51 protein-coding genes and 1 other annotated feature (2 of these 52 only partly in view) are annotated in these 57,671 nt (G+C 29.5%); of the genes, 23 read left to right on the top strand and 28 right to left on the bottom strand.

Annotated elements, in window-relative coordinates:
• From dltA to wecB, 6 genes are all read left to right on the top strand, one after another.
• Nucleotides 1-1,079, top strand: the 3' portion of a protein-coding gene (gene dltA, locus JFY71_RS06745; RefSeq protein ID WP_243660061.1) for a D-alanine--poly(phosphoribitol) ligase subunit DltA. It extends 427 nt beyond the left edge of the window; only the last 1,079 of its 1,506 coding nucleotides appear in the window; the start codon falls outside the window, past its left edge; its stop codon occupies nucleotides 1,077-1,079.
• Nucleotides 1,079-2,263, top strand: coding sequence for a D-alanyl-lipoteichoic acid biosynthesis protein DltB (gene dltB, locus JFY71_RS06740; RefSeq protein ID WP_243660060.1), 1,185 nt, complete (start codon nucleotides 1,079-1,081; stop codon nucleotides 2,261-2,263). The genes dltA and dltB overlap by 1 nt, the downstream gene beginning before the upstream one ends.
• A 14-nt stretch (nucleotides 2,264-2,277) precedes the next feature.
• Nucleotides 2,278-2,520 carry a D-alanine--poly(phosphoribitol) ligase subunit DltC gene (gene dltC, locus JFY71_RS06735; RefSeq protein WP_243660059.1) on the top strand — a complete coding sequence of 81 codons (243 nt, stop codon included), beginning with the start codon at nucleotides 2,278-2,280 and terminating at the stop codon, nucleotides 2,518-2,520.
• Nucleotides 2,510-3,688, top strand: coding sequence for a D-alanyl-lipoteichoic acid biosynthesis protein DltD (gene dltD, locus JFY71_RS06730; RefSeq protein ID WP_243660058.1), 1,179 nt, complete (start codon nucleotides 2,510-2,512; stop codon nucleotides 3,686-3,688). The genes dltC and dltD overlap by 11 nt, the downstream gene beginning before the upstream one ends.
• Before the next feature lie 208 nt (nucleotides 3,689-3,896).
• Complete coding sequence (locus JFY71_RS06725; RefSeq protein ID WP_243660057.1) at nucleotides 3,897-4,994, top strand: glycosyltransferase; 1,098 nt, start codon at nucleotides 3,897-3,899, stop codon at nucleotides 4,992-4,994.
• A gap of 8 nt (nucleotides 4,995-5,002) precedes the next feature.
• On the top strand, nucleotides 5,003-6,061 hold the full coding sequence (gene wecB, locus JFY71_RS06720) for a non-hydrolyzing UDP-N-acetylglucosamine 2-epimerase (protein ID WP_243660056.1): 1,059 nt from the start codon (nucleotides 5,003-5,005) through the stop codon (nucleotides 6,059-6,061).
• A 411-nt stretch (nucleotides 6,062-6,472) separates the two neighbouring features.
• Here wecB and pdxR read toward each other — a convergent pair whose 3' ends face one another.
• Nucleotides 6,473-7,852: a MocR-like pyridoxine biosynthesis transcription factor PdxR gene (pdxR, locus tag JFY71_RS06715; RefSeq protein ID WP_243660055.1), complete on the bottom strand. Its 1,380-nt coding sequence runs from the start codon at nucleotides 7,850-7,852 to the stop codon at nucleotides 6,473-6,475.
• A gap of 111 nt (nucleotides 7,853-7,963) precedes the next feature.
• Here pdxR and pdxS point away from each other — a divergent pair, with 111 nt between their 5' ends.
• A complete protein-coding gene (pdxS, locus tag JFY71_RS06710) occupies nucleotides 7,964-8,830 on the top strand; it encodes a pyridoxal 5'-phosphate synthase lyase subunit PdxS (RefSeq protein ID WP_243660054.1) in 867 nt (288 codons plus the stop codon).
• A 232-nt stretch (nucleotides 8,831-9,062) separates the two neighbouring features.
• On the opposite strand, the gene JFY71_RS06705 is transcribed toward pdxS, so the two are convergent.
• From JFY71_RS06705 to JFY71_RS06675, 7 genes are all read right to left on the bottom strand, one after another.
• Nucleotides 9,063-9,926: an LPXTG cell wall anchor domain-containing protein gene (locus JFY71_RS06705; protein ID WP_243660053.1), complete on the bottom strand. Its 864-nt coding sequence runs from the start codon at nucleotides 9,924-9,926 to the stop codon at nucleotides 9,063-9,065.
• 226 nt (nucleotides 9,927-10,152) lie between these two features.
• Nucleotides 10,153-12,504 (bottom strand): ABC transporter permease, encoded by a 2,352-nt coding sequence (locus tag JFY71_RS06700; RefSeq protein ID WP_243660052.1) that lies wholly within the window; start codon nucleotides 12,502-12,504, stop codon nucleotides 10,153-10,155.
• 1 nt (nucleotide 12,505) lies between these two features.
• A complete protein-coding gene (locus JFY71_RS06695; protein WP_243660051.1) occupies nucleotides 12,506-13,201 on the bottom strand; it encodes an ABC transporter ATP-binding protein in 696 nt (231 codons plus the stop codon).
• A 65-nt stretch (nucleotides 13,202-13,266) separates the two neighbouring features.
• Nucleotides 13,267-15,291: an ABC transporter permease gene (locus JFY71_RS06690; protein WP_243660050.1), complete on the bottom strand. Its 2,025-nt coding sequence runs from the start codon at nucleotides 15,289-15,291 to the stop codon at nucleotides 13,267-13,269.
• Nucleotides 15,284-16,051 carry an ABC transporter ATP-binding protein gene (locus tag JFY71_RS06685; RefSeq protein WP_243660049.1) on the bottom strand — a complete coding sequence of 256 codons (768 nt, stop codon included), beginning with the start codon at nucleotides 16,049-16,051 and terminating at the stop codon, nucleotides 15,284-15,286. Before JFY71_RS06685 ends, JFY71_RS06690 begins: the two co-directional genes overlap by 8 nt.
• 156 nt (nucleotides 16,052-16,207) lie before the next feature.
• Nucleotides 16,208-17,188 (bottom strand): sensor histidine kinase, encoded by a 981-nt coding sequence (locus tag JFY71_RS06680; protein ID WP_243660048.1) that lies wholly within the window; start codon nucleotides 17,186-17,188, stop codon nucleotides 16,208-16,210.
• Nucleotides 17,185-17,856, bottom strand: coding sequence for a response regulator transcription factor (locus JFY71_RS06675; protein WP_243660047.1), 672 nt, complete (start codon nucleotides 17,854-17,856; stop codon nucleotides 17,185-17,187). The genes JFY71_RS06680 and JFY71_RS06675 overlap by 4 nt, the downstream gene beginning before the upstream one ends.
• A gap of 103 nt (nucleotides 17,857-17,959) precedes the next feature.
• Here JFY71_RS06675 and yajC point away from each other — a divergent pair, with 103 nt between their 5' ends.
• The 6 genes from yajC (at nucleotide 17,960) to JFY71_RS06645 (ending at nucleotide 22,510) form a co-directional block, all read left to right on the top strand.
• Entirely contained in the window at nucleotides 17,960-18,238 is a 279-nt protein-coding gene (yajC, locus tag JFY71_RS06670) for a preprotein translocase subunit YajC (protein WP_243660046.1), read from the top strand.
• A gap of 200 nt (nucleotides 18,239-18,438) precedes the next feature.
• A complete protein-coding gene (gene agaV, locus JFY71_RS06665; protein WP_243660045.1) occupies nucleotides 18,439-18,918 on the top strand; it encodes a PTS N-acetylgalactosamine transporter subunit IIB in 480 nt (159 codons plus the stop codon).
• A 30-nt stretch (nucleotides 18,919-18,948) separates the two neighbouring features.
• Entirely contained in the window at nucleotides 18,949-19,749 is an 801-nt protein-coding gene (locus JFY71_RS06660; RefSeq protein WP_243660044.1) for a PTS mannose/fructose/sorbose/N-acetylgalactosamine transporter subunit IIC, read from the top strand.
• Complete coding sequence (locus JFY71_RS06655; protein ID WP_243660043.1) at nucleotides 19,739-20,773, top strand: PTS system mannose/fructose/sorbose family transporter subunit IID; 1,035 nt, start codon at nucleotides 19,739-19,741, stop codon at nucleotides 20,771-20,773. Before JFY71_RS06660 ends, JFY71_RS06655 begins: the two co-directional genes overlap by 11 nt.
• 59 nt (nucleotides 20,774-20,832) lie before the next feature.
• Nucleotides 20,833-21,261 (top strand): PTS sugar transporter subunit IIA domain-containing protein, encoded by a 429-nt coding sequence (locus JFY71_RS06650; protein WP_243660042.1) that lies wholly within the window; start codon nucleotides 20,833-20,835, stop codon nucleotides 21,259-21,261.
• 250 nt (nucleotides 21,262-21,511) lie between these two features.
• Nucleotides 21,512-22,510, top strand: coding sequence for a formamidase (locus JFY71_RS06645; RefSeq protein WP_243660041.1), 999 nt, complete (start codon nucleotides 21,512-21,514; stop codon nucleotides 22,508-22,510).
• A gap of 84 nt (nucleotides 22,511-22,594) precedes the next feature.
• Here JFY71_RS06645 and JFY71_RS06640 read toward each other — a convergent pair whose 3' ends face one another.
• The 6 genes from JFY71_RS06640 to JFY71_RS06615 form a co-directional block, all read right to left on the bottom strand.
• A complete protein-coding gene (locus tag JFY71_RS06640) occupies nucleotides 22,595-23,320 on the bottom strand; it encodes a GntR family transcriptional regulator (RefSeq protein WP_243660040.1) in 726 nt (241 codons plus the stop codon).
• 3 nt (nucleotides 23,321-23,323) lie between these two features.
• On the bottom strand, nucleotides 23,324-24,304 hold the full coding sequence (gene lacD, locus JFY71_RS06635) for a tagatose-bisphosphate aldolase (RefSeq protein WP_243660039.1): 981 nt from the start codon (nucleotides 24,302-24,304) through the stop codon (nucleotides 23,324-23,326).
• Between the two features lie 8 nt (nucleotides 24,305-24,312).
• Nucleotides 24,313-25,245 (bottom strand): 1-phosphofructokinase, encoded by a 933-nt coding sequence (gene pfkB, locus JFY71_RS06630; protein ID WP_243660038.1) that lies wholly within the window; start codon nucleotides 25,243-25,245, stop codon nucleotides 24,313-24,315.
• Nucleotides 25,242-26,393 (bottom strand): N-acetylglucosamine-6-phosphate deacetylase, encoded by a 1,152-nt coding sequence (gene nagA / locus JFY71_RS06625; protein WP_243660037.1) that lies wholly within the window; start codon nucleotides 26,391-26,393, stop codon nucleotides 25,242-25,244. Before nagA ends, pfkB begins: the two co-directional genes overlap by 4 nt.
• 9 nt (nucleotides 26,394-26,402) lie before the next feature.
• Nucleotides 26,403-27,563 (bottom strand): SIS domain-containing protein, encoded by a 1,161-nt coding sequence (locus JFY71_RS06620; RefSeq protein ID WP_243660036.1) that lies wholly within the window; start codon nucleotides 27,561-27,563, stop codon nucleotides 26,403-26,405.
• A 230-nt stretch (nucleotides 27,564-27,793) separates the two neighbouring features.
• Nucleotides 27,794-28,441 carry an epoxyqueuosine reductase QueH gene (locus JFY71_RS06615; RefSeq protein WP_243660035.1) on the bottom strand — a complete coding sequence of 216 codons (648 nt, stop codon included), beginning with the start codon at nucleotides 28,439-28,441 and terminating at the stop codon, nucleotides 27,794-27,796.
• A gap of 77 nt (nucleotides 28,442-28,518) precedes the next feature.
• Between JFY71_RS06615 and JFY71_RS06610 the strand changes: the two genes are divergently transcribed.
• Nucleotides 28,519-28,860, top strand: coding sequence for a DUF6572 domain-containing protein (locus tag JFY71_RS06610; protein ID WP_243660034.1), 342 nt, complete (start codon nucleotides 28,519-28,521; stop codon nucleotides 28,858-28,860).
• A 93-nt stretch (nucleotides 28,861-28,953) separates the two neighbouring features.
• A complete protein-coding gene (locus JFY71_RS06605; protein ID WP_243660033.1) occupies nucleotides 28,954-29,316 on the top strand; it encodes a DUF6572 domain-containing protein in 363 nt (120 codons plus the stop codon).
• A gap of 65 nt (nucleotides 29,317-29,381) precedes the next feature.
• On the opposite strand, the gene JFY71_RS06600 is transcribed toward JFY71_RS06605, so the two are convergent.
• The 6 genes from JFY71_RS06600 to JFY71_RS06575 all read right to left on the bottom strand — a co-directional run bounded on the left by JFY71_RS06600 (nucleotide 29,382) and on the right by JFY71_RS06575 (nucleotide 34,765).
• The gene (locus JFY71_RS06600; RefSeq protein WP_243660032.1) at nucleotides 29,382-30,476 is read right to left on the bottom strand and encodes an RNA-binding protein; all 1,095 of its coding nucleotides are present in this window, start codon (nucleotides 30,474-30,476) and stop codon (nucleotides 29,382-29,384) included.
• 154 nt (nucleotides 30,477-30,630) lie between these two features.
• Nucleotides 30,631-31,476 carry a lipoyl synthase gene (lipA, locus tag JFY71_RS06595; RefSeq protein WP_243660031.1) on the bottom strand — a complete coding sequence of 282 codons (846 nt, stop codon included), beginning with the start codon at nucleotides 31,474-31,476 and terminating at the stop codon, nucleotides 30,631-30,633.
• Between the two features lie 11 nt (nucleotides 31,477-31,487).
• The gene (locus JFY71_RS06590) at nucleotides 31,488-32,465 is read right to left on the bottom strand and encodes a lipoate--protein ligase (RefSeq protein ID WP_243660030.1); all 978 of its coding nucleotides are present in this window, start codon (nucleotides 32,463-32,465) and stop codon (nucleotides 31,488-31,490) included.
• Nucleotides 32,462-33,496: a lipoate--protein ligase gene (locus JFY71_RS06585; RefSeq protein ID WP_243660029.1), complete on the bottom strand. Its 1,035-nt coding sequence runs from the start codon at nucleotides 33,494-33,496 to the stop codon at nucleotides 32,462-32,464. The genes JFY71_RS06590 and JFY71_RS06585 overlap by 4 nt, the downstream gene beginning before the upstream one ends.
• 161 nt (nucleotides 33,497-33,657) lie before the next feature.
• Nucleotides 33,658-34,098: a GNAT family N-acetyltransferase gene (locus JFY71_RS06580; RefSeq protein WP_243660028.1), complete on the bottom strand. Its 441-nt coding sequence runs from the start codon at nucleotides 34,096-34,098 to the stop codon at nucleotides 33,658-33,660.
• 13 nt (nucleotides 34,099-34,111) lie between these two features.
• Nucleotides 34,112-34,765, bottom strand: coding sequence for a DUF998 domain-containing protein (locus JFY71_RS06575; RefSeq protein ID WP_243660027.1), 654 nt, complete (start codon nucleotides 34,763-34,765; stop codon nucleotides 34,112-34,114).
• 135 nt (nucleotides 34,766-34,900) lie between these two features.
• Between JFY71_RS06575 and nudC the strand changes: the two genes are divergently transcribed.
• From nudC to JFY71_RS06560, 3 genes are all read left to right on the top strand, one after another.
• Entirely contained in the window at nucleotides 34,901-35,734 is an 834-nt protein-coding gene (gene nudC / locus JFY71_RS06570) for an NAD(+) diphosphatase (RefSeq protein ID WP_243660026.1), read from the top strand.
• Nucleotide 35,735: 1 nt separating this feature from the next.
• Nucleotides 35,736-36,041, top strand: coding sequence for a helix-turn-helix domain-containing protein (locus tag JFY71_RS06565; protein WP_243660025.1), 306 nt, complete (start codon nucleotides 35,736-35,738; stop codon nucleotides 36,039-36,041).
• 280 nt (nucleotides 36,042-36,321) lie between these two features.
• Nucleotides 36,322-36,648 carry a helix-turn-helix domain-containing protein gene (locus tag JFY71_RS06560; RefSeq protein ID WP_243660024.1) on the top strand — a complete coding sequence of 109 codons (327 nt, stop codon included), beginning with the start codon at nucleotides 36,322-36,324 and terminating at the stop codon, nucleotides 36,646-36,648.
• A gap of 60 nt (nucleotides 36,649-36,708) precedes the next feature.
• Here JFY71_RS06560 and JFY71_RS06555 read toward each other — a convergent pair whose 3' ends face one another.
• The 6 genes from JFY71_RS06555 to JFY71_RS06530 form a co-directional block, all read right to left on the bottom strand.
• Nucleotides 36,709-37,224: a nitroreductase family protein gene (locus JFY71_RS06555; RefSeq protein ID WP_243660023.1), complete on the bottom strand. Its 516-nt coding sequence runs from the start codon at nucleotides 37,222-37,224 to the stop codon at nucleotides 36,709-36,711.
• Nucleotides 37,225-37,269: 45 nt separating this feature from the next.
• The gene (locus tag JFY71_RS06550; RefSeq protein ID WP_243660022.1) at nucleotides 37,270-37,977 is read right to left on the bottom strand and encodes a DUF554 domain-containing protein; all 708 of its coding nucleotides are present in this window, start codon (nucleotides 37,975-37,977) and stop codon (nucleotides 37,270-37,272) included.
• 119 nt (nucleotides 37,978-38,096) lie between these two features.
• The gene (locus JFY71_RS06545; protein ID WP_243660021.1) at nucleotides 38,097-38,927 is read right to left on the bottom strand and encodes a histidinol-phosphatase HisJ family protein; all 831 of its coding nucleotides are present in this window, start codon (nucleotides 38,925-38,927) and stop codon (nucleotides 38,097-38,099) included.
• 91 nt (nucleotides 38,928-39,018) lie between these two features.
• Entirely contained in the window at nucleotides 39,019-40,611 is a 1,593-nt protein-coding gene (locus JFY71_RS06540) for a hypothetical protein (RefSeq protein ID WP_243660020.1), read from the bottom strand.
• Nucleotides 40,612-41,527: 916 nt separating this feature from the next.
• Nucleotides 41,528-49,324 carry a cell wall-binding repeat-containing protein gene (locus JFY71_RS06535; RefSeq protein WP_243660019.1) on the bottom strand — a complete coding sequence of 2,599 codons (7,797 nt, stop codon included), beginning with the start codon at nucleotides 49,322-49,324 and terminating at the stop codon, nucleotides 41,528-41,530.
• A 513-nt stretch (nucleotides 49,325-49,837) separates the two neighbouring features.
• Nucleotides 49,838-51,427 carry an ABC-F family ATP-binding cassette domain-containing protein gene (locus JFY71_RS06530; RefSeq protein ID WP_243660018.1) on the bottom strand — a complete coding sequence of 530 codons (1,590 nt, stop codon included), beginning with the start codon at nucleotides 51,425-51,427 and terminating at the stop codon, nucleotides 49,838-49,840.
• A 378-nt stretch (nucleotides 51,428-51,805) separates the two neighbouring features.
• Nucleotides 51,806-52,059: a binding site (T-box leader), on the top strand.
• Nucleotides 52,060-52,160: 101 nt separating this feature from the next.
• On the opposite strand from JFY71_RS06530, the gene JFY71_RS06525 reads away from it, so the two are divergent.
• From JFY71_RS06525 to JFY71_RS06515, 4 genes are all read left to right on the top strand, one after another.
• The gene (locus tag JFY71_RS06525) at nucleotides 52,161-53,609 is read left to right on the top strand and encodes a tryptophanase (RefSeq protein WP_243660017.1); all 1,449 of its coding nucleotides are present in this window, start codon (nucleotides 52,161-52,163) and stop codon (nucleotides 53,607-53,609) included.
• A gap of 241 nt (nucleotides 53,610-53,850) precedes the next feature.
• Nucleotides 53,851-54,063: a GNAT family N-acetyltransferase gene (locus tag JFY71_RS12115; protein WP_338041885.1), complete on the top strand. Its 213-nt coding sequence runs from the start codon at nucleotides 53,851-53,853 to the stop codon at nucleotides 54,061-54,063.
• Nucleotides 54,064-54,249: 186 nt separating this feature from the next.
• Nucleotides 54,250-55,161: a LysR family transcriptional regulator gene (locus JFY71_RS06520; protein WP_243660016.1), complete on the top strand. Its 912-nt coding sequence runs from the start codon at nucleotides 54,250-54,252 to the stop codon at nucleotides 55,159-55,161.
• Nucleotides 55,162-55,262: 101 nt separating this feature from the next.
• Nucleotides 55,263-56,525 carry an O-acetylhomoserine aminocarboxypropyltransferase/cysteine synthase family protein gene (locus JFY71_RS06515; protein WP_243660015.1) on the top strand — a complete coding sequence of 421 codons (1,263 nt, stop codon included), beginning with the start codon at nucleotides 55,263-55,265 and terminating at the stop codon, nucleotides 56,523-56,525.
• A 29-nt stretch (nucleotides 56,526-56,554) separates the two neighbouring features.
• Here the strand turns inward: JFY71_RS06515 and JFY71_RS06510 are convergent, their stop codons facing one another.
• Both JFY71_RS06510 and JFY71_RS06505 read right to left on the bottom strand, forming a co-directional pair.
• On the bottom strand, nucleotides 56,555-56,890 hold the full coding sequence (locus JFY71_RS06510) for a carboxymuconolactone decarboxylase family protein (protein ID WP_243660014.1): 336 nt from the start codon (nucleotides 56,888-56,890) through the stop codon (nucleotides 56,555-56,557).
• Nucleotides 56,891-57,220: 330 nt separating this feature from the next.
• Nucleotides 57,221-57,508 (bottom strand): hypothetical protein, encoded by a 288-nt coding sequence (locus tag JFY71_RS06505; RefSeq protein ID WP_243660013.1) that lies wholly within the window; start codon nucleotides 57,506-57,508, stop codon nucleotides 57,221-57,223.
• Nucleotides 57,509-57,660: 152 nt separating this feature from the next.
• Here JFY71_RS06505 and JFY71_RS06500 point away from each other — a divergent pair, with 152 nt between their 5' ends.
• A protein-coding gene (locus tag JFY71_RS06500; protein ID WP_243660012.1) for a nucleoside deaminase crosses the window boundary here: on the top strand, nucleotides 57,661-57,671 show its start. 472 nt of this gene lie beyond the right edge of the window; 11 of the gene's 483 nt are visible here — the first part of the coding sequence; its start codon is at nucleotides 57,661-57,663; the stop codon falls past the right edge of the window.

The raw sequence follows: 57,671 nt of genomic DNA, 5'->3' as shown, positions 1-57,671 counted from the left end.
CCTATATATTATTTACATCAGGCAGTACCGGTGAGCCTAAAGGGGTGCCAATTTCAAAAAGAAATATTGAAACCTTTAATCATTGGTTTAGAGAATATTGTGAGTTTGGAAATGGTGACTACTATGTCCTTGACCAAGCGCCTTATTCCTTTGACCTATCCGTTATAGCAGTACACCTATATTTTTCTCTTGGAGCTACTTTAGTTGCAATTGATAAAAAAATGCTGGAAGATTTCAATTATTTATTTGATACATTGAAGAGCTCTAACTTAAATGTTTGGATATCAACTCCTTCAATGATGGAGTTGTGTTTATTTGATAAAAAATTTTCTTCAAAGTTACTTCCAAATTTAAAGAAAATTATATTCATTGGAGAGGTTTTAACTAAAAATCTAGTCAAAGAATTAAATGTAAGATTTAAAGATGTTGAAATAATTAACGGATACGGTCCTACTGAAGCAACTTGCGGCGTTTCTGCTTGCTATATTAATGACGAGCACTTAATTGCAGAGGATTCCTTACCCATTGGATATTCCGGTGAAAATATTGGGTTTTATATTGAAAAGGACGGTAAAATAATCGATGACGATAACACCGATGGAGAATTGATTTGTACCGGTGACAGCGTTAGTAATGGCTATTATAAAAACCCTGAACTTACTAAAGAAAAATTCTTTACAACAAAAGATAATAAAATGGCCTATAGGACAGGTGATATTGTTTATAAAAAAGGAAATCTTTATTATTTTAAAGAAAGAAAAGATTTCCAGGTAAAACTACATGGCTATAGAATTGAATTAGACGATATTACAAATAATATTCAAAATATTGAATATATTGACAACTGTATCACTATACCCGTTTATAAGGACGGTAAGGTAAGCCATTTAACCTCTTTTGTTATTTTAAATAATAAAACGGATTTAAAAGGATTAAAATTGAATATAGATATAAAGAATAAATTAAAGAAATCCATACCTAGTTATATGATTCCTAAAAAAATAATAGCAGTAGACAAATTCCCATTAAATATTAATGGAAAAATAGACAGAAAGAAATTATTGGAGGATTTTAGGTAATGATAACACAATTTGGTGATTTATTTTCTCTATATGTCTATTTTATATTACTACTACCGGCTATTATCTTAGGAATTTTAGGTAAGAAAATTAAGTATTATGGATTTATAGTATCTATCCCTTGTCTATTTTTAATATTTGTAGACAATATGAATTTGTCATGGAATATAAAGATCTATATAAACTTAATACAGTTTATTCTTTACTTGGTTTACCAATTTGCATTAATAATATTCTTTACAAATTATTGGAAAAATAATAAAAATAAATATGTTTACTATATTGTTCTTGTTTTAAGTATATTGCCCTTATTTTTAGTAAAACTATCACCTCATGTGAAAATGCCTCCTATTGGCTTTATTGGTATTTCATATTTGAGTTTTAGAATTTGGCAAATTATAATCGACACTAAGGACGGTAACTTTAAGCATAAAAATATACTGGATATTTTTTATTTCATAACTTTTTTCCCAACAATTTCTGCTGGACCAATAGACAGACAAAGAAGATTTTTTAAAGAAATTAATAGTGATATAAATAATATAGACTATATTAATAATTATTTAATAGATGGGTTTAAAAAAATTGTCCTGGGAATACTTTATAAATTTGCCATAGCTTCTTTTATAAATGAACGTATATTGGAAAATTTACACTATCTACCTAAGAATTATGCTTTTTTAGCTACGATTATATATATGTACGCCTATACACTCTACCTGTTCTTCGATTTTGCCGGTTATACAAATTTTGCAATTGGAACAAGTTATTTCTTAGGAGTAAAACCTCCTGAAAACTTTAAAAAGCCATTTTTAGCTAAAAATATGAAAGAATTTTGGAACAGGTGGCATATATCCCTATCAAAATGGTTTAGTGACTATATATTTAGTAGATTTTTATTAAATAATTTAAGAAACGGTAATTTTAAAAGTAGAAAACTTGCTACAAGAGTAGCCTTTTTAATTACTATGGGAACAATGGGTATATGGCACGGTTTTGAACTACATTATATACTTTATGGTCTCTACCAAGGTATATTACTAGTAATAACCGACATTTATTTAAGTTCAAAAATATACAAGAATTTTAAAACAAAAAAATTATATGCTCCAATAAGTATAATAGTATGTTTCCAATTTATAGCCTTTGGTATGCTATTATTCTCAGGGTATTTATTTAAATAATTTAGGAGGAAATTATGGATTACGAAAAAATCGCTTTAGAAATAATGGAAGAAATTACAGATACTGATGAAATAAACGAAAATATGGACCTAGATCTGTTTGAAGCCGGTTTAATAGACTCTCTTTCAACTATAAGTATAATATTATTAATAGAAGAAAAAATGGGCTTGGTATTACAGCCTACTGATTTCGAAAGAGATGATATTGCAACAGTTAATAATTTTATACAATATTTAAAAAATAAAAATGAAGAATAGTGAAAAAAATAAAACATTAAAAAATATTATGACAATTATAATACCTATTATTTTTTTTATAATAATTTTAATAGGTATTAATAAATATTTTTCTAACTATATTGAAGATAATTACAAACCAGGTATTGGCTCAATATATTCAAATGAAGTTAAAGACAAGGGGATTTCCTTATTAAATGAAACTTTAAAATCCAATGATATATTATTAATGGGTTCTTCTGAATTGCCTGTTCCCGTTGATCAAAATCCTAGGAATTTATTTCCTAATAATATATCACCAAAAAATTTAACCATTACCGGAGCTCCTCATGTTCAAAGTCTACTAAACGCAATAAAATTAGGTGCACTGGAAACCAACCCTAATAATAATATTACTATAATTATTTCATTACAATGGTTTATGACTGAAGAAATTGATATTGACGGATTTAATTCTAATTTTTCAGAATTACAGTATTGCAAATTAATGAATAATAAAAAAATCAGTACAGAACTAAAACAAAGGATATCCGGTAGAGTATATGAACTAACGAAGGATTCTCAGCTTAGTTCAAACGTTAAAGTATATTCTAAACTTATGAAAAATGATAGACTTGCAGGAAAAGTAATTAATCCTTTTATTTTCTTAAAAGAAAAAGGATTATATTTAAAAAATTCTTATGAATCATTACCCTTAATTAATGACCATAAAGACAGTAACAAAAAAGAAATACTTAATTTAGATTTTAATCAGTTGGAAATAGTAGCCGAAGAACAGGCAAAAAAATTAGTTACTAGTAATAATTTTTTTACTGAAGACGAATATTATGAAAAAAATATAGCACCAAACTTAGAAACTATTAAAAACATGTACCAAAATGTAGATTTGCAAAACTCTAAAGAATTTCAAGACTATCTGATTTTATTAGATCTATGCTCTGAGCTAGGAATAAAACCATATATTGTAATTGTATCTACAAATGGTTACTACTATGACTATACAGGCTTATCTAAAGATAAAAGATACTCCTATTATGACAAGGCTATCAATATGGCAAAAGAACATGATTTCCAAGTATTGGATTTAAAGGATTATGAATACGAAAAATACTTTTATTATGATGTCATGCATTTAGGTTGGAAAGGTTGGTTGAAAATTAGTGAAGAAATGGCAAGATATTTTAAATAAATTAAATGAAAACACATTTTTCATTATAATAAAAAATACTTTAATTCTATTATTGATTTTTATATTATTAATAAATTTGAAAAATGCAAAAATAGATTTTATATATGAAAACTTTTAAAACACTAAAAATTAACCATCAATTGTAAAATATGCTAAAATATATAATTGATGGTTAATTTATATAAAAATAATTAAAGGGCTTAATAATATGAAAAGAATGATTTATCATATTCCATACTATGTAGATAAAGATAGACATAGCGGTTCTCATATTAGACCAATTAAAATGCTAAATGCCTTTAAAAACATTGGTTATGATGTTGACATTATTATGGGATATGCTGCACAAAGAGAAGAAGCAATTGATAAAATAAAAAATAATATTCTAAATGGTGTAATATATGATTTTTGTTATAGTGAAAGCTCTACAATGCCAACTTTACTAACAGAAAAAAACCATATACCTACACATCCATTTTTAGATTTTGGTTTTTTTAGATTTTTAAAAAATCACGGTGTAAAAATCGGATTATTTTATAGGGATTGTTATTGGCTATTTGAAGAAGGAACAAAGGGAGTTTCAAACTTCAAGAAAAAGGTGAGTAATTATTTTTACAGATATGATTTAAAAAAATATAGTAAATTGCTTGATGTTTTTTACTTACCTACAACTCTTATGAAGGATTATATTCCTATGAAGTTTAATGGTAAATACGAACAATTGCCACCGGGAATTGACAAAAGTCAACAAGTAAACAAGAATACTGTAGACTATAATACTAATTATATAAAAATATTTTATGTTGGTGGAATAGGTCCAATGTATAATATGGACTTACTTTTTCAAGCAGTATCAGAACTTGAAAACATCAAATTAACAGTATGCTGTAGGGAAAATGAATGGATTTCCGAAAAACCTAGACTGGAAAAATATTTAAATAAAAACATTGAGATAATTCATAAATCAGGTTTAGAATTTAAGGATGACATTGAAAGTTCACATATAGCATCTGCTTATTTTGAACAATCTGAATATAGACGATTTGCAATGTCTGTTAAACTATTTGAATACTTGACTTATAACAAACCTGTTTTAAGTGTAACAAATACAGCTGTTGGTGAATTTGTTAATGAGTATAATATAGGATGGAATATTCCTTATAATAAAATATCACTAAAAAATTTCTTAATTGAATTAAGAGATAACAAAAATTTAATAAAAGAAAAAGCAAATAATATAAAATATGCTTTAGAAGAAAACACTTGGGAAGCTAGAGCAAGAAAAGTTGCTAAGGATTTAAGTTAGGAGAGAACATGAAAATACTATCTATAATTGGTGCTAGACCACAATTTGTAAAGGAAGCTATAATACAAAAAGAAATAAACAAATATAAGGATATTGAAGAAATAGTTGTTCATACTGGACAACATTATGATGAAAATATGTCCGATATTTTCTTTCAAGTTTTAAATATGAAAAAACCGGATTACAATTTAGGAATTAATGGTTCCTCCCATGGTCAAATGACTGGTAATATGTTAATTGAAATCGAAAAGATCATGGTAAAGGAAAAACCGGATGTAGTTATACTTTATGGTGATACAAATTCTACATTAGCCGGTGCAATAGCTGCATCAAAATTAAAAATAAAGGTTGCCCATATTGAAGCAGGACTTCGTCAAGAACCTAAGGATATGCCTGAGGAAATAAACAGAGTTATAACCGACAGGATTTCAAATTATCTCTTTGTTCCTAGTGATTATGGACTAAAGAACTTAGAAGGAGAAGGTATTAAAAACAATGTATTTTTTACCGGTGATGTAATGTATGATATCTACCTAGAAATGATACCTTATTTTGACAATTCCTTAATAGAAAAGCTAAATTTGGAGGCAAACAACTATATTGTTATGACCTTACATAGGGACTTTAATGTAGATGACCCTAAAAAATTACAAACAATATTGGAACAAGTTGCTATGGTTAATAGCGAAACACCGGTAGTTTGGCCTATTCACCCAAGAACTGCCGCTAGAATAAAAGCCAATAATCTAGAAAAATATATAAAGGATTTGAAAATCTTAGAACCAATAGATTATTTAAACTTAATGGGACTTGTACAAAACTGTAAAAAAGCCTTAACTGATAGTGGCGGATTCCAAAAGGAAAGTTATTTTGCAAATAAAGAAGGTGTTGTTGTAATGCCGGACACATCTTGGAGGGAATTAACCGATAAAGGAATTAACCTACTAGCAGAACCTAATGAAATATATGAAAAAATCATGGAAAATAACAATACAAAATTTGAAAAAGGAATTTACGGCAACGGTGATTCTGCAAAACAAATAATTAAAATATTACATGATAACTAAAAATTAATAAAACACTAAAAATCCAATTTACTGGTTTTTTAGTGTTTTTAGTTTTTTAGTCAATAATTTATAGTATTGGGCACTAATTCTTAAATACTAATTTAAATTTAGCAATAACACCTATAAATACTCCAACTATTAAGATGAAAATAACTAAAGATTTTACTAGTAAAATTATTGTCATTATTTTCAAAACTTTAAATTGAATGTTATTATAGTTTTTTATAAAGTCTTTTGTGGTTAAAACATCAACAATGCTGGAAAAATTTCCATAACCCAGCTCTATTAAATCTTATTTTCAAGTACTTGAATTTAGTTCATATTACCTATATCTTTTTAGTAAGCTCAAATTATATCCACCTATAAATAAACTTCCTTATTAAAATATTTTATTCTATAATTACCTATCTTTTAAGTCCAAGCTTTTTTCAGTCTTTCTATGCAGTTTTCTATATCCTTATATTTAATATGGGCAAGTCCAATTAAAATCAATTTACTCTCCTTATTTTCTTGGTGCCAATTTCCCTTGGAAGTGTAGACTTTAACACCTTGTTTTTCAGCAGAGGTTAAAATTTCTTCATAGCTTTTCTCCTTAGGAAATTCCAGTAAAATCCATATTCCAGCCCCCGATTTAAGTATTTTAATTTCACTATTAAATTTACTTAATTTCTTTACAAATAAATCATGATTTTTTTTAAAACTAACACATAATTTTCGAATATGTCTTTTATAATCACCGGATTCAATAAACCTTGCAACAATATACTGATCAATTAAAGAAACTGAACAATTGTACTTATTTGTTTTTTCCTTATATTTTTCAACAAGATATTTAGGTAAAATTACATAGCCCATTCTAATAGCTGGAGAAATGGACTTTGAAAAAGTTCCTAAATATATTACCCTGTTATTTTCATCAATGGATTGTAATGATGGTATTGGCTTAGTATAATAGGTAAATTCACTATCATAATCATCTTCAATAATATATGAATTATTCTTTTCTGCCCATTTTAAAAGCTCATAGCGCCTTTTTATGGACATAACTATTCCTGTAGGAAACTGATGTGATGGTGTAGTATAAATTGCTTTTATTTTTTCAGAAATAACTTCCTCAGGTATTTTTATACCTTCTTTATCTATTAAAATTTTTTCTATATTAGAGCTTTCTTCAAAAATTGAATATGCATCATGATAACAGGGTTCTTCTACAGCTACAGTACCATTGTTTAATTCAAGTAAATTAATAATTAATTGTAAAGAATCCTGTAAGCCATTTGTAATAATAATTTGATTTTCACTACAGTTTACTCCTCTTGATTCGTACAAGTATTTTCTTAATTCATTTCTTAAAAAAACACTTCCCTTTTCATTTTTTAAATTACATACTTCTTCATAATTATTTAAAGCTTCCAAAGAATATTTTCTCCACTTTGCTTTTGGAAATAAATTATTTGAAAAATGTAAGTCAAAAACCATACTATTGTTTTTAATCTTAGTTTTATTTTTTATTTCTTCTTCCTTAAAATCTTCCCTATTAGCTTTGTTTATCTTTGGTATATTTAAAACTTCAAAATTAGAACCCTTCTTAGACTCTATGTATCCTTCTGCTTCTAGTTGAGCATAGGCAGAATTAACAGTATTTCTACTTACTTCCAACTTTTCTGAAAGGGTCCTGCTTCCCATTAATTTTGTTCCCGCAACTATTTTTCCCGATATAATATCATCTAATATATTGTTATAAATTTGTAAATAATAAGGCTCTTTCGAATTTTTATCTATATAAATCATAATTACCTCCACTGGTACTATCTAATTTACTTTTCTGGCTCTTGTTATGGTGTCAGTATAACGTTATCATAAATATATTGTTATAACAATAGAATTAATTGGAGGTTAATAATGAATCAAAATTTGAAAATAGAATTTACTAATAGTTTAATTGGCGGAGTAATTATGGATGTTACAACTCCTGAACAGGCTAAAATCGCTGAAGAAGCTGGAGCTTGTGCTGTAATGGCTTTAGAAAAAATCCCGGCTGATATTAGAATTGAAGGTGGAGTTGCTAGAATGAGTGACCCTAAAATGATAAAAGAAATTATGGCTTCAGTAAATATACCTGTAATGGCAAAGGTAAGAATTGGTCATTTTGTCGAAGGAGAAATTCTTGAGGCTTTAAATATTGACTGTATTGACGAAAGTGAGGTACTATCCCCTGCAGACAATGAAAATCATATAAATAAAAATAAATTTAAAACCCCCTTTGTCTGTGGAGCTAAAAATTTAGGAGAGGCTTTAAGAAGAATAACAGAAGGTGCTTCAATGATAAGAACAAAAGGGGAACCTGGAACTGGCGATATTGTCCAAGCAGTAACCCATATGCGTGAAATCAACAGACAGATAAAAATAGTTTCTTTTATGGATGAAGACGAATTATTTACAGAAGCTAAAAAGTTACAAGTTTCTTATGAATTACTAAAATATGTACATGATAATAAAAAATTACCGGTAGCAAATTTTTCAGCTGGCGGAATAGCAACACCTGCTGATGCAGTTTTAATGATGAAATTAGGAGCCCAAGGAGTATTTGTAGGTTCCGGTATCTTTAAATCAGGCGATGCTGTAAAACGAGCTAAAGCCATTGTTAAAGCTGTGAAAAATTATAATAAGCCTAAAATAATTGCAGAACTTTCCGAAGACTTAGGAGAGGCTATGGTTGGAATTAATACAAGTGAAATTGAGATAAAAATGTCTGAAAGGGGAATTTAAAATAATAAATGAAATCAATTAATAGTGGTTCTATAATTTATAGTGTTGATGAAAATAAATCTATTATTACTATTTGACAAAGAACCTTTTAAACTTTTACCACATTCTCTTTATACATTAAAAAATCCTTTTAGCTAAGAGCCAATATGTCTTAATTAAAAGGATTTTTAACAATTTATATAAGATTATATTTCTTCTACAATAAAGAATACTTCAAATCTTATTCATATAACTATCTTTTTTTGTTTTTGAACAAATACACTCCTGATCCACCTAAAGCAATACCAACTATAGATAACATTGACATATCCATAATCCCAGTTTTTGGTAATTTATTCTCATCTTTTTTTGAATCAACTACCTTTGTTTCTTTTTCTGGTTTTGTTGCATCTGTTAATTTTGTTACATCTGTTGGTTTTGTTGCATCTGTTGGTTTTGTTGCATCTGTTGGTTTTGTTGCATCTGTTGGCCTTGTTGCATCTGTTGGTTTTGTTGCATCTGTTGGTTTTGTTGCATCTGTTGGTTTTGTTTCTTCTTCTGGAGCTGGTAATCCACCACCATAGCCTGTTTCACCTGGAGCTGGTAATCCACCACCGTAGCCTGTTTCACCTGGAGCTGGTAATCCACCACCGTAGCCTGTTTCACCTGGAGCTGGTAATCCACCGCCATAGCCTGTTTCACCTGGAGCTGGTAATCCACCACCATAGCCTATTTCGCCTGGAGCTGGTAATCCACCACCGTAGCCTATTTCACCTGGAGCTGGTAATCCACCACCGTAGCCTATTTCGCCTGGAGCTGGTAATCCACCACCATAACCTGGTACACCTGGAGCTGGTAATCCACCGCCATAGCCTAATATTTCATCTGGAGCTGGTAATCCACCACCGTAGCCTATTTTGCCTGGAGCTGGTATTCCACCACCATAGCCTGTTTCACCTGGAGTTTGTAATCCACCGCCATAACCTGTTACGCCTTGAGTTGGTATTCCACCACCATAACCTTGCTCTGATGCTAAAGTTTTTGTACTAAACAATAACATTACAGCTACAACAAAAAACACAAATGTTTTCTTTAAACTTTTACTTTTTCTTATCATTTCTTCCTCCTTATACATTATATATATTATAGGGTAAAATTTATATTTTTTCAATTATATTTAAGTATATATGTTTTTGTATAAGGAAAAATAATTAATATATGCCTTCCCTAAACTTTAAATCTATCAATATAAAAATAGATTATAGTATTACACACTCTTCTTGCAAAACAACTCTTACCAAGAACATAAACCAACTTAAACAATTTTATATTCTAATAAAAATTTAAATATTAGATTCTTTAGCTATTGTCATATTATATATTCTTTTCTTTGGTCCATATATTGATAGTAATATTGATACAATTATTATGAAAACAATTATAAAAATTGAATATATTGGAATAGTCCAAGCTGTTCCCCACTGTGTAGTAATCAGCTTATTAAAAAGAAATTTGTTTATTGGTACTCCAATTAAACATCCTATTACTATTCCTAACACACCATAAATAACGGCCTCTGTTCCTATTATTTTTATAATCTGACTATTTTTCGTTCCTATAGCCTTCATAATCCTATACTGATTCATTCGAGAAGACACACCCATGGAAATATTATTTATAATATTAAATATGGCTATTAGAGCAATAATAATAAGAAATCCATACATAAATAGGGCAAATGAATAATACGCTCCTATGGTTTCTTCATTTTCTAGTCTCAAATCAGAAAAAATAAACTCATTTCCAACTCTATTTCTAATCTCATTAATATCTTCTTCTGCAATTTTATTCTTTAATTGTAAATCAACTATTGTATAATTTTTTTGCTTAGTTATTTTTGTAAATAATTCTTCGGAACAAATTATCGTTTCTATATTTTTATTATTTTTAAATGGAGATTTTGATAAGACACCTGAAACTTTAAGATTTATTTCTTCCTCATTAATATTTATAGAAATATTATCATCTATTTTATTTTTGTTTTTTTCGGAATAAACTATTAAAGCTCCATTATTATTCTTTATCTTATCCAGGCTTCCTTTTATTAAATCATCTTTTGCCCAGTCAAGCTGCAAATCATCATAAGAAACTAAGTTTATTTTTTTACTTACCCCATCTATTTTTCCATTAAGGTCATATACAAGTTTTCTTCCGTATACCTTATCTACAGATTTGTTTAATTTTATATCCTCTATTAGATTACTTTTTATAGAATTAGAATTATTCCTACTTATTATTGAAATATCTGGAGTATTTTTATTTAAAGGGGAAATGGCATGATTCATAAAATGTATAGCAGTATTAAATGCTAAGAATAAAATAATGCTAAAGGCAAATGATAGAACTATTAATATGCTTTTTCTTTTATTCTCCTTTGCATGATAAATCCCCAAAGCTGTATCAACATGAAATATTTTTAGATTAGCAGCCTTCTTCGCTCTATATTCACCTTCCCTATTTCCTGATAATGCTACTAAAAGAGAGGTTTGTGAAGCTTTTTTTGCAGGAATTCTAGCCGACAATAATACAGTTATAAGTCCAACTAATATTCCTAGAACTATACCTATCCAACTTATGCCCAATGCCGGTAAATCCTTAAAGTATACAGGACTCATAAATTTAAGGGTAGCACAAAGTAACCATACAACTATAAGAGCTAATATGATACCTAAAGGCATAGAGCTTACACACCAATTTAAAGCTTCTCTCCTAACTATTTTTTTCACTTGTTTAGGTGTTGCTCCCAAGCAACGTAATGAACCAAAAAATTCTATACGTCTTGTTATTTCGTTACTTAAACTGCTGCTAATCATTAATATTCCCGAAATAGTCACTAATATGGCCAATATAATTGCAGCTATATAAAGTTGCATCATATAGTTATCATCACTTTGTAACATTAGCCCCAATAGTTTTGTATTTTCTCCTACTTGGTTTTTATCTATTCCATAGTCTTGGCAAATATTTGATATTGCTTTTTGTATATTGGTGTAAGATGTAAATTCTACATAGAACATATTTTTATTTTTGGAAAATTCACCATCCTCCACTGCTAATAATTTATTAAATACTTCTATTTTCATCATTCCACCTATTGAATCATTTTTTGTTATCATAGATGTATCATTAACAAATCCACAAATATTTAATTTCTTAGTCTTGCCTGATGGGAATTTTAAGTTTACAGTATCTTCTAATTGAACATTCAACCTATCTTTAGAATTATTAGTTAGTATAATGTCGTTGTCTTTTTTAGGAAATCCCCCTTCTACTTTTTTTATAGAAGGGAAAAATTCAAAAAAATCATTCTCTATTCCCATAAAGACCCCATTCGATTCTCCTATTAATAAATTTTTATCTAAATTATAATTATATACATCATACCAACTTGAATGCTTAACATCTTTTCTTTTAGATATTTTTTCAGCCTGTTTAGAGCTTATGTTCTTTAAACTTATATGCCATGCACCATCACTATTAACTGTTTGTATTTTTTGACTTCTAATTTCCATATCTGCCATACTAAAAATTACAGTAACTAAAAATACAGCTAGTAAGATACAAATTCTTGTCATTCTACTTTTCTTTTTATGATATCTAGAAGAAATCCAAACTAAATCAAGATAGTGTTTCATTTCAATTTCCTCTATTGTTATTGTTTTTAACATCTACTTTAACTTTACCATCAACTATTTTTATAATTCTCTTTGAATAATTTGTTAGTTTTAAATTATGTGTAATCATTAAAATTGTTTGATTATAAAGTTCCGATGCCTTTAATAGTAGTTCTATAACTTCCTCTCCGGTTTTCGTGTCCAAGTTTCCTGTTGGTTCATCTGCTAAAATCAACATTGGTTTTGTAATTAATGCCCTACCAATAGCCACTCTTTGTTGTTGCCCTCCTGATAATTGACTAGGCAAGTGATGTCTACGATCCAATAGGCCTAAAATATTTAATATTTCATCTACTTCCTTCTCTTCTGGTTTTTTATAATCCAATAAAATTGGAAATATTATATTCTGCTCTACATTTAGCTCAGCTATTAGATTAAATGACTGAAAAATAAAACCTATATTCTGTCTTCTAAAAATAGTACGCTCCTCTTCATCTAAGGAATAAATATTTTTCCCTTTTATATAAACTTCTCCTGATGTAGGATTTAATAATCCTCCTATACAATTTAATAATGTAGATTTTCCTGAGCCTGATTCACCAATGACAGTTACAAATTCTCCTTTTTTAACATTTACAGATATATTATCAACAGCATTTATTTTTATCTCATTATTACCATAAACTTTACATAAGTTTTTAACTTCTAAAATATCCATATTTAAGCAGCTCCATTTTCTACATCAACTTCAATAATTATTTATGTTTTATCTATATAGTTTCTTTATTTATTATTCTTATTGAGTACACTATAATATGCTATTGACGAAAATTTATATACTATTATATAAAATACCATATACACTATTATCGTTATTATTTCTGCTTTTATGAAAACTTCCTTATTGGCTACTAAAATAACATTCATTAAATTATAAATTAGACTACTTGCTCCAATTAAATGAATTATAGAGATTATTAATGGTGTAAAGAAGATTGTTCTTGTTTGTTTTCCAATATTTCTTTTTATTTCCTTCTTGCTCATTCCAATTTTATTTAAAATTCCTATATTTTTAGCATCTTCTATTCCTTCTGAGATTTGCTTATAGTAAATTATCATAATCATAGCTACTATAAAGACTAGTGAAAGAAGTATGGTAACTAAATATATACCTGTATGCATTCCCTTAAAGTTCTCTTCACCCTTAATTTTATTGTCTAAATTAAATACTCTAAAGCCATCTTCATATACGCCATATTTTTCATATAAGTCCCTATCTATATCTGCCAAGGTTGAATTTATTTCTTCCTTGTCGCCGGAAATATCAAAGTATATTGTTGTAGTTCCCATAACCATTAATTTTTCATTTTCATTGTCTAAGTTTAAATCCCTTATTGTTTCTTCATAGATTTTTTCCTTATCCTTCACTATTAAAGTTGCTATTGAAAAAGTTGACATTTCTCTTTTCTTGAAATGATTATCAATTTCCTTAATATTTTCCTTTACCTTAAAATTAACATTATCAATTTTAAAGCTGTCTAAGTCATTTTCCTTGTTTTGATATAGTAGTATTTCATTATCCTTTAAATCTATTTTTTCTCCCGTTACCTTCTTATAATCCTCTAAGTCAAATACACTAAATAATTGTAAATTCCTTATATCACTAAAATCTCCATCACTTATTTTTTTGAAATTTCCGCTTTCTGTTTTTATTGTGGTAATATCGTATTGGGAAATATTATAATAATCTCTTATTTCTAAATTTTTATTTTCTGTATTTTTCTTAACTATTTCCCCAACGTTTTTCTCTTTTTCTTCGTCTATTTCATCGTATCTAATATCAACATCTGAAGGATAAAATGAGTTTATTACATCTTCTCCACCAATAAAAAGTGAAGTTGTTGTTACTAGCATTACTAAAACCATGGTGCTAATTATACAAATGTTAGCAAGACTTACTGCATTTTGTTTCATTCTAAACAACATTGATGAAATAAAGGTCATATTTTTAGATTTGTAGTAGACTTTTTTATTTCTCTTTAAGATTTTAAGTATTGCTATACTTACAGTTGTAAAAAGAAGATAGGTTCCAATTATTACTAAAATTACAGCTATGAAAAAAATAACCATAGCATCCATAATGTTTTTTGTACTTTGAGCCAATACATAGCCTGTTACCATACATATTATTCCAATAATTGTTAAAACTATATTAGCCTTAGGCTCCTTCTCACCTTTTTCCGATTCTTTTAACAGCTCTAAAGGTTTAAGTTTTCTTACTCTTATAATATTTCCAATAAGAACTACTAGAAAAATTACTAAATATACAAGTATGGTCTTTACTATACTTTCAAAATCAATATAAATATAGTCCCTTAATTCTAAAGACATAAATCTTGATACTAACAAAAATATAGCTGTACTAAAAATTAGACTTGCAAGTATTCCTATGAACAGGTTTATTATTGTTAAAGTTACATTTTCGTATATCATTATTTTAGATATACCTTTTTTATCTACCCCTAGCATATTTATAAGACCTAGCTCTCTGTCCCTATTTCTTACTAGGAATTTATTGGTATATATGAGAAATATTACAGAAAATATTCCAATTATATAGGTTCCAAACTCCAGTACCATTTCTATATATGCTCCACCACGTGATTGTAAAATATCTTGGTTGTTTTGGATTGCAAGAAAGATGTAAAACATAAAAATGGTTATTGAAGAGGTAATTATATAGGGAATATATAAGGTTTTATTATTCTTAATATTTTGGATTGCAAATTTCCTATAAATTCTATTCAATGCTCTCACCACCTGATAAAAGCATCATCTGTGTTTTTACTATTTTGTTATACATCTCCTCGTTGTTTAAGCTGCCCTTATAAATATCGTAGTAAATTACCCCATCTTTAATAAATAAAACCCTGCTGGCCCTACTTGCTGCCATTGCTGAATGAGTAACCATTAAAATCGTCTGGCCTGTTTTATTTATTTCTTCAAATAGGTTTAACAGTTCCATACTTGAATTAGAGTCCAATGCTCCAGTTGGTTCGTCTGCAAGAAGTAATTTCGGTTTTGTTATTATAGCCCTAGCTACTGCTACCCTTTGCTTTTGTCCTCCCGATATTTCATAGGGATATTTGTTTATTATATTTTCAATATTTAAAGCTTTTGCTATTGGTTTTAATTTTTCTTCCATGGTCTTTACTCTTTCATTTGCTAAAACCAATGGTAATAGAATATTATCCTTATTATTTAGAGAATTTAAAAGATTAAACTCCTGATAGACAAAACCAAGATTTTCCCTTCTAAATACTGCCATTTCACTTTCTGAACTTAGTGAAATATTTTTCCCATCTAATATAATCTTTCCTGATGTTGGATTGTCTATGGTGGCTATTAAATTTAATAAGGTCGATTTACCTGAACCCGACTCCCCCATTATTGCAATAAATTCTCCTTTTTCTACAGAGAAATTTATATCCTTCAAAGCTTCTACTGTTGTAGAACTAAGTTTTGTTTTATATATTTTTCTTAAATTATTAATTTCTAGTATTTTCATATTTTTCCTCTTTTCTTAACTTATTAACTATATTTTAAGTTATTTCCTATCTTCTTGCCTTAGTCCTAGCTTACAGAATTTACTTGAATCTTACATTTTGTCACTTTACTTTTACGACAAATAAAAAAACCTCAAATTCACTTTGAGATTTTTGTCTTAATTTTCAATTATTTCCCTTCTCTTTAAATTAATAATGAAATCTGTTCCCTTATTTACTTCTGAATGGATTTTGTAACTATATTTAAACTTGTCTAATATTTTATCAACTAAATATAGCCCTATTCCTGTTGAATTTTTATCTAACCTGCCATTTTCTCCTGTATAACCCCATTTAGTAATATTTTGCAAATCATTTTCAGGTATTCCTATACCTGTATCTTCAATATGGAGTATGTGGGGATTATTTTTTTCATTATAAATTTTAATTCCGCCCTTTTCAATATATTTTATTCCATTAAAAATTATCTGTTGAATAACGTAGGACAACCATTTTTCATCTGTTAAAATATCTATGTCATCAATATTAATATCTACAAACAATTTCTTTTTGAAAAAGAATAGTTTATATTTTTTTATTGAGTTGTTTATTATTTTTTTTAATGAAATATTTCTAAAGACATAGTCTTGACTTAAGTTTTCAAATTTCATATAGTTAATCATTTGGTCAATATATTCATTGACCCTTAACAATTCCATTTTTACTTCATTGTTTTCTTCTCTTTCAGAAATTAACGATATTGTCGAAATAGGAGTTTTAACTTGATGAACCCACATTGTTAAATATTCATTTTGTTCATTGTATAATTTGCTATTTCTTTCTTTTTCTTCCACTAGCTGTTTGTTTTTATTTAAATATAAATTATGGTAACTTCTTTCTAATTCATTATTTTCAAATTTAATATTCTCATAATCCTCTTCAAAGGTATTATCTTCTAAATATTTCAAGGTTTCTATAACCAAATTATATTTACTATACCTATAAATAACTATTGGAAGGGAAACTCCACAATAGAGTATAATCCCATAAATAGATATTCTTATGTCCAGTCTATATATAAAAAGTATTAATAAAAATACAAGGCTAAATATAATGCTACTTAAAAAATATGACTTATTTGCATCTATGAATTTTTTCATTGGATAATATAACCCATTCCTTTTTTAGTTTTTATTAAATCCTGTATTCCAATTAACTCCAATTTTTTTCTAAGTCTGTTAATATTTACTGTTAAAGTGTTGTCATCTATGAAACTATCTGTATTCCATAACTTGTCCATAATTCTATTTCTTGAAATAACTTTATTAATATTTTCCATTAAAATTTCTAAAATTAAAAATTCATTTTTTGTTAAAGACTCTACTTTTTCTTCATACTTTACAGTCATATTGTCCGTATCCAGTATTACTCCCTTATATTCCAATATAGAATTACTTAATTCAAATTCATAAGTACGTCTTAGTAAGGCCTTTATTTTTGCAATTAAAACCTGTATTTCAAAAGGTTTCGAAATGAAATCGTCCCCTCCATGATTTATTGCAGTTATTAAATTTAAACTATCTGATGCAGATGTTAAAAATATAATTGGCGTCTTTGAAAATTCTCTAATTCTTTCACACCAGATAAAACCATTTAAAAACGGTAACTTTATATCCATTAATACCAAATCCGGATTATAATCCTTAAACTCTTCAATAACCCTTTCAAAATCTTCCACTTTTCTAGCATCATAGCCCCAATTTTTTAATTGTTCTTCAAGTTCTGTGGCTATAGCTAATTCGTCTTCTATTATAAATATTTTTTTCATATTTTCACCTTTTTTTGTAAATAGTTTTTTAAATGCTATGATAATTATATACTATTATAGGGTATTATCTATTTGAAGTCATTTAAAAGGAGGGGAAGTTGATTTGATTTGGAATTATGTTTTAGGCTCATCTATTGCACTAATAATACTAATTATCTTAGTTATACTCATTTATTCTATTTTAAATTACAGATCTGTTAAAAAAAGAAGAAAGTACTTTGAAGATCTACATAAAAGTATTACAATTGGCTCCGAAGTAATTTTTTCCAATGGTATTTATGGAAAAGTAAGAAAAATACAAGATGATTATTTAGAAATAGAGGTTAAATCTGGTGCTGTTCTTAAAGTCAGTAGATACGCTGTTTCAGAAATAATTAAGTAAAATTTAGATACCAGTTAGCCAATGTAAAATTTTTAAAAAAATCTTTAAAATCTAAATCCCTAAAAACTCAACTTTTATATTCCAAAAAGAGTTTTTTTGGCATTTTTGAAAAAGAACCGCTATTTTTCAATGTTTTTAGGGTATAATAGATATAAGATAAGCAACAATATTATTATTAATTTATATTAGGAGGAACTATTATGCCAAATATTGTATTAACTAGAATTGATAACAGACTTATTCATGGTCAAGTAGCAACACAGTGGACAAACTCCATAGGAGCAAACCTTTTATTAGTTGCAAACGATAAAGTTGCCGGAGATAAAATGAGACAAAGTCTAATGGACATGGCAGCACCTACTGGTGTAGCAACAAGATATTTCACAATCCAAAAGACAATCGATATTATCGGTAAAGCAGCTGAAAGACAAAAAATATTTATTATAGCTGAAACACCACAAGATGTTTTAAAACTTGTTGAAGGTGGAGTTCCTATTAAAAAAGTAAATATAGGAAATATGCATATGGCTGAAGGAAAACGTCAAGTAGCTAAAGTTGTTGCTGTAGATGATGATGATGTTGAAACCTTCAAAAAATTACAAGATAAGGGAATAGAACTCGAAATAAGAAGAGTTCCTACTGAATCTTCCGAAGATGTGGACAAACTATTTAAAAAATAGTTAGTAATAAATTTTTAGAAGGAGGAAAGTATGATTCAAATTATATTGGTATTTATAGTTACTTTTATAGCAGCTATAGACCAATTCAGTTTCCTGGAATCGCTATATCAACCTATTGTAATGGGTCCAGTTATAGGTGCAATTTTAGGAGACATGAAAACAGGACTTGTTGTTGGTGGTTTCTATCAACTAATGACAATTGGTAATATGCCTATTGGTGGAGCTCAACCACCTAACGCCGTTATTGGTGGTATTATGGCTACAATATTAGCAATTTCAGTTGGATTAGAACCAAAAGCTGCAGTAGCAGCAGCTATACCTTTTGCAATCCTAGGTCAATCAGCAGTTACATTAATATTTACTTTAATGTCACCTATGATGACTAAGGCTGATGAGTATGCTCATAATGCAGATACAAAGGGTATTACAAAAATTAATTTTTTAGCAATGGCACTTTTAGGAACCGCTTTTGGAATTATTGGAATTTTATTCTTAATTGGTGGTAATGCATTAGCTGCACAAATTCAAGCTCTAAGTGATAATGTATGGTATAATGCAATTCAAAATGGTTTAACAGCTGCCGGTGGAATGATGAAATTCGTCGGATTTGCAGTATTACTTAAAGTAATGATGTCAAAAGATCTATGGGGATTTTTCCTTGGAGGCTTTGCTTTAGCTATTATAGTAGTTTCTATAGAGTCCTTAGCTAGCCCTGCACTGATCTTATTAGCATTAATTGGTTTCATGCTTGCGTTTTGGGATTATCAAACTCAAACAAAATTTAAGAATATTTCTGTAGATAGCTCAGGAGGTGACGAAGATGGCATATAATATTCCAAATACTTATAAGGATCAAACTCCTGCTGCTCCTTTAGATAAAAAGACGCTAAACAAAATGGCATGGAGATCACTATTTTTACAAGCTTCTTTTAACTATGAAAGAATGCAGGCCGGTGGATGGTTATGGGGAATACTTCCTGGTTTAGAGAAAATTCACACTAATAAAGATGACTTAGCAGCATCAATGTCCCATAACTTGGAATTCTTTAATACACATCCATTCTTAGTTACTTTAGTTATGGGTATTGTACTATCATTAGAACAAAACAAGGCTGATATTCCTACTATTCGTGCCGTTAGAGTTGCAGCAATGGGACCTTTAGGTGGTATAGGAGATGCTTTATTCTGGCTAACTCTTGTTCCTATAACTGCAGGAATTACTTCTAATATGGCTACAAAAGGAAGTATGGCCGGACCAATACTCTTCTTGTTGATTTTTAATATTGCCCAATTTGCAATAAGGTATTTCTTAATGCATTGGTCTTACAAAATGGGTACAAATGCTATTGATATTTTAACCCAAAATGCTAAGGAATTTACAAGAGCTGCTTCAATACTAGGAGTTTTCATAGTAGGTTCATTAATAGCTGTGTATGGTGGTGCAAATCTTAATATTAAAGTACCTAATGGTACAACAAACGCCGCTATTCCTATAACAACAATTGTTGAAAATGCAGAAATACCTCAATATGAGGATTATCTATATGCAAAAGATGAAGATGGTAATATTACTGAAGATTTAGCAGAAGGTGCTGCTATAGTAGAATTGGATAATGAAAGATCTGAAATCACTTTTAACCGTTATGAAGAACAACCTGTTGAAGTTGATATTCAAGGTGTTTTAGATACAGTTTTACCACAACTATTACCATTACTTATAACTTTAGGAATTTACTTATTAATGGTTAAAAAACAATTTACACCTATTAAATCTATAATACTATTATTAGTATTAGGTTTAGCTGGAACTATAATTCCAACAGCTATTGGCTTTCCAATAATCTGGCAAGTATAAGGGAGTAAAAGTAAAATAAAAAGGGAGCCTCTGGCTCCTTTTATTTTTAAGGAGGTATTATGAACGGAGTAATTCTTACAGCTCACGGAAATTTCTCGTCCGGTTTATACAGTGGATTGAAATTAATAGCTGGTGAAATGGAAAATGTAAAGGTTGTTGATTTTTTAGAAAATGATGGAACTGAAGGTTTAGATAAGAAGTTAACAGAAGCTTTAGAAAGCTTAAAAGAATACGATAATATAATTATATTAACCGATTTAGCTGGCGGAACTCCTTTTAATAGGTCAGTATTATTAACAAATGAAAATAGTAACATTAAAGTGTTAGCAGGTACAAATTTCCAAATGCTCTACACTGCAGCTTTTGAACCAATTGATGACCTAGAAGAGTTTTCCAATGCAATAATAAATACCGGTAAAGAAGGTATTACAGTTTTCAAATTACCTGTTGTAGAAGATAATAATAATGATGATTTTGAAGGAATCTAATTTGAATTTCTTATAATTAAAATCCTAAACCAACATATATGTATATTCTCTAAAAATTAGGAGATAGGTACATAAAATGTTGGTTTTTTTGTATCTTCTATTACTTGGTAAAATTGGTAAAATCACGCCCTCTCCCATAATCTTATTCTTAAGATTTAATTGACTTTTAAAGGCTTCAACTATACAATGTAGGTGATAGGAAGCATAATTAAATTATGTAGGAATACGTTTTTCTTTAGGAGGGAAAAATATGGGTAGTTCTGGTAGTAGCAATAAACCAAAGTTAGGTTTTTTAGCTGGAGCAATACAATTGCAAGTTCCTATTATCAATTCAAGAGAAGATATTGATAGACAATTAAAGGTAATTACAGACACGGTAAAATCAATGAAGTCGGGTTATCCAGGTTTAGAATTAATAATATTCCCAGAATATAGTCTTCAAGGATTAAATACAAAAAAATGGACTACTGAAGAATTTATTTGTGATATTCCTGGTAAGGAGTCTGATGCTATGGCAGATGCTTGTAAGGAAGCTGGAGTGTATGGTGTATTTTCAATTATGGAAAGAAATCCCGATCCAAATAAAAACCCTTATAATACAGCCATAATAATAGACCCTAATGGTGAGATAATACTTAAATATAGAAAAGTCTTTCCTTGGAATCCAATAGAACCTTGGGCTCCTGGAAATGAAGGTATACCAGTATGTGATGGTCCTGGTGGCAGTAAACTGGCAGTTTGCATTTGTCATGATGGAATGTTTCCTGAATTAGCAAGAGAAGCAGCCTATAAAGGATGTAATGTCTATATTAGAATATCCGGCTATAGTACAATAGTTAACGAACAATGGAAGTTGACTAATGCTGCTAATGCTTGGCATAATTTAATGTATAGTATTTCCGTTAACCTAGCTGGATACGATAATACTTTCTATTATTTTGGAGAAGGACAAGTATGTAACTATGATGGCACTACTTTAGTTCAAGGAGATAGAAATCCTAACGAAATCATAACAGCTGAAATTTTCCCTGTTCTTGCTGACAACGCAAGAAAATCTTGGGGATTGGAAAACAATATATATAATTTAGGGGCTAGAGGATATGTAGCAGAGCCCGGTGGAGAAAAAACTACTCATTTTACTTATATTAACGATTTGGCAAATGGTACTTATAAGCTTCCTTGGGATGATGAAATAGAAATAAAAGATGGTACTATCTATGGATATCCTAAAGAAGGCGGAAGATTTTAAAATAAAATTTTTTTAATAATAAAATGGTTCTTTATCAACTAGGTTGATAAAGAACCATTTTTGTATAAATTAAATATTTGTTTTTTAACTATTATAAGAAACCTTGTAAGCAAATTGGTCTCCTCTTGCAAAACTTATAGTGTACTCAATTATTTTTCCCTTATTATCATAACTAAGTCTTCTAATTCTTAAACAAGGTACACCTTGACTTACTTTTAAATAAAAAGCCTCTTCTTTTCCAACTATACTTGCTGAAAAATCTTCCTCAACATGATGTATTTTTCTATTATACATTTTTTCAAAAATATCGTATAGTGGTAATTCATTTAAAGTATCTTTTGTAATTTTAGAAAAATCATTATAGGGAATAAATGTAGTTTCCAACATCATTGGAGTTCCATCAGCTTCTCTAATCCTTATAAATCTTATAACCTTATCTCCTTCTTTAATTTTTAATTTATCGGAAACAAACTTATTAGATCTTTCAATGTGGAACTCTAAAACAGTTGTCTTTGGTTTTTTCCCTATGCTTTTCATCTGTTCTGTAAAGCTATAATAATCAGACAAATTATGTTTTTTACTATCTCTTGTAGCAACAAAGGTGCCTTTCCCGTGAATTCTCTCTATATATCCGTTTAATTCAAGTTCCGATATTGCCTGTCTTACTGTTGTCCTACTTAAACCATATAATCTACACAACTGTCTTTCAGATGGAAGCCTATCCCCCGGTTTCATAAGCTCCATTTCAGATACCAATATGTCAACTAATAATGAATAAAGCGGTATTTTATTCTTCTTTTCTAGTTTCATATCTTAAGCTAATTTATCGGTCCAAGGGGTAGCTGTTTCCTCTATAACTTTATTTAAGTCTTCTATATTTTTCTTACCTTCTGTTTTTAACCATTCATATCCTTTTTCTTCTGATTCCATAAAGGCATCTACACCTTTAGCCCAGGTAGCCCTACCACATAAAACTCCATTGAAAGTTGAGCCGGCTTCCTTGGCAAATCTTAATGTTTCTTGGAACATCTCTGTTGAAACACCTGCACTTAAAAATATAAATGGTAAATCTGATGCTTGACTTTGTTCTTTAAAATATTGTAAAGCTTCTTCTCTTGTATATATATAATCTTCTCCGTAACCTTCAACATAATCCATATTTACAGGTACTTCCATTTTTAATACATCTACATTGTATCTATCTTCAGAAAATAATCTCATTGCATCATTTACCTTATGAGGTTTTATTTTTGCATATTCTTTTGACTTAGAATCTTCAATTTTTGCATCATATGATATTATTTCTAGGAAAAATGGAATATCTTCTCCAACACATTCAGAGCCTACTCTTTCAATAAAGGCATGTTTTTGTTCGTTGATTTCATCGCCTTCATCTATATCGTAATAAAGAAGTATTTTTACCGCATCTGCTCCCGCTTCCTTTAGTCTTTTTACTGACCAAATTGGAAGTAAATCAGGTAATCTCCCTACTGCATTAGCATCATAACCGGTTTTTTCATAAGCTATTAAAAGCCCGGAATTTTTATCTCTTTCTTTTGATGCTGGTAAACCATATTCCGGATCTAATAAAATAGAAGATGAATATTTTGTTAATTCTCTAGACACTGCTATTTTAAAATCAACTATAGTTTGTTCAGTAGTTTTTTCCGGATCAATTTTTCCCATCATTTTTCTTATAGCTCCCCTTTGGTCAATTGCCAAAGCTGCTATAATATTATTTGAATTTGATAATCTAATTAATGCTTCTTTTTTATTTGGTGTTAATTTTTTCATATTATCTCCTATAATTTTATAACTTTTACTTGATTTTTAATATTTTCTACTTCATTAACATTAATAAAACCGGTTTTTTCTTCCATTGTATTTAAAATCCCACAAGTCATAGCATATTTAATTAGTTCTTCTATACTAAGGTTATTTTCAAGACCATAAGCTATTCCTGCAACTGTTGAATCTCCTGAACCTACAGGGTTTACAACTTTTATTTTTGGAATTTCCGCATTATAAAACTCATTTTTATATTTTACTAATGCTCCTTCCCCTCCCATTGTTACAACAACTAGCTCAATTTCATCAAATATATTGGAATTTAAATACTCTATTAACTCCTTCTTTGTATTGATTTCCTTACCTTCAATTTGCTTTATTTCAGTTTCATTTGGTTTTATACAATAAGGTTTAATTTCACTGTTTAATACTATGTTTTTTAAACTATTGCCAGATGTGTCCAAAATCACTTTAATATTATTACGACCAGCTATTTTTAAAAGTTCTTCATAGTAATCACTTGCTATACCTGGAGGAACTGAACCTGAAATTGTTACAACAGAGGCTTTTTTAATTATTTTCTCAAATAGGCTCAAAAACTCCTCTTGTTCTTCCTTGGATATTTCTTCTCCGGATTCTAAAATTTCAGTCTGCTTGCCTTCATGTAATACAGCGATGCAATTTCTTGTATTACCTTTAACTTTTAAAAAACTTGTATCAATACTTAAATCCTTTAATCCATCTTCTAAAAATTCTCCGGTTCTTCCACCTATAAATCCTGTAGCCAACACATTTGCATTTAATTGTTTTAACACCCTAGTAACATTTAGGCCCTTTCCACCAGGTGTTTTACTAACTTTATCAGTTCTGTTTACATCATCAATTAAAAATTCTTCAAGTCTGTATGAAATATCAATTGAAGGATTTAAAGTTACCGTAACTATCATTTAGCAGATTTCAACTCCCCATTTATATATGTTGCAATTATTTCCATGTTATCATCTAAAATATTTATATCTGCATCTCTACCCTTATCGATTATTCCTGCTCTATCGTCTATGCCAACTGATTTTGCCGGAATTTGACTAGCCATTTGTATAGCTTCAAATGGTGTAGCAATTCCCCACTTAACAACATTTTTGACACCATCTTCAAGTCTTAATACGGATCCTGCTAAAGAACCATTATCAAGTCTTGCTGTGCCATCTTTAACGTGAACATCAAAATCTCCAAGTTTATATTCACCTTCCGGCATTCCGCCTGCCATCATACAATCTGTTATTAAAACTACTTCATCTTTTCCCCTAGCTTTCATAACCACATTTGCTGCTGCTGGATGTACATGATGACCATCACATATTAATTCAGCAAAAACATCATTTAATGATAGGGCTGCTCCTACCATTCCAGGTTTTCTATGGTGTAGTGGGCTCATGCCGTTATAAACATGGACAAAAATACTAGCTCCTGCCATAACTGCATTATATGCTTCCTCATAAGTTGCATCACTATGACCTAAAGCAACGAATACACCTAGTTCTTTTGCCTTCTTTGTAAATTCTTCAGTACCTTCTAATTCCGGTGCAATAGCAATTTTTCTAACTAAGCCGTTTGAAAGATCGTACCATTTTTTTAATTTTTCATAATTTGGCGCAGACATATAGTCCGGATTTTGGGCTCCTTTATATTTTTCAGTAAAAAATGGACCTTCTAGAAAAATTCCTCCTACTTTAGCACCTTCACATTCATTATAGTATTTTCCAACTACTTCACATGCCTTATTTAATTCTTCCGTTGTTGCTGTTAATGTTGTTGCTAAAAAAGTTGTAACTCCGTTATTTACTATACCCTTTGATATTTCTAAAAGACTTTCTTTTTTTCCATCCATAATGTCATAACCACCCCAGCCATGAATATGAGTATCGACATATCCTGGTGCTGCTATAAATTCTGAATAGTCCATAAATCTTTTACCTGTAGGAACTTCTTCTACAAATCCTTTTATTTTTCCATTTTCAATTTCAATTATTTTATCTTTTTCAATTTTATCTTTTAAATAAACTTCTTTTACCTTCAAATATAAATTTTCTGCCATATTAATCTCCTATTCATATGAATGGATTATTACTCCTTTTACCACTCTATTAACAGTACCAGTTGCAGATGGAGTATCTGGTTTGTTATTTACCTTTAGACTTGCCATAATAGCAATTGTTTGAGCCACCATTATATATGGGAAAACCAAAAATATATCTTCAATATTAGTATTTTCATTTAAAGAGAATTCTTTAAAGTCTTCATTTAAATTATCTTTTGTTATAGCTATAGTTCCTACAGCAATATTATTTTCAAAAATCTCGTTTAATATATCTACATCATATTTTCTTGTATATTCATTAGTAGAAACAAAATCGAATACTAAGGTCTTTTCATTAACAAAGGATTTTGGTCCATGTCTAAATCCCATAGATGAATCGAAACAAGTTACAATTTGTCCCGCTGTTAATTCTAATATTTTTAGTTGAGCTTCTCTTGTTAGTGGTGTAAATACACCGGAACCTAAATAAACAACTCTATTGAAATCCAAATCTACAAATTGTTGTATTTCCTCATCTCTTTCCACTACATTCTTACCCAATTTTGTTATTAGTTCTACATTATTCTTCTTTTCTTCTTCACTAAGATCATTGTCAAAAATCAATATACTTGAAAGTAGCATACAGGTAAAAGAACCTGTCATAGCAAAACCTTTATCGTTTGATTTGTCTGGCATTAATAGGACAAAAGCATTGTCCTTGTCCTTCAAATCCTGTGATAATTTTCCTTCCTTAGCACATGTTATAGCTAAGTGATAAATATCGTCTACTAATTGATTTGCTAAATCAACTGCCTTAATACTCTCAGGACTATTTCCACTTCTAGCAAAAGAAACTAAAACAGTAGTTTCGTCTTTGTTAAAAAATAAGTATGGATTTGAAACTATATCGGTTGTAGGGATTGATTCAAAAACTAAATTTCTGTTCTTTTTTAATAATAGATGTTTTGCTGCTATATCTCCAACATAAGCAGAGGTTCCTGCCCCTGTAAATATTATTCTTACTTTTTCTTTGCCTTCTGAAACCTTATCTATGAACTTCTCTATTCCTTCTTTGTTTTTGTTGTAAATTTCCAACGTTTCCAGCCATAAATCCGGCTGTTGAGCAACTTCTTCTACCGTAATTACCGCACCTAAATCCTCTAACACCTTTTTTTCTAAATTAAACATTTTTTCCTCCTTATTTTTATACTGGTACTCTTTATTTAATTATACATCATTCGCAGAAAAAATGCTACAAATATTGAAAATAAGCCATTTTAAAGATACCTGTTTCACCATTATCCTACTGTATATTGATATTCCAACTAGATAATTTAGATACCAGTTAGGCTTGTTTTAAAAAATTTGGTTTTCATAGTATTTTATAGAAAAATATACATATATAATTAAGCAAATAACTACATATGTATATCTTTTTTTCTTTTTATTCTCTCTTCTGTTTCATTTTTTGAAAAAATACAACCACAGTAATCCTGTCTGTATAAATTCCAAATTTTAGATAGTTCTATTGAACGTTGGTATCCACCTTTTTTCTTAAAATCCGATGGCAGATGTTTTACCTTATACTCTAAAGCAATTTTTTCTCCTATTTCATTTATTTTATTGGCATTTTTATAGGGACTAATACTTAAAGTAGTCGTAAAATAATCCATCTTATATTTCTTACACAAAAAAGCAGCTTGTTTCATTCTAAATTCATAACATCTAAAACATCTTTCCGTTCCTTCACCTAAATCTTCGTAACCCTTAATACTGTCATAATATTTTTTAGGAATATATTCTCCCTCAATTAAATCTATAGGATATTTAGAAGGAATTTTCTTTATTACCTTTTTTTGCTCTTCCAGTCTAATAAAATATTCCTTCTTCGGAAAAATATTTGGATTATAATAAAATAAGGTAATTTTAAAATACTGACTTAAATACTCTAAAACATAACTTGAACACGGTCCACAACAGCTATGCAATAGTAGTTTCGGTGGATTTTCTTTATCTATATTAGTGATTATTTTTTCTAACTCTTTTTGATAATTTCTTTTTTCCATAAGACATTCCCCTCTATTAAAATAATATTGTAACATATTTTGGGTATTATAAATATATATAGCTAGAGGAGGTTATTATGAGCATTACTGAACAATACTTAATAGACGGATTTGAAACAGACAATAAAGAAGTTCTTACATTGCATATAAACGACTCGCTTTTATGGAATGAAGAAATAGAAGGTACACATCTTTATCATTTGGAAAATAAGATTAAATACTACATTGAATATATAAGGGGAAGAAAGTTTGATTCTTTATTTAAAAATAACCAATATTCTAGTTTTATTATTAAATATATATATGAATATGAACTTCCACAACCTGCTTTAGATTTATTAGAAAAATATAAGGATGAGTTTAAAGAAAACAAAATCACATTTAAGCTATCATACTCTAAACAAAATTTTTCAGGCTGAGGTTGTTAATTACTAAATAGTATATTTAGATTTGAAAAATTGGGTATATAATTATACAGGTTTTTTTACCTGAATAATTTTTTGGAGGTTATTATGGCAGTTAATGAATATTTTCAAGTCGATGGTTTAGGAATTAATAATAGAAATGAAAGTGATTTAATATTATTGATTAATGACACTCTTAATTGGGTTACTGACGATGAGAAACAACATTTAGAGCATTTACAAAATAAAATTAATGCTTATGTAGAATATATAAGAAGCAAACAGTACAAACATGTTTATCCAGATGATGAATTTAATGAATTTACAATAGATATTCATATGAATTCATATCCTACTGAACTTGCAATAAAGTTCTTTGATATGGTTAATGGGGATTTAGAAAAAGAAAACATTAAGGTTATTGTTGCTATTGATGAAAGTTCACAAGAAGAACCAACTTCCTGTGGCTGAGGTTTCTAAAGTATTAAATAGTTTATTTAATAAGGTTAAAAGGGAAGTTTTAAAACTTCCCTTTTTTAGTCTCTTTTATATTCAACTACTTCTTTTTTTATTTCAATTTTATTAATATATTCTAATTTTCTATAATAATCCAGCTCTATAAAATCCGTCGGTTTAACCTTCATAATATTTTTATTAAAATAATTTAAACCTGCTATTTCCAACATTAAATATACAAATTGAGAGCAGAACATAATATTTGGCTTATGGGAGTATTGAAAAACTCCGGCAATATTGTAGGAACTTCCTACTTCATTTATTTCTTTAACCTTTTCTATGATAGTTCTTTTCTGTATTGAATCTGCCTTTAATTTATATACTATTATAGAAGCACCTTCATTTTCAATTAATTGTTCCAATTCTTCCGGATTTAGTCCCGGTGAATAGACACCTCCACCGCCATTATAACTTATAATAGTTTCTAGTTTTTCATCAAAGGATAATGACACATGATTATATAGTTTATTTGTAAAGGCTCCTATTATTTCACTAGCCGAACTTTTAGTTCTGGATATAACAATATATATATAACCATTGTCTACAGTAGAATAAGCCTTCTTAAAATATTCTTCTGAAAGACTTTTATTATTTATATATGAAAAAGCATTGTGTTTTGGTATATCCTGTATTATTTCATTTATTTGTTCTCTTGTTATTGTAGTTCCCGCTCTTTTTACCAGCTCAATCTTTCCTGTAATAATATCTCTATCCTTCATAATTTGAGAATAGGTAAAAGAGTAAAATCTATTAAAATATGGATATATTAAAAAAACAAGCCCAGTTTTTACTAATATTCGCTTAATAAAAAATGGCGTAAGAATTAATGCAATTCCTATTATTCTGTATATTAAAAAGAATTTTTCGTCATTTGCAAAAAAATAAAAAATAAAATTATTGGCAATTATTTGAAAAGCCATAATTATAGTATAAATAATTAAATATAAAACTTTTTCTTTTCTTGTAACCTGTGATAGTGCATTATTTACTAAGAAAAAAACTAAACAAATAATACAAGCCATATTAAATGCCATATAGTTGTTACTCCAGTAAAGAACTGAAACAGTAACTCCTAACATAAGTATAACTCGTAAATAAAACCGTATATTTTTCATAACAACCCCATCTATTTGATTTATATTAATACATTATATCATAAGGGATAAAAATTTAACTATATTTAAAATTATTTAAATAAAAATACACCTTAGGAGTAAATTATGTATTTAACCCTAGGGTGTACTTTGAATTTATTATTTAATTTTCATATTATAATTTTATTGCTTCAGCATGGTATGAGCTTCTTACAAAGGGACCTGATGCTACTTTTAAAAATCCCATTTCATAGGCAAGGTCCTCATATTTTTTAAATTGTTCCGGAGTTACATATTCTTTTAATTCTGCATGTTCTAATGATGGTTGTAAATACTGTCCTATTGTTATCATATTTACATCTATTTCCCTTAATCTTTTAAAAGTATTTATCATTTGTTCTTCTGTTTCTCCAAGTCCAACCATAATTCCCGTTTTTGTTACAAGACCTTTTTTCTTAGCATAGTCTAAGACTTTCAAACTTCTTTCAAAATTAGAACCTGGCATTATTTTATCATATAATTCCGGTACTACTTCTATATTATGATTTAAAACATCTGGTTTTTCATCATAAATTATATCCATTAATTCTTCTTTTCCCTTTAAATCCGGAATTAATACTTCAACTGTTACTCCCGGAGTCAATGCTCTTATTTCCCTAATTACATCTCTAAACTGTTTAGCACCACCGTCTTCTAAATCATCTCTATCGACAGATGTTATAACTGCATGTTTAAGATTAAGTCTTCTAACAGCTTCAGCTAAATTCTTGGGTTCCTGCTCATTTACAGGGTCTGGCTTTCCATGGGTAACATCGCAGAATTTACAATTTCTTGTACACACACTTCCTAAAATCATAAATGTAGCTGTTCTTCTTTCATAACATTCCATTTTATTTGGACAATTTGCATGGGTGCAAACTGTATTTAAATTCAAGTCATCTAGCAGATGTTTTACTTCTGCAGTATTTCCTCCTCCTTGAATTTTAAGCTTCATCCATTCCGGTTTTCTTTTTATTTTCATTTACTTCATCCCTATCTTTCTTTAAATAAATCCTTTATAAAAATTTCCTCTGTCATTCCTATTATATAAAAACCTACATTAACACCTTCTAAAGCTTTTTTAAATTCACTTTCTGTAAAATTTAATCCTATGAATTTTTCAGTTAACTTGTCAACTTCATCGTTGCTAAAAAAGTCACCTGTTATGACAAATTTACTTACCTTACCCTTGTCTAAGGATATTCCATATTCAACTATGCCAAAGTCGTGTTTTTCAGCAAGTTCAATTTGAAATTTCGGAGTCATTCCATAATTCCAATTATCGTTACCAAATTTTTCAGAAACAATTTCCTCTATTTTTTTCTTTTCCTCTTCATTTGGCTCTGTAATATGGTCAATATTAAATACTTCCATTACAGTTTTATTTAAATGGTCCATAAATTCCTGTGGCGTTAAATCTATTTCATCCTTTAGTCTTCCTACTCTTGAAGATACGGACTTAACGTTTTTACCAACGAATTTCAAAGGGTTTGGCTTTAAAGCATTTTTTAAATGTTCTAAATTTCCACCAAAAAGTATTGTTCCATGATGTAATACTTTACCATGTCTATGGTATTGAGCATTACCGGAAAACTTCTTACCATCTATAACTAAATCATTTCTTCCTGTAAATTCTCCATGTAGTCCAAGTTTTTCTAAGGCTATAAGAACAGGCTTGGTAAAATATTCAAAGGAATTTCCTTCCCTTTCCTTTGTAATAAAGCTGTATTGAATAACTTCCATATCCTGAAAAACCGCTCCCCCACCTGAAAGTCGCCTTACTATTTCAATATTGTTTTCTTCACAGTATTTAATATTTACTTCCTTATATATATTTTGGTTTCTACCAATTACAACACAAGGTTGATTTCTCCACACCATAAAAATATCATCATCATAATTATTAAAAACATAGTTTTCAACAGCTAGATTATATGCAATTCTATTATATGGACTATTTACAACTATCATAGACACTCCTTCTTACAATTAATATCCTCTATTAAAATATTGCTTCTTTCAATACTTTCTCTTTTAAAAATATCGTTAATGAAAATTTCAGATGTCATCCCATCAATATAATCGGATATTTTATTGGTATATAGGGCATTTTTAAAATCTTTTTCTGTAAATCTAAGACCTACTAGCCTTTCAGAAAATTTCTTTATATCGTCTTTACCAAAGAAATCCCCATTGATTATAATATCGTCAACTACTCCATTAGCAAGGGATACTCCGTATTCTACAATGCCAAAGTTATGCTTAACAGAGTGTTTTATACCGCATTTTGGACTTTTCCCATAATTCCAATTATCTGAAGCAAATCTTTTAGTTTTTATTTTTAAAATTTCATCTTCTGTTTTTTCATCTATTTTGCTTATTTTATTAATTTTAAAATCTTCTAAGACCGTTTTTTTAATATGGTCCATAAATTCTGTAACCGATAAATCCATTTCGTTTTTTAACATTCCAACTCTAGCTGAAACAGAATTAACATTTTTACCAACAAATTTTAATGGATTTGGTCTAAGGGCCTTTTTCATATTTTCCATGTTCCCACCATACAGTATTGAACCATGATGAAGAACCTTCCCATTACTATGATATTGTGCATTTCCTGAAAACTTCTTTCCGTCAATTATAAGGTCATTTCTACCTGTAAACTCTCCCTTTAAGCCAAGTTTATCTAAAGAGTCGATTATAGGTTTTGTAAAATAACTAAAGGAATTCCCCTCCCTTTCCCTTGTAATAAAAGTATATTGGATTATTTCTAAATCACAATAAATTGTGCCTCCTCCGGAAAGTCTTCTTACAATATCCATATTGTTTTCAATACAGTAGTCAATATTTACTTCCTTATATATATTTTGATTACGCCCTAAAAGAATACATGGTCTATTTCTCCATATTATAAAAATATCTTCCTTGAAATTATTAAATAAATACTCTTCTAAAGCATGATTATATGCCGGATCCAAATTATTATTTTCTATAACTATCATTAAATTTCCCCTTAAATAAGAAATATTTGGAAACTTTTTCCCAATATAAAAATTATATCACACTATTATATTAACAAAAAGATAAGAGAAAATAATAACAATTATTATTTCCTCTTATAGAAATTGTTCATACTATTGCCATTGTCTATATATTTAATATACTACAATTCCTTTTTGAAAATTTTTTCAATATTGCCAAAATTATTCTGTTTTTCTTGAACTACCTTAAATCCATATTTTTCATATAAACCACTTTCTTCACTTATAATGTAAGCCTCATTGAAGTTTAGTAGTTTAAAATATTCTAGTCCTGTATTTATCATCTCTTCACTTATTCTATTGCCACGGTATTTTTCATCTACAAAGACAAAACCTATAAAAGGACCGTACTCTAAATTGGGATTTCCATCTTTTTTTGTTAGAGTAGAAAATCCTATAATATTGTTATTATCTATAACAGCTATTACTCTTTCCCAACTTGTAAAATTGTTTTTTCTCATATTAATAGCTAGGAATTTCCCTGCCACCCAAGAACAATTATCAGCATAATTTATAACTTTATTCCATAATTTATTCTCATTGCTAATAATTTCTATTTCCATATTATCTCCTTGTTTAATTGTTTCTAATCAATGTTTTATCTACTACTCCATTTACAGCTACTATAAAAAATGGTAAGAAAGTAAATAATAAGGAGAGTTTCTGCCACAAGCCCCTGTATCTACCGGCAATAATATAGAAAAACTCAAATTTAGAAACTGCAAACAAAACCATAAAGATTCCTACTAATATAAAATTTATAATTGTTATATTTACCATTTTCTTATTCTTTTCTAAACTATATAATCTTCCTAATATTAAAATTCCTATAATTATAGCTACAAAAGCCATAAAGGAAGCTGAACCATGAATTAACTTTCCTATATTAATAATTTTAAAATTCAACATGGAATTATCAAATAATCCTGTAAGAATACAATCTCCTAAGGAAAATACCCCTATTGATATACTTAAGTATTTAGCCAGTTTTTTTGAAGTGTTACTAAATCTAGTAAAAAATGCCGGTATTGCCATAAAAAACAAAATACCATTTGTAATTTCCCATATTTTAAAAACTATATTTACAAAACCCTCTGTTTCGCCAAATTTACTTATTACATTTACTATTTGATTAAAGTCTGCAACAAAATAACCAAGAACAAAAGGTAGAATTAATTCACTTATTATTGCTATAATCATAAAATAAAATCCATTTTTTCTTAAATTCAAATTTCCCTCCCACATAAATAATTGTATCTATTATATATTATCTACCTATAAAAATATATAAACTTACTATATTTATTAATTATATGGCTCTAATTACTTCTTTCTGTTAATATATTTATAAAGCTGGTGATTAAAATGATTAACGATATTTGTCCTCATGTTTTTAATAATGAATACAAAAATATAAAACCTAAAAAAGAGGATATAGCATTAATTTATAATAAGGAAAAAATTCTATTAAAAAAAGAAAATAACACTATAATTTATCCAACAATAGAAGAAATAAAAGAGAAAAACATAAAATATACATTCTTATTTACAATTGACAATAGGAACTATTTTTTAGCAGAAAATGTAGATACGAGTAAACTAAAAGAATATTCCCTACACTCAAATTTCATTTTAAGAAAAACAAAGCCCACATACTTATCCTTTGCTGGAATAACAGGATATCAACTTAATACATGGTACAACAACACGAAGTATTGTGGTAAGTGTGGCAGCAAAATGTACCATAGTGAAAATTCCAGGTCTATGGTATGTAGTAATTGTAATGACATTAGGTATCCTTTTTTAGCTCCTGCTGTTATAGTTGGTATAATAAATAAAGACAAATTATTGGTTACTAAATATAATAGAAGTAAATATAAAAACTATGCCCTAGTAGCAGGTTATGCAGAAATTGGTGAAAATATAGAAGATACAGTACGTCGTGAAGTAATGGAAGAAGTTGGACTAAATGTAAAAAATATTACATACTATAAAAGTCAACCTTGGAGTTTTTCCTGCTCCCTATTATTTGGATTTTTCTGTGAACTAGACGGCTCTGACGAAATAGTATTGGACAAAAATGAACTTTCTATGGCTAAATGGGTTACTAGGGAGGAATTGTATAATAGCCCTGACTTAATTAGTTTAACAGCTGAAATGATACAAATGTTTAAAGATAATAGAGTAAAGTTTAGGTGATATGATGGAATTTCATGAAAGATTAAAAATAATAAGGGAAAAACAAAAAATTGATTTAGAAAATTTAGCAAAGGATTTGAATATTTCTTCAGAGGAAATTATTAGTTGGGAAAGCGGAGAAAAAGAACCTAGTATAAATAATTTAATTAAATTAAGTAAAATCTATAGAACTTCCACTGACTATTTATTAACTGGAAAAAGTAGTTCTGACTTTTTCTTTAAAATATTAATGATAGTTTTGTCGGTAATAACCCTGGGAGTTTTTTTATTTATTATTATTGCTGCAATAACAATACTGTTTAAATAAAATTTCGAAAATCATAAAAAATCTAAACTTTAAATTAAGAAAGTTATATATTTGTTAGCCTTAATATAACAGGATAAAAATTACAGTTTTTTTTATTTAATGCTAATTTTTACAAAGTGGACCTCCAGTTGTAAATTGTATTTTTATAATAAATAGCTAAACATTTACTAATTACTATAAATATCATTTGTGCAACTACTAGTTGACAGCTATTAAGCTTAGTTTGGTAGTATGCAACTAAGAATTTATGGTAATCTATTAATAAATATAGGAGGTTATTATGATTTCAGAAAGATTACAAAATTTAAGAAAAGAAAGAAACTACTCTCAAGAAGAACTTGCTGAAAAATTAAATATTTCAAGACAAGCAATTTCTAAATGGGAATCTGGACAAGGAAATCCGGATATAGATAATATTATAAAATTAAGTGAAATTTATAATATTAGTACAGATTATATTTTACTAGGCAAAGATATTAAAAATAATTCCTCAACTAATTATCCATCTTCTATTCAAGATGTTAAAAAAATTCTACTTTATTGTTCTATATCAGCAATTGCAATTATTTTAACAATAGGTTTTGTTATAAAATCAATTATACTTTGAGAAAGTATAAAATTTCTTTTTCTACAAAATACAAAAACGAGAAATATAACATTTCTCGTTTTATAATTCTTCAACTAATTCATTTCTTTCCTTGAAAGTATTATGGTTATCAGTAGGTTTTGCGTTTTCTGAAGCGTAGCCTACTGGAAGTAAACAAACCGGTCTTAAATTTTCCGGAATATTAAATTCCCTCTTAGTTAATTCCGGATCAAAGGAAACTACCCATACAGAATCAAGTCCTAAATCCTTTGCTTGTAACATCATATGAGAGCATACTATTGAGCCGTCCATTACTCCACTATTATAATTTTCTGTAAATGGACTTTGCCAGCTTTCATCTTCATTAACACAAATTAAAAATACAATAGGAGCATTATAGGCATTTTTAGTAATTTTTCTTATTTTCTCTATAGCTTCCGGACTTTTTAAAACAAAAATCTTTTGTGGCTGAAAATTACAAGCCGTTGGAGCAACCTTAGCCGCTTCTAATATTTGGTCGATTTTTTCTTCTTCAACTTCTTTATCCTTATAATCCCTTACAGAATACCTTTCCTTTGCTAATTTAATAAAATCCATAATTTCCTCCTTCTTTTTAGATATTTTAATACATTTTACCTTCCTTTAAATAAACAGACTATAGATTATTGGAATTAATAAAGCCGGTATGGAATTTCCAACCTTTATCTTATTTCCCCAGACTAAATTTATACCTATGCAAAAAACCAAGGTAGCACCAACCATAGATATATTATTAATCAATTCTGTTCCAATAAAATTTCCACTTAATATGGCAATTACAGTTATGGCTCCTTGATATATAAACATAGGCATTGCTGCAAAAGCAGCTCCTATTCCAAATAAAGAACCATTAATCATAACAATTACAAAGTCCAAGGCCCCTTTAGCAACTAACATTGAATAATCTCCTGTAAGTCCATTTTGAATTGAACCAACTATTCCCATAGCTCCTACACAAATTATTAATGAAGTATTTACAAAGCCTTCTACAAAGTAGTTATCTTCTTTTTTATTGAATTTCCCCTTTATCCATTGACCTAATCTATGGATTTTATCTTCTATTTTTAAAATTTCTCCTACAATAGTACCAAGAGCTAAAGAAATTATTAACATCATAGTTCCCTGGGTCTTAATATTATTTCCGTCTATTACCAACATATATTGTAAGGTTCCGGTAATTCCAATAAATAAAACCGCCACACCTATAATTTTCATAAGGCTTTCTTGAATATTTTTCGAGATTTTACGTCCAAAATATGTACCAAATATTCCCCCTAGAACTACTAAGGCTGTGTTTATTATTGTCCCCAAATTTATCACTTCCCTTTAAAACAATAAGCTATTAATCATTTTAGTATATATCTTTAACACGTTAAAGTCAAAGATACAAATATTAATAGCCTAGATTAATTTAATTATTTTACCGTAAATTATAGTTTGTGAAATTTAGGAATCATATTAGCAAAAGTACAAAAATACTTAAATCCAATTTCCTTTAATTGCTCTTTTGCTCTATCTACACCAAAACCTAAATCCTCTTCTTTGTGGCTATCACTACCTATGGTAATAATCTCGCCACCAAGTTCCTTGTATAATTCTAAAATTTTAATAGACGGAGTTAGGCCATTTACCTTGTATCTTACATTGGAAGTATTAAATTCTAAACCCTTTCCATCCCGTATGGTCCTTTCTAATATTTCTTTAATTATATCTCTATTATACTCAAACATATCCACTTCTTTATCTAAATATCTTCTAATTAAATCCATATGGGCCAAGCAGGAATAACCTTTAAAGTTTTTTACTACATTTAGCATTTCTCCATAGTATTCATCATAACATTCTTCATCTGTTCTACCTTTTTGGAATTCCCCTGTCCAAAATTCCATATCCCTAACTTGATGAATCGACAATAAAATAAAATCCATAGAATATTTTTTCAATAGTTTTTCATACTTATCTATTGTATGACTTTGTACTCCAAATTCTAAACCACTTTTTATATTTATTTTACCAGAATATTTATTTTTTAAATCTTCTATTTCTGCAAAGTATTTTTCATAATCAACATTTCTAATTTCCTTACCTTCATGTATTCTAGGAGTTCCCTTATCTGTCCAATCAATTTTTACTCCATAATCAACATGATCTGTAAAGCAAATTTCATTTAAACCTAAATTAATTGCATCTTGTACTACTTTTTCCATTGGATACCAAGAATCATCACTATAGTCAGTATGTATATGGTAATCTAACTTCATAATCCACCTCTTAAAATTTATAATTAAAATCTATTTTTTGTTAATCTAACTTACTAAAATACAAGCCGATGCTTTCTTGCACCGGCTAGTTTTAATCCTTAATTGAATTAATATTAAACTGGGTTCCTAAATTCTCTCCAGTAACATTTAATTTATCACCAATTTTTACAAATGGTAATTTTGTACTTGCCTTTATTGGAGCCACAAATACTAATTCGCTTCCGTCAGCCCTAATGAAATAACTTGTATTTCCCTCTATTGTTACAGGGTAGATTTCCCTTACTGTTATTTCCATATCCTCCAAAGCCGATTCATCTATTTCTCTGTCTATATTAGTCGAATCGTAAATTGCTAAAGCTTGTTCTATTGTGCTTCCTGTTGCAACATTTTGATAATTTTGTGCATCAATAAAAGCAAATGTCTTAATTAATCCGGCATTATCCTTTAATGATAGAAAATAGGTCGGTCTATTATATAAATTTATTAAAATTGGGAAAGTTGCATTATAGCCTTTCTCTTGTACTGCACCTTCTGCAGAAGCCATGGCTGATTTTTCATCGGCAGATGACACAGGGAAGAACTTAGTCTCCTTAGTTCTCATATTAACAAGTACAAAACCAATATTGGATTCATCTGCTAAGACAGATGTAATTCCTGTATAAAGATAAATGTCATTTCCTAGAGAAAGGTAATTATATCCATCTGTTGGCTCAGTAACTCCTCTTTGACCAAAATATTGATTAATGAACCCTCCTTGTAACCTTCCGTTCCAAGTAAGTTGTTCAACAATTCTATCAGCTGAATAAACCCTGTCTATCCATTCAGGAACATCCCCAACCTTGTACCTATTTGTATCACCAGTAACTGCATCAACAACTATAACTGAATTTGCATCCATTCCACCAATTAAACCAACTGTAGGTTTTACAGTAGAAGCTACCCAAAATGGATGGCCTTCATCATCTGTTTCAAAATTTATTTCATCTATTAAAGCTGTTGGATATTTAAAGCGCATATGTCTTTTAATATCCCTTGAAAATTTATCTGAAAAAGAGTATTTAATTGGTTTCTCCAATTTTTTTAACTCTACATCCTGTTCTACCATATCGACAGAAATATAATAAGGAATTCCATTTTTACTGTTTTTTAACCATTTTATAATATCGGAATAAATTAAGGGAGTATTTCTCATAGGTTTGCCGTTAACAGTAGCTTGACTGTAAGTTTGATCAATATCATATTGGGATACTAAGTCTTCAATTTCCCCCATTTTTCTTGACCCTAACTTCACTGCTGTGTCCCTATCTACTACCGGAATTCTATCGAAATCCACCTGCTCAACATCTTCACTAAAAATCCCATCTTCTTTTTTTATAATATTGGCATATCTTCTCGCATGAAATGGAACAAGGGAAAATAGATTCATAATTAGGAATATTCCCCATCCAATCGCTAGAATTCCAATTCCAATTTTAGAAAATTTGAAAACATCCTTCTTGTTTCTTGTGAAAAACACATAATAGGACAATAAAAAAACAATAACTACTACCGTTAAAAACATATAAAAATCAATAGAATACAAATTAATCGGTGGTAGGTAAATATAGAACACAATAAAGGAAATAACCAAGGCAACTATAGTTGCTAACACAAAATTATTTTTAATACTAAATTTACTTTTCATTTATAACCTCACTAAGTTTTATGTATAATCTTTAAGAATATTTTAAGTAAAATATTGTATATTAATAATGTCAAAGATAAAACTTTTTTTCATATTATCTTCCTTTTAAGAAAAGAGATGGGATTAAAGCCCATCTTTTTGTATTTTAAAAGTCAGTAGTACAATATTTAAATAACTTATTACTTTAACTTATACCCAATTACAACAAAATATCTAATATTAATATTTTTCCAATTTTTTAAGAATTATTTAAGTTATTTAATGTAATATATAATCAAAGTTAATAAACTTTTTCATATACAACTTCCTTTTTAAGAAAAGACGAGATTTATTTCTCGTCTTTTTATGTTCATATATTAGAATAAAATATTTTCTTGTATTTTTTCCTAATATTTTAAGAATTATTTAAGCTTTTTAATGTAATATATAGTTAAAGTTAATAAACTTTTTCATATACAAACTTCCTTTTTAAAAAGACGAGATTATTTCTCGTCTTTTTACATTTTATAATTAATATTTTAAATTTTCCTAGTTTTTTAAGAATTATTTAAGCTATTTAATGTAATATATAATCAAAGTTAATAAACTTTTTCATATACAACTTCCTTTTTAAGAAAAGACGAGATTTATTTCTCGTCTTTTTATGTTCATATATTAGAATAAAATATTTTCTTGTATTTTTTCCTAATATTTTAAGAATTATTTAAGCTTCTTAATGTAATATATAGTTAAAGTTAATAAACTTTTTCATATACAAACTTCCTTTTTAAAAAGACGAGATTTATTTCTCGTCTTTTTACGTTTACTACAATTTTATAACTAAAAAACTCCTTCTGTAATAAATCCAGAAGGAGTTTTTATTTTCCCTAATATTTTTCTTTATTTTTATTATAACTAAAGAAAAATACTACTATTACTATCTATTGCCAAGTACATAATCCATAACAACTTCTGGAACATAATTTCCTCTGGATAATACTATTGGATAACCGTTCTTTGCTGCATATGGTGCTCCAACTATTGCATCTGGGAATACTTCTCCACTTGCTATTACTGCATGTTTTGGTTTTACATATACTTGTTCTGCTACTAATACTGATGTTTCGTATCTGTCAGCACCAGCTATTCTATCTACTGTTGCAAATTTCTTAACTTCATTTGCTACTGTACCTGATACTGAATTAACTCCTCCACCAATAGTAACCTTAGATAAGTTCCAGTCTTTTATTGTTTTTGCTGTACTTGCTGGTAACTCCCTTGGTTTTGTTAACAGTATTGGCATATTTTGTTCTACTCCCATAGATGTCATTGCTATAGCATCTGGGAAGTTTGTTCCATCAACTAATATTGCCTCTGTTTTACTTCCTGTTAAGCTTCTAACTTGGTTTCCTACAAGTATTGCTGTATCATATCTGTCCGGTCCACCAATTCTTTCAACTGTATAAGCAGATAGTTCTTTTTCTACTTTTTCAGATATTGAATTATTTCCGCCTACTAATATTACTTTAGTCGCTCCAAGTCTACTTATTTCTGCTTTTACTTCTGCCGGAATAGCATCTTTTCTTGTTAACATTATTGGCGCATCTAATTTATTTGCAAGTACTGTTGCTGTTAATTCATCTGTATATTTTTCTCCACTTGCCAGTAATACTATATTGGATTTGTTATATTCCTTTGCTACATCTGCTGATGTACCATAACGGTCTTTTCCAGACAGTCTGTGTTGTACAAAGTCCATTAACTGATTTTCTACATTCTTGGTTAAGGTCTTAGGTCCTCCAACTAAGGTTATTTCTTTTATAGTACCTATTGGTTTTCCCGGTTTACTTGGCTCTGTTGGTTCCGTTGGATCTGTTGGTTCCGTTGGTTCCGTTGGATCTGTTGGTTCCGTTGGATCTGTTGGATCTGTTGGATCTGTTGGATCTGTTGGTTCCGTTGGATCTGTTGGATCTGTTGGTTTCGTTGGATCCGTTGGATCTGTTGGGTCTTCAGGTACTTCTATATCTATGTCTGGTGTAGTTATATCATCATCACCAATTTTTACTGTATTCTTTATACTACTTTCTTCTACAGTTGATACTTCTGCTGCTTTTGCTGTTATGGTGATTTCTATTTCTTCACCTGATTTTAATGTTACAGTACCTTCTATCTCGCCATTTTCATATTTAATATCATGATCCAAATTTTCTGGTGTAGTTTTTATATCTACATTTATATCTGTTAATGCCTTTGGTAATGTATCTTTTATTGATAGTTCTTTGGCTTCTATATTTCCTGTATTCTTAACTTTGATTACATATTTAATAGCATCTCCAGCTTTTACTTTTGTTGCCTCTTTTACTTCAGCATCATTTACATATGCTGTCTTGGATTTTTCAAGTCCTCCTACATCTATGTCAGGTGTTGGTATATCTTCACCATCAATATTTACTGTGTTCTTTAAACTTGTTCCTACTTTTGCATCTTCTGCCACATTTCCTGTTATTGTAATAGTTATTGATTCATTTGGTTTTAATGTTATTTTACCTTCTATCTTACCAGCTACTTTTACACTACCATCTTCATTTAATTCAGGTTCTGTATAGTTGATTTTATCTTTTAAAGCTTCTGGTTCTACAATTACTTTTATTCCTGTTAAAGCTTCCGGTAGAGTATCTTCGATTTCTACTTCTTTGTCTTCTTTTGTAGAATTCTTTACTTCTATTACATATTTGATAGCATCGCCAGCTTTTACTTTTGTTGCCTCTTTTACTTCAGCATCATTTACATATGCTGTCTTGGATTTTTCAAGTCCTCCTACATCTATGTCAGGTGTTGGTATATCTTCACCATCAATATTTACTGTGTTCTTTAAACTTGTTCCTACTTTTGCATCTTCTGCCACATTTCCTGTTATTGTAATAGTTATTGATTCATTTGGTTTTAATGTTATTTTACCTTCTATCTTACCAGCTACTTTTACACTACCATCTTCATTTAATTCAGGTTCTGTATAGTTGATTTTATCTTTTAAAGCTTCTGGTTCTACAATTACTTTTATTCCTGTTAAAGCTTCCGGTAGAGTATCTTCGATTTCTACTTCTTTGTCTTCTTTTGTAGAATTCTTTACTTCTATTACATATTTGATAGCATCGCCAGCTTTTACTTTTGTTGCCTCTTTTACTTCAGCATCATTTACATATGCTGTCTTGGATTTTTCAAGTCCTCCTACATCTATGTCAGGTGTTGGTATATCTTCACCATCAATATTTACTGTGTTCTTTAAACTTGTTCCTACTTTTGCATCTTCTGCCACATTTCCTGTTATTGTAATAGTTATTGATTCATTTGGTTTTAATGTTATTTTACCTTCTATCTTACCAGCTACTTTTACACTACCATCTTCATTTAATTCAGGTTCTGTATAGTTGATTTTATCTTTTAAAGCTTCTGGTTCTACAATTACTTTTATTCCTGTTAAAGCTTCCGGTAGAGTATCTTCGATTTCTACTTCTTTGTCTTCTTTTGTAGAATTCTTTACTTCTATTACATATTTGATAGCATCGCCAGCTTTTACTTTTGTTGCCTCTTTTACTTCAGCATCATTTACATATGCTGTCTTGGATCTATCTACGTCTATTTCTGGTGTTGGTATATCTTCACCATTTACAACTACTGTGTTCTTTAAACTTGTTCCTACTTTTGCATCTTCTGCCACATTTCCTGTTATGGTGATTTCTATTTCTTCACCTGGTTTTAATATTACAGTACCTTCTATCTTACCTGCTTGTGTTACTTTACCATCTTCATCATATTTAGGTTCTGTATAGGTAATTCCTTCTACTAAACCTTTCACATCTATTTCTGTTAATGCTTCCGGTAGAGTATCTTCGATTTTTACTTCTTTGTCTTCTTTTTCTCCAGGATTTTTTACCTTGATTACATATTTGATTGCTTCTCCAGCTTTTACTTTTGTTGCCTCTTTTACTTCAGCATCATTTACATATGCTGTCTTGGATTTTTCAAGTCCTCCTACATCTATGTCAGGTGTTGGTATATCTTCACCATCAATATTTACTGTGTTCTTTAAACTTGTTCCTACTTTTGCATCTTCTGCCACATTTCCTGTTATTGTAATAGTTATTGATTCATTTGGTTTTAATGTTATTTTACCTTCTATCTTACCAGCTACTTTTACACTACCATCTTCATTTAATTCAGGTTCTGTATAGTTGATTTTATCTTTTAAAGCTTCTGGTTCTACAATTACTTTTATTCCTGTTAAAGCTTCCGGTAGAGTATCTTCGATTTCTACTTCTTTGTCTTCTTTTGTAGAATTCTTTACTTCTATTACATATTTGATAGCATCGCCAGCTTTTACTTTTGTTGCCTCTTTTACTTCAGCATCATTTACATATGCTGTCTTGGATTTTTCAAGTCCTCCTACATCTATGTCAGGTGTTGGTATATCTTCACCATCAATATTTACTGTGTTCTTTAAACTTGTTCCTACTTTTGCATCTTCTGCCACATTTCCTGTTATTGTAATAGTTATTGATTCATTTGGTTTTAATGTTATTTTACCTTCTATCTTACCAGCTACTTTTACACTACCATCTTCATTTAATTCAGGTTCTGTATAGTTGATTTTATCTTTTAAAGCTTCTGGTTCTACAATTACTTTTATTCCTGTTAAAGCTTCCGGTAGAGTATCTTCGATTTCTACTTCTTTGTCTTCTTTTGTAGAATTCTTTACTTCTATTACATATTTGATAGCATCGCCAGCTTTTACTTTTGTTGCCTCTTTTACTTCAGCATCATTTACATATGCTGTCTTGGATTTTTCAAGTCCTCCTACATCTATGTCAGGTGTTGGTATATCTTCACCATCAATATTTACTGTGTTCTTTAAACTTGTTCCTACTTTTGCATCTTCTGCCACATTTCCTGTTATTGTAATAGTTATTGATTCATTTGGTTTTAATGTTATTTTACCTTCTATCTTACCAGCTACTTTTACACTACCATCTTCATTTAATTCAGGTTCTGTATAGTTGATTTTATCTTTTAAAGCTTCTGGTTCTACAATTACTTTTATTCCTGTTAAAGCTTCCGGTAGAGTATCTTCGATTTCTACTTCTTTGTCTTCTTTTGTAGAATTCTTTACTTCTATTACATATTTGATAGCATCGCCAGCTTTTACTTTTGTTGCCTCTTTTACTTCAGCATCATTTACATATGCTGTCTTGGATCTATCTACGTCTATTTCTGGTGTTGGTATATCTTCACCATTTACAACTACTGTGTTCTTTAAACTTGTTCCTACTTTTGCATCTTCTGCCACATTTCCTGTTATGGTGATTTCTATTTCTTCACCTGGTTTTAATATTACAGTACCTTCTATCTTACCTGCTTGTGTTACTTTACCATCTTCATCATATTTAGGTTCTGTATAGGTAATTCCTTCTACTAAACCTTTCACATCTATTTCTGTTAATGCTTCCGGTAGAGTATCTTCGATTTTTACTTCTTTGTCTTCTTTTTCTCCAGGATTTTTTACCTTGATTACATATTTGATTGCTTCTCCAGCTTTTACTTTTGTTGCCTCTTTTACTTCAGCATCATTTACATATGCTGTCTTGGATTTTTCAAGTCCTCCTACATCTATGTCAGGTGTTGGTATATCTTCACCATCAATATTTACTGTGTTCTTTAAACTTGTTCCTACTTTTGCATCTTCTGCCACATTTCCTGTTATTGTAATAGTTATTGATTCATTTGGTTTTAATGTTATTTTACCTTCTATCTTACCAGCTACTTTTACACTACCATCTTCATTTAATTCAGGTTCTGTATAGTTGATTTTATCTTTTAAAGCTTCTGGTTCTACAATTACTTTTATTCCTGTTAAAGCTTCCGGTAGAGTATCTTCGATTTCTACTTCTTTGTCTTCTTTTGTAGAATTCTTTACTTCTATTACATATTTGATAGCATCGCCAGCTTTTACTTTTGTTGCCTCTTTTACTTCAGCATCATTTACATATGCTGTCTTGGATTTTTCAAGTCCTCCTACATCTATGTCAGGTGTTGGTATATCTTCACCATCAATATTTACTGTGTTCTTTAAACTTGTTCCTACTTTTGCATCTTCTGCCACATTTCCTGTTATTGTAATAGTTATTGATTCATTTGGTTTTAATGTTATTTTACCTTCTATCTTACCAGCTACTTTTACACTACCATCTTCATTTAATTCAGGTTCTGTATAGTTGATTTTATCTTTTAAAGCTTCTGGTTCTACAATTACTTTTATTCCTGTTAAAGCTTCCGGTAGAGTATCTTCGATTTCTACTTCTTTGTCTTTATTAACAGGGTTTCCTTCTTCATCAACTTCTGTTTCATCAACTTTAGAAGTGTTCTTTACCTTGATTACATATTTGATAGCATCACCAGCTTTTACTGTTGTATCTTCTTTTACTTCAACATCATTTACATATGCTGTCTTGGATCTATCTACGTCTATTTCTGGTGTTGGTATATCTTCACCATTTACAACTACTGTGTTCTTTAAACTTGTTCCTACTTTTGCATCTTCTGCCACATTTCCTGTTATGGTGATTTCTATTTCTTCACCTGGTTTTAATATTACAGTACCTTCTATCTTACCTGCTTGTGTTACTTTACCATCTTCATCATATTTAGGTTCTGTATAGGTAATTCCTTCTACTAAACCTTTCACATCTATTTCTGTTAATGCTTCCGGTAGAGTATCTTCGATTTTTACTTCTTTGTCTTCTTTTTCTCCAGGATTTTTTACCTTGATTACATATTTGATTGCTTCTCCAGCTTTTACAGTTGTATCTTCTGTTACTTCTGTATAATCAAGTTCTTCCTGTCCTTCTACTTCTTTACCTATATATGCAACTTTTGATCTTTCTAATTCTGGTTCAGCTGTTAGTCCCGGTAAGCCTCTCATAAGCACAAGTTCATACATATATCTATCATAGAGACCTCTTTTAGCATCTCCATTTTGATCATAACCTTTCTCATAGTCCCAACCCCAAGCAACGGAACCTGATCCATCATTAGATGTTTTAAATAAATTTCCATCTGCATCTAAAAACACTGATGAAGAACGTTCTGTTGATATATCTACCATATAACTTGGTTGTTGAAATGTAAGATCAATCCATTTTTCTTTAGGATCGATTGCAGGCATTCCCTTTTCATTAGTTCCCTTTTTATAATAATATCCAGCTTTACGACCTGATAAGATATTAGTTGTTTTTTGATATTCTAATTGATTTCCATAATTATCAAGAACATTTCCCTTCTCATCTTTAAGCATATATTTTTCATCCCATACTGTTGGATGAAGGGAGTTAAAACCATAGCCTTTATATGTTATATTTGCTGTTTTACTATTTGTTTCAGTCGCGTATTTAGGGAATTTTGCATCTTTATCATATATTTGTGTATCCCCATCTCCAATTATTCTAGGATATAAACGAGCTTCATTGGTTCTAATGTCATTAGCTGTTTCATATCCACCTTCTCTAGCTTGTCCGAAATATCTACTATATCCCCATGCCCAAGACCTTCCATGTTGGTCTATGAAAAATGATACAGATTCTCCAGCTGCGATTTTTTTAGCAATTGGATCATACTTGTTACCAACATCTTCTTTAGCTATTTTAATTTTTTCTGGAATAGATATATTTCTATCTGGTTTTCCAAAAATTTGTCCCCACTCATAAACAATTCCATCACCATCTAGTGCAAGATTTCTAGAATAGCTAGAATCTATATCAATTATATTAGATAAAGTTTCTATTTTATTAAATTCTGTAGTAATTCCTGAAGTTTTTCCATCACCTAAAGCACCATAAACTCTATTCCCCATAGACCATACTGTGCCATCATCTGCTAATGCTAAGGTATAATTATCTCCTGGTGAAACTTTTGTAAACTTTACTCCCTTAGGTTTTGAAACCATTACAGGAATGTTTACATATCCTGCTTCCCCTGGAATTCTGCCATTGTCAGCATAACCCCACATCCAAATATCACCATCTACATCTACTGCTGCTATATGATGTGCTTGGTTTGCCTTAGCTGGATAAAAATCTACTATTTTCTTATCAATTTCTACTTTTATTGGAGTAGGATTTATTAATCTATTAAAACCAGCTCCCATCTGTCCTTCCGTTCCACGTCCCCAAGCATAAACGTCTCCACCTTCTGACAATGCATAACCTGTTTCATAACCTGCAGCTATTTTCTTTATTTTTATACCCTTATCTACAAAATATGGAATTTGCATCATTCCGCCAAGGTAGTTTTGTTCCCCTTCTGTTTTGCCTATTCCTGTCCTTCCAGCAATATTATATCCCCAAGACCAAACCTTACCTTCAGAATCTAAGGCGTGACCTCCTAACTTTCCTGATGCTGTTTGAATAAATTTAACATTTGAAAGCTGTCCGTATGTCGGAGCAGGTTCGCTATAGTCAAACTTATAATCTTGTGTTTGCTCTAATGGACCTCCTGTTGCTGCTATATAATTTTCAAGTATATCTTCCGCTGTTAAATATTTGTTTTCTTGTCCTGTTTCTTCTTCCGCTTTACTTACTGTAGGTAATAAGCCTGGAGTTATTACCATTGAAAGTATTAGCATAAAAGAAATAAAACTCTTTAAAGCTTGTGGAAAATATTTTCCACTTTTCTTACTATTCATTTTAACCTCCATTTTATTATTAATATTAATTATTTTTTATTAACTGTATTTAAAATAAAAATGTCTTTTAACTTATTATTGACAATATGTTTTTTATATAAATACAATGTTAATAAAGTTTAATATTTTACTATTATTATATCATAGGTTGTTTTATCTTATAGTTCATTTCTTTTATACCCTTATTAAAATAGCAATATTTTTATATATTTAATAAGATTTCACAATTAAATTATTTTATTTAATATAGTAGATTTAAAGCTTTACCCTCTTTTCCCCATATAGTATAAATAATTATATTATAGTTATATTTTTATATATTATTTTAGTTATTTATTAATTACTTAAATCATATATATTTCCTTGTATATATCACTGTTGTTTTTTACTAATATAATTGAATTTTTCAAATAATAATTTTCTTATATTTTATATGTTTTTTCAATAAAAGAAAGAAGGTTGCCCCCTTCTTTCTTAATAATTTTTTCTTATTTTCTTCTATAGTATATGGTATTATTTTCCTATAAATCTTTCTATAAATTCTTCATAATTCATTTTTCTGTCTTCAATTATCTTTTCGTCCAGTTGAATAATTCTATTGGCTATACTATTTATAAATTCTGTGTCATGGGAAGTAAATAAAATATTTCCCTTAAAGGCTTTTAAACCGTTGTTAAGGGCAATTATTGATTCCAGGTCCAGATGGTTTGTTGGTTGGTCAAATAATAGTACATTTGAACCAAACATCATCATTTTAGACAACATCATTCTTACTTTTTCTCCACCTGATAGTTTATCCGCCGGTTTTAAGGCGTCATCTCCTGAAAATAACATTCTTCCTAGGAAGCCTCGTATATAGATTTCTGACTGTTCTACTGAATACTGTCTTAACCAATCGATTAAGTTTAGTCCAGTATTGTCAAAATAGGAACTATTATCCCTTGGAAAATATGATTTTGTAATAGTTTGCCCCCATTTATAGCTGCCTTCGTCTGCTTCTAATTCTCCTACTAGTATTTTAAATAGGCTAGTTATGGATATCTCATCTCCAATAAAGGCTATTTTTTCATCTTTATTTACCCTAAAGCTTACATTATCTAAAACTTTTCTTCCATCTATGGTTTTGGATATTTCGTTTACTTCTAGAATTTGGTTTCCAGCTTCTCTTTCCATTTCAAATCCTACAAAGGGATATCTTCTTGTTGATGGTTGTAAATCCTCTATTTGAATTTTATCCAGTAGTTTTTTTCTTGATGTTGCTTGTTTTGATTTTGATTTATTTGCAGAAAAACGTTGAATAAAACTTTGTAATTCCTTTATTTTTTCTTCTTTTTTCTTATTTTGTTCTTTTATTAGTCTAGACATTAATTGACTGGATTCATACCAAAAGTCATAGTTTCCAACAAATATTTTTATTTTTCTAAAGTCTATATCTACCATATGGGTGCATACATTGTTTAAAAAATATCTGTCATGGGAAACTACTATAACCATTCCTTCATAGTCTATTAAGAAGTTTTCCAACCATAGTATAGACTTAATATCCAAATCGTTTGTAGGCTCGTCTAGTAAAAGTATGTCCGGTTTTCCGAATAGGGCTTTTGCCAGTAAGACTCTTACTTTTTCCCTACCTGTTAATTCCCTTACATATTTATTATGCTTGTCTACATCTATGTTAAGGCCTTGTAAAATAGTTGCAGCTTCGGATTCTGCCTCCCAGCCATCCATTTCCAAAAACTCTTCTTCTAGTTCCGCCACCTTTATTCCATCTTCTTCATTAAAGTCCGGTTTTGCATATAGCTCATCTTTTAAATGCATTATTTCTACTAATCTTGGATTGCCGGATATTACTACATCTATTATTTTTTCGTCGTCAAATTGATTATGGTCCTGTTCCAAAACCGACATTCTTTCATTTTTATCTATTGCAATTGTTCCTGTATCAGGTTCTAATTCTCCTTGTAATATTCGTAAAAATGTAGATTTACCTGCTCCGTTTGCCCCTATTACTCCATAGCAATTGCCTTTTGAAAATGTTAAATTAACATCGTCAAATAATTTTTGCCCTTGAAAGCTTAAACTTAAATCTGTTATGTTTATCAAATTTTTTCCCCTCTAAAAATATTTCTTAAATTTTCTAATTATATACACCAAAAATCTAACCCAAATAGCAAGTCCCAATATTGCAAGAATAGTTTTTAATATACGTGATTGTATTGTTAGTTGTACAAAAAATATATTATAAAACAAAAACCCTACTAATATTAGACCAATTATTAAAAGTAATATTTGAATTATTTTTATTAATACATTATTTACCATAGTATTCCTCTTTATTTTTAGTCTACACTATAATATATACTCTTTATTTATTTTAATCAATATAAAACCTACAATAATGTATGGTTTATTAATATTATTTATAGCTATTAATTAATTGACTATATACTTTATTTATGATATGCTTTAACGTAATAAAATAATATGGTTATTACAAGAATAAGTAGTTTTTATACTTTACTTAAGAGAGTTATCGGTTGGTGTAAGGTAATGTAAAATATTAAAACGAATACATCTTGTAGCTTCTCATCGAAAAATAATATAAGTAGGTTGAGACGGGATTACCCGTTACAGTAATAGGATGTTATATATTTTTATATTGCACCCGAAAAGGTTAATTTCGCAAGGATTTAACAAATTGAGGTGGTAACACGGGTTATACACTCGTCCTCTTTCACCAAAGAGGATGGGTGTTTTTTTATTATTTAAATACTTAACCTATACACCACTTACTATTAAAATAAAAAAATGTTTATTAATTCTAGGAGGATTACAAATGGCAAATATCGAATTTTTTACTGGAGAGAATATACCACTGGAAATGCATAAGGTACGCATAGTACAAAAACTTAATTTACCACCTGTTGAATACCGTAAAGACGCTATGGAAAAAGCAGGCTTTAATACTTTTATGCTACAAAATAAAGATGTTTTTATGGATATGCTTACTGACAGTGGCGTTAATGCAATGAGTGACAGACAACAAGCAGCTATGATGGTGGCGGATGATAGCTATGCCGGTAGTGAAACTTTTACAAGATTACAAAATAAGGTAACAGAAATATTTGGAATGGAGTATTTTCTACCTGCTCACCAGGGACGTGCTTGTGAAAATATTTTAGCTGAAGCTTATGTTAATGAAGGCTCTGTTATTCCTATGAATTTCCATTTTACTACTCCTAAAGCCCATATAACCAGACTTGGCGGTAGGGTTGAAGAGTTGGTTATAGAGGAAGGTTTAAAAATAAATTCAGATCATCCTTTTAAAGGAAATTTTGATACAGATAGACTTCGTAAGTTAATTGAAGAAGTTGGTCCAAATAATATTCCTTTTATACGTTTAGAAGCAGGAACTAACCTAATTGGTGGACAACCTTTTTCTTTAGAAAATGCTAGGGAAGTGTGTGCTATTGCAAAAGAGTTTAAGATTATGACTGTCCTTGATGCAAGTCTATTACAGGATAATCTTTACTTTATAAAAACAAGGGAAGAATCTTGTAAGAATAAGTCTATTAGGGAAATTACAAAAGAACTTTCCGACTTAATGGATATAATTTATTTTTCTGCTCGTAAATTAGGTTTTGCTCGTGGCGGTGGAATTTGTATACGCTCTGAAGAAGATTTAAAGAAAATGAGAGAACTAATACCTTTATTTGAAGGCTTTTTAACCTATGGTGGAATGTCCGTAAGAGAAATGGAAGCTATTGTAGTTGGTTTAGATGAAACAATGGATATGGATGTAATTTCACAAGGTCCTAAATTTATTCAATATATGAGTGATGAATTACAAAAACATGGTGTACCGGTAGTAACACCTGCCGGTGGTTTAGGTTGTCATATTAATGCTGGTGAATTTGTATCTCATATTCCACAGGAGGAGTACCCTGCCGGCGCCTTAGCTGCGGCAATTTATATTGCTGGTGGAATTAGAGGAATGGAAAGAGGTACACTGTCTGAACAAAGAAATCCTGACGGCTCTGAACAACTTTCTGAAATGGAATTAGTTCGTCTAGCAATGCCAAGAAGGGTATTTACCTTGTCACAAGTTAAATACGCTATTGATAGAATAGTTTGGTTATACAATAACCGTGACCTAATTGGTGGACTAAGATTTGTTGACGAACCTAAAACCTTAAGATTCTTTATAGGGAAACTGGAAGCAACTTCAGATTGGCCTGAAAAACTAGCTAAAAAGTTTAGAGAGGATTTTCCTGAAAGTTTATAGGAACACACAAATAAAAATATCTTCTTTGCAAAATTAGGAGAAATACTTGAAACTTATAATCAGAGAATTAAAAGCAAAGAAATACCATATTTAAAAAGAATTTACCTATCAAGCTATTTTTCAAAAAGAAAATAATAAGCTAATTCCTAGAATTATTTTAGATGACTCTGGATTAAAAATATACTATGAAAACTTTAATGACAATACCGATATATACTTTGTTGCAGAAGTAGAATAAAATATTATTGGTGCTACATGGAGTAGACTTTTTCCTGAAAATATAAAAGGTTATGGCTTTATAGATAGTCATACTCCTGAGCTTTCTATATCTATTTTACCTAAGTACATAGGTTATGGTGCCGGCTCTAAATTATTAAAAGAAATACTCCTAGCTTTAAAGAAAAAAGGCTATAGCAAAGTTTCACTAGCTGTTCAAAAGAAAATCCGGCTTTAAATCTGTATAAAAAATTTAATTTTAAAATATATCAGGAAGTAGAAAATGATTTAATTATGTACTGTAATTTAAAAAAACCGCTGTTTAGCGGTTTTTTTATTCAGTTTGTATATATTATTTGTAAATTTAACATACAGCTATATAGTTTCATGCTATAATAAATGTATCAATTTAACGAGGTGTTATATGACTTTACAACAACTAAAATATATAGTTAAAGTTGCAGAAAAAGGCTCTATTAATGAAGCTGCTAAAGAACTCTTCATTTCCCAACCAAGCCTTTCAAATGCAATTAAGGAGCTGGAAAAGGAATTACAATTTGCCATTTTTATTAGGAACAACAGAGGCGTAGTTCTTACAAATAAAGGAACTGAGTTTTTAGGCTACGCTCAACAGGTTTTAACCCAGGCCGACCTTTTAGAGGCAAAGTATATTAAGGGAACTGTAAAAAAACAAAGATTTGCAGCGTCTTCCCAACATTATCTTTTTGTTGCAAATGCTTTTGTTGACCTAGTTAAGGACTATTCTGATGAAGAATATGATTTTACCTTAAACGAAACTACAACCTATGAGGTTATTGAACATGTTAAAACAATGTATAGTGAGATAGGTATAATTTATCTTTCAAATTATAATGAGGCCGTTATTAGGAAGATGTTGTCTGAAAATAATTTAATTTTTAAGGAGCTCTTTACTGCTAAACCACATGTTTTCCTTTCAAAGAAACATCCTTTAGCAAATAAAAATATAATCGAGATTGCCGAATTAGATGATTATCCTAAAATTTCATTTAACCAGGGAATGTACAATTCCTTTTATTTCTCTGAGGAGGTTTTTAGCTATTTGCCTGTAAAGAAAAGCATTCGTGTAAGCGACCGTGCTGCAGTTGTTAATTTTATGATAGGTTTAGATGCCTACACCTATTCTTCCGGAGTTTTCCCGGAATATTTACACGGTGGAGATATAATTTCTGTTCCTGTTAAGGCCGACGAAAAAATTCAAGTAGGTACAATTGTTCATAAAGATGTGGTTTTATCGGAAATTGGCAAAAAGTTTTACGATATTCTACTGGATTACTCTAAGGGATTTAATAGCTAGAATTATAGCCTAAGTCTATATCACGGTATATTTAATCTATCTTATACTATAACTTTTCTTTATGATACAATGGTTTAAATTCAATTATTGGAGGATTATTAATGAGAGATGAAACTAAATGCCTGCATTCAGGCTACACACCTAAAAACTCTGAACCTAGGGTTGTCCCTATTGTTCAAAGTACAACTTATGTCTATGATTCAACTGAAGAAGTAGCTTCTGTTTTTGACGAACCTACTAAGTCTTTAATTTATTCCAGATTTGCCAACCCTACTGTTATGGCCGTAGAAGAAAAAATTGCAGAACTTGAAGGCGGCGTTGGTGCTATGTGTACAACATCAGGACAAGCTGCTACTCTTCTATCGATTTTAAATATATGCAATGCCGGAGATAGTTTTATTAGTTTAACAGAAATTTATGGTGGAACTGTAAATCTTTTTTCCTATACATTAAAAAAATTGGGAATTGAATGTATCTATGTTGATAAATACGCTTCTGAAGAAGAAATAAATAAGGCTTTTAAGAAAAATACCAAGGCAGTTTTTGGAGAAACAATTGCAAATCCTGCCTTATCTGTTTTAGATTTTGAAAAATTTTCCCGCATAGCTCATGAAAATGGAGTTCCTTTAATTGTAGACAATACTTTTGCAACTCCTGTTTTATGTAAACCCTTTGAGCATGGTGCCGATATTGTAATACATTCTACTACAAAATATATGGATGGCCATGCAGTACAAGTTGGTGGAGTTATTGTAGACAGCGGTAATTTTGACTGGACTAATGGCAAATTCCCGGAACTCGTTGAACCGGATGAATCATACCACGGAATTTCCTATGTTGAAAACTATGGTAAAGCTGCCTATATTGTTAAGGCTAGAATGCAACTAATGAGAGATTTTGGTTGTTATCCTGCTGCCCATTCGGCATTTTTACTTAATTTAGGCTTGGAAACTTTAGCAATTAGAATGAAACAGTACTGTGAAAATGCAACGGCTGTAGCAAAATATTTTGAGAAATCAGATAAAATAGAATCCGTAACCTATCCCGGTTTAAAAGGCGATGAAAACTATGAATTAGCCCAAAAATATTTAAAGGGAGCTAGTGGTGTTATTTCCCTAAATATAAAAGGCGGAAGAGAAAATGCCATTAAGTTTATGGATGCTTTGAAATTAGCTTCTAATGAAGTTCATGTTGCTGATATTCGCACATGTGTACTTCATCCTGCCAGCGAAACCCATCGTCAATTAACAGATGAACAACTGGTTGCTGCCGGTATTGAAGGCGGAATGGTACGTTTTTCTGTTGGACTGGAAAATATAGACGATATTATTGAAGATATCCAACAGGCTTTAAATGCAATTTAAAAACAGGAGATATTTTATCTCCTGTTTTACTATTTATAAACTTCTTCTGCATAAGCTGCCGCAATTCCACCATAAGCAGTTCCTGGCCCACCACTCATTAATATTGCAACTTCTATTACTCCATATATTTCTTCTAAAGTAACACCAGCTTTTTTTGCAGCATTTACATGGGCTAAAATACAGCCTTCACATCTTATAGCTATTGATATACCTAAAGCTACTAATTCCTTTTCCTTAACGGATATGGCTGTTGTTTCCATAATTTTTTTATGTAGTTCTTGGAAACCTCCCATTACTTCCGGAGAATTTTTCCCTAATAATGCGGTATTTGCTTCTCCTTCTTTCCTTTTTTCACTATAACTCATTTTTACCTCCTTATTTTTTATAATAAGTTATGAATTTTATAAATTACTATATCTTTAACCTATTAGTAATTTTCTTTACTTATTATATTCCTTTATAATTATATCAAAAAAAATAGACTTTATCTAAGTCTACTTAAAATGGCTCTATAATTTATAGTGGTAATGGTAATAAATCCATTAACACTATTTAACAAGGAAGCAAGTTTAAGGGTTTGGAAAATGAAAAAGCGGCTCAAGCTTCTTAGCTTGAACCGCAAATATCATTACTTTTCTTTATCAACACTATTTGACAAAGAGCCCGATAAAAGCCCACCTAGCGGTGAGCTTTTACTATATATAGGCTTTTATTTCCTCATGACTTAAATATCTACTGTAAACATCTACAAAGTCGTTATCTATAGAAATATTATTATGTAACTCATAGTAGTCTATAATTGAGACAAGTTCCAATACCTTCTCGTCTTCACTTTCGTTATTTAAGGACTGAATATACATTTCAATTTTTTCTTTAATTTCATCTATCCTATTTAACTTTACTATAATTACAGATTCCTCAAATATTTCTACAGAATCCAATGAATACTTTAACAATATTTTTACACTAAAATTTTTTAACATAATAACTCCTTTTCTATTCAAGGAGTTATTATATACTAATATAATTATTTTGTGAATAGGCATTTTGCTTTTAACCATATATAATTTTATTATTCATGGTATTTGGGATATTATATTTAATAAATATCAAAAATTTACAGGGAGGCAAAATAATGGAAAATCA

The sequence above is a fragment of the Miniphocaeibacter halophilus genome (assembly GCF_016458825.1).
GTDB classification, from domain to species: domain Bacteria; phylum Bacillota; class Clostridia; order Tissierellales; family Peptoniphilaceae; genus Miniphocaeibacter; species Miniphocaeibacter halophilus.
The sequence above is the reverse complement of the archived record's forward strand: the minus strand, read 5'-3'. Positions and strand labels throughout refer to the sequence as shown.

Excerpts from the sequence above, each read along its gene's own strand:
- nagA (WP_243660037.1), bottom strand. The coding sequence starts at position 26,393 with ATGGCAGAAAATTTATATTTGAAGGTAAAAGAAGTTTATTTAAAAGAT.
- JFY71_RS06645 (WP_243660041.1), top strand. The coding sequence starts at position 21,512 with ATGGGTAGTTCTGGTAGTAGCAATAAACCAAAGTTAGGTTTTTTAGCT.
- JFY71_RS06675 (WP_243660047.1), bottom strand. The coding sequence starts at position 17,856 with ATGAAAAAAATATTTATAATAGAAGACGAATTAGCTATAGCCACAGAA.
- JFY71_RS06610 (WP_243660034.1), top strand. The coding sequence starts at position 28,519 with ATGAGCATTACTGAACAATACTTAATAGACGGATTTGAAACAGACAAT.
- JFY71_RS06505 (WP_243660013.1), bottom strand. The coding sequence starts at position 57,508 with ATGTTAAAAAATTTTAGTGTAAAAATATTGTTAAAGTATTCATTGGAT.
- JFY71_RS06685 (WP_243660049.1), bottom strand. The coding sequence starts at position 16,051 with ATGAAAATACTAGAAATTAATAATTTAAGAAAAATATATAAAACAAAA.
- pfkB (WP_243660038.1), bottom strand. The coding sequence starts at position 25,245 with ATGATAGTTACGGTAACTTTAAATCCTTCAATTGATATTTCATACAGA.
- lacD (WP_243660039.1), bottom strand. The coding sequence starts at position 24,304 with ATGAAAAAATTAACACCAAATAAAAAAGAAGCATTAATTAGATTATCA.
- JFY71_RS06620 (WP_243660036.1), bottom strand. The coding sequence starts at position 27,563 with ATGTTTAATTTAGAAAAAAAGGTGTTAGAGGATTTAGGTGCGGTAATT.
- JFY71_RS06660 (WP_243660044.1), top strand. The coding sequence starts at position 18,949 with ATGATTCAAATTATATTGGTATTTATAGTTACTTTTATAGCAGCTATA.
- JFY71_RS06565 (WP_243660025.1), top strand. The coding sequence starts at position 35,736 with ATGATGGAATTTCATGAAAGATTAAAAATAATAAGGGAAAAACAAAAA.
- JFY71_RS06640 (WP_243660040.1), bottom strand. The coding sequence starts at position 23,320 with ATGAAACTAGAAAAGAAGAATAAAATACCGCTTTATTCATTATTAGTT.
- dltC (WP_243660059.1), top strand. The coding sequence starts at position 2,278 with ATGGATTACGAAAAAATCGCTTTAGAAATAATGGAAGAAATTACAGAT.
- JFY71_RS06585 (WP_243660029.1), bottom strand. The coding sequence starts at position 33,496 with ATGATAGTTATAGAAAATAATAATTTGGATCCGGCATATAATCATGCT.
- JFY71_RS06520 (WP_243660016.1), top strand. The coding sequence starts at position 54,250 with ATGACTTTACAACAACTAAAATATATAGTTAAAGTTGCAGAAAAAGGC.
- JFY71_RS06695 (WP_243660051.1), bottom strand. The coding sequence starts at position 13,201 with ATGGATATTTTAGAAGTTAAAAACTTATGTAAAGTTTATGGTAATAAT.
- wecB (WP_243660056.1), top strand. The coding sequence starts at position 5,003 with ATGAAAATACTATCTATAATTGGTGCTAGACCACAATTTGTAAAGGAA.
- JFY71_RS06580 (WP_243660028.1), bottom strand. The coding sequence starts at position 34,098 with ATGGAAATAGAAATTATTAGCAATGAGAATAAATTATGGAATAAAGTT.
- JFY71_RS06510 (WP_243660014.1), bottom strand. The coding sequence starts at position 56,890 with ATGAGTTATAGTGAAAAAAGGAAAGAAGGAGAAGCAAATACCGCATTA.
- JFY71_RS06650 (WP_243660042.1), top strand. The coding sequence starts at position 20,833 with ATGAACGGAGTAATTCTTACAGCTCACGGAAATTTCTCGTCCGGTTTA.
- JFY71_RS06590 (WP_243660030.1), bottom strand. The coding sequence starts at position 32,465 with ATGATAGTTGTAAATAGTCCATATAATAGAATTGCATATAATCTAGCT.
- dltB (WP_243660060.1), top strand. The coding sequence starts at position 1,079 with ATGATAACACAATTTGGTGATTTATTTTCTCTATATGTCTATTTTATA.
- JFY71_RS06515 (WP_243660015.1), top strand. The coding sequence starts at position 55,263 with ATGAGAGATGAAACTAAATGCCTGCATTCAGGCTACACACCTAAAAAC.
- agaV (WP_243660045.1), top strand. The coding sequence starts at position 18,439 with ATGCCAAATATTGTATTAACTAGAATTGATAACAGACTTATTCATGGT.
- pdxS (WP_243660054.1), top strand. The coding sequence starts at position 7,964 with ATGAATCAAAATTTGAAAATAGAATTTACTAATAGTTTAATTGGCGGA.
- JFY71_RS06725 (WP_243660057.1), top strand. The coding sequence starts at position 3,897 with ATGAAAAGAATGATTTATCATATTCCATACTATGTAGATAAAGATAGA.
- lipA (WP_243660031.1), bottom strand. The coding sequence starts at position 31,476 with ATGAAAATAAAAAGAAAACCGGAATGGATGAAGCTTAAAATTCAAGGA.
- JFY71_RS06540 (WP_243660020.1), bottom strand. The coding sequence starts at position 40,611 with ATGAAAAGTAAATTTAGTATTAAAAATAATTTTGTGTTAGCAACTATA.
- JFY71_RS06600 (WP_243660032.1), bottom strand. The coding sequence starts at position 30,476 with ATGAAAAATATACGGTTTTATTTACGAGTTATACTTATGTTAGGAGTT.
- JFY71_RS06700 (WP_243660052.1), bottom strand. The coding sequence starts at position 12,504 with ATGAAACACTATCTTGATTTAGTTTGGATTTCTTCTAGATATCATAAA.
- JFY71_RS06525 (WP_243660017.1), top strand. The coding sequence starts at position 52,161 with ATGGCAAATATCGAATTTTTTACTGGAGAGAATATACCACTGGAAATG.
- JFY71_RS06560 (WP_243660024.1), top strand. The coding sequence starts at position 36,322 with ATGATTTCAGAAAGATTACAAAATTTAAGAAAAGAAAGAAACTACTCT.
- JFY71_RS06545 (WP_243660021.1), bottom strand. The coding sequence starts at position 38,927 with ATGAAGTTAGATTACCATATACATACTGACTATAGTGATGATTCTTGG.
- JFY71_RS06535 (WP_243660019.1), bottom strand. The coding sequence starts at position 49,324 with ATGAATAGTAAGAAAAGTGGAAAATATTTTCCACAAGCTTTAAAGAGT.
- JFY71_RS06655 (WP_243660043.1), top strand. The coding sequence starts at position 19,739 with ATGGCATATAATATTCCAAATACTTATAAGGATCAAACTCCTGCTGCT.
- JFY71_RS06605 (WP_243660033.1), top strand. The coding sequence starts at position 28,954 with ATGGCAGTTAATGAATATTTTCAAGTCGATGGTTTAGGAATTAATAAT.
- JFY71_RS06680 (WP_243660048.1), bottom strand. The coding sequence starts at position 17,188 with ATGAAAAAATTCATAGATGCAAATAAGTCATATTTTTTAAGTAGCATT.
- JFY71_RS06555 (WP_243660023.1), bottom strand. The coding sequence starts at position 37,224 with ATGGATTTTATTAAATTAGCAAAGGAAAGGTATTCTGTAAGGGATTAT.
- JFY71_RS06615 (WP_243660035.1), bottom strand. The coding sequence starts at position 28,441 with ATGGAAAAAAGAAATTATCAAAAAGAGTTAGAAAAAATAATCACTAAT.
- JFY71_RS06705 (WP_243660053.1), bottom strand. The coding sequence starts at position 9,926 with ATGATAAGAAAAAGTAAAAGTTTAAAGAAAACATTTGTGTTTTTTGTT.
- nudC (WP_243660026.1), top strand. The coding sequence starts at position 34,901 with ATGATTAACGATATTTGTCCTCATGTTTTTAATAATGAATACAAAAAT.
- dltD (WP_243660058.1), top strand. The coding sequence starts at position 2,510 with ATGAAGAATAGTGAAAAAAATAAAACATTAAAAAATATTATGACAATT.
- pdxR (WP_243660055.1), bottom strand. The coding sequence starts at position 7,852 with ATGATTTATATAGATAAAAATTCGAAAGAGCCTTATTATTTACAAATT.